We start from the raw sequence: 57255 nt of genomic DNA on the forward strand, positions 1-57255 counted from the left end.
GCATGAGCAGCATGAGGGTTAGTAGATTGTTTGAGTACGTCATACGAAACTACTTTATGAACAACTACGAGCCAACAAAGGCATAAATAAGCCAATATTTGGCGAATACGCCTCAACGCCTAACACTAGTTATTTTAAAAGTCAATTAATTTCAATTATTTTTGAGAGGCATATCCTTCATCGGTTTGCCGTATCAGATCAACGATATCAGCAAGAATATCGAAACTGCCAATGAGGCCATGGTCCGTTATCTGACGCCAAACAATCAGAGCGAGGACAACCGCCGCAAACTCGAAGAGTCAATTGCTGAGCTCAATCGCACCGTATCGGTACTGCATGTAGCTCCGCAGATTAGCAATCTGCTGACCTCGCTGAAAGCCAACACAGCCAAATATACCGAGTACTACAACAAGGATATAGTTTCCCTTATTAACAGCCACCGTCCTTACGAGGCTCTCGAGGTCTATCTCAACATGATTGCTCCTCTGACTACCGTGCTCAAAAAAGAGGTAGATCAGATTACGGCCTTCCGTTTTGGCATTATCGAAACCAGATCGGCTGAGCTTATTCAGACTGGCAGCCTGACCATTGTTATCTGCGTTACTGTGCTGCAGATCATCATGAGTCTGGTCATTGCCCTCAAGGGTGCCAACTATATCCAGCGCAATATCGAGCTGCAGTGCCAGAATGCCAGCGCCCTTGCCCGAGGTGAGTTCAACCTGCAGTTCCCTCCATCAGCTCAGGATGAGTTTGGTCATCTCAACGAAGCCATGAAGGCCATGACCACCAAGCTGCGCGACACCATCGGCCATGTTGTTACCCTGTCCAATCAGATTAATGACTCCATGACCAGCGTGGAGCAGGCCTCCTCCAACATCTGTGATGCCATGTCCCGTACCGAAAGCCAGGCCATCACTGTAGCTGCCTCGGCAGATGAGATGGTTTCTACCACTCAGAACATCGCCTCCAACTGCGATACAGCCGCCCAGTCATCCCAGCAGTCTTCAGACCTGACTCACAATGGCATGGAGATGGTTAACAAGGCCGCAACTGACATCAAGACTCAGTATGAGCAGATGAAGGCCAGCGCCTCTACCATTAACACTCTGGTAGATCAGGCTCAGCAGATTGGCTCTATCGTCGGCACCATTGATGAAATCGCTGCTCAGACCAACCTGCTGGCCCTTAATGCTGCCATTGAAGCTGCCCGAGCAGGTGAGGCCGGTCGTGGCTTTGCCGTAGTAGCTGATGAGGTTCGTGCTCTTGCAACCCGTACCACCTCCTCAACCCAGGAAATACGTGCCATGGTTAACCGCATTCAGGCTGAGACCAGCAATGCCACTGATGCCATGACGGCCAATCTCGACAGCATGGCAGAGGTTGCTGACAGCACTATCACAGTTCAGAAGACTCTGTCTGACGCGCTCAACTGCGTAAATGAGGTAAACCGCCAGATTACCCATATTGCCGAGGCCTCAGAGCAGCAGACTACCGCTACCTCCGAGATCTCCAACAACATGCAGACCATTACCCATGCCTCGAGCGATGTCTCGCATGTGGCTCAGCAGGCCCGCCAGATCTCCATTGAGACCTCCAACAGCCTCCATGATCTGGTACAGAATCTCAAGTTCTTCAAGATCTGATCTGATTAGAGTAACTTGCGCCCAGCCATGCATCAATGCATCAATGCATTCTGGACTTTCTGCTGACACCCTCTGCAACTGAGAGAAAGGGTACTTTTAGACTGTTTAGTAGTACTTTCAGTTACCAAATCGTTCCTGGTAAGACATAAGTAGCTGTATCAAGTTATGCCACTGCAGTCAGTCAGGAACTGTTTTTCAGTCAAAAATTACATGTTTCTTTGGGAGTCGTGATCTGTGCCTCAGCGCACAGCTCATGACTCCCTTTTTTTCGTGCTTCTATTCCCTTATGCTAAATACCTAAAATCTGATTTTCATATTGTACAGTTCGCTTTACATCGATCCTTAAAGACACTTGAGGCCCTGAAGCTCTGACATCAGGCCAGGCAGCCCTTTTCAGCCTGGCATCAACATGCTGACTACCACGCTTGAGCGTTTCATTACCATCAGGACATACATAAGGCAGATAACGAGTTTCCAATATATCGATACCTCAATATGTTAGCGTATCCATGCATGATGCTCCCTTAGTCTGCCCGATGTTCCCCTGTGTCGCCATGAACAAAGTCTCATATGCTCACTTTCTTCAGGTGCAAAGCTGTTTTGTATCAGGCTGCTGCTCTATTTGCTATACCGCTGCTGCACTGTTTTGTATTCAGCTGCTCTGACTTCACTATAGCGATTTGTCATAGATTTACTGTTTCGCTCATCTTATGAGCAAGATGCAAACTTCTTAAGCAGATAACAGCCTGACTGATGGGGATTATGGCTCTCATCAGGAAGAAACTGACCATTAACATCATCCAAAGTCCCTGGATGCGGGCCGTTTTGACCGACAATGATGAAATCTGACCGTTCAGATGAGGCATTAAGCTGCATCATTGAGCAGTTATCAGGTGCAAGCCTGGGTCAATCACAACATAAGAGCAGCGCAGGAGTGAGCTCATCATGATCACCATACGTTCCCTTCGTTTTCGCAACCACCCTCCCGAATGCCGGTAATTATCCTTTTACCACTGAGTGGCTCATACATGAAACAGCTGTACAGCAAAACAAACAGGCCTTCGTCCAACCGGCCCGTTGATTGCACTGAATGAGAAATCAAGCCGTTCTGAGCTGACTTACACAGCACTTACAGCTCATGAGTCCCCATGAAAGTAAGAGCTTTATGAACAGTAAATGAAGAAAATCTGTGAGATCACTGCGGCACCGCTTATTTGCTGACTGAAGCCTGCAGATCTGAGCATTGTCTGCGCTTAGCAGACCTGTTTGTCACAAACTTTGACCTTACCTTTATCCCTGAAAGCCATGATGTACCTGTAAGCCTTGCTGCATACCGGAATCCATTAATGCAGTTGCATTAATACCTTACTCTGCACGGCTCGATGAGACATCTGCGCCCCTGATATCTGCAGACAAAGCCTGTTTCCTGCACCTGCACCTGCAGCATCACAGCACGCCTGTCGGCCAGAAACTCAAGGATCACCGGAATATATGCCGGTGCCGGACAATGATATTGAAGTCAAAGGACAGATAACTACCCACCGCCTTAGTGAGGGCTGGATATGAAGTTTTTCTCTATCAAACACCGCATGTGTGTTGCGTTTTTCTCCATCCTGCTGCTGTCAATGACAGTCTCGGGACTGGCCATTAATTCCATGTACAAGTCGATTGAAATCGCTACTGAGCTCAAGAGTGTTCTGAGCATTCAGTACAAGCGTATTCATGAGACCAGTGCCGCCATTGAGGCAGTCCATGAGAACATGGTGCGCTACCTCACACCAAGGAATCAGACTGATGGCAATCTAATGGCGGTAGAGAAAGCTCTTGAGAACCTTGATAAGGCCGTGGGCGTTATGAAGGGCAAAGCCGATACCCAGAAAATTCTGAAGGTACTTAAGGCTGATGTGGCCAAATACACAAGTGTGTACCGCAACGATATTACCAGGCTCATTAAGAACAATCAGGCTTATGAGGCCCTCGAGCTGTACCTGACCGTACTGGCCCCGCTGACTTCGGACATCAAACGCAGCGCCGATGGACTGATGGCCATACGTTTTGCCGTACTGGACTCATCTTCTACAGCCCTTGTCCAGACTACTGCCCTGTGGACCATTGTGGGCATGACCTTCACTCAGGTTCTTCTCAGCCTCTTTATTGCCAAGTGGCTTGCCTACTATATCGAAAGCAACATCAAATCTCAGTGCGACAATGCCCGCTCCCTTGCTGATGGTGACTTCCGCTTTGAATTCAAACCATCAACCAGGGATGAGTTTGGCATTCTCAATACAGCCATGAAGACCATGGCGGACAAGCTGCGCAATACCATTTCTGAAACCATTGACCTGACACGCGAGGTTGAAGACTCCATGAAGGACATGGAGCAGTCAGCAATCAACATCTGTGAGGCCATGGCCCGTACCGAGCGCAAGGCCATTTCCGTTTCAGCATCGGCTGAAGAGATGGTGGCCACTACCACCAATATCGCACGCAACTGTACTGATGCCGCCCGGTCATCACAGGAGTCATCTGACCTGACAAGTCAGGGCATGAAGAGCGTCAACAACGCATCAGGCTCCATCATGACGCAGTATGATCAGATGAAGCACAATGCCTCTGCCATTCAGTCACTGGCTGAGCAGGCCATGAAGATTGGCTCCATTGTCGGCACCATTGATGACATTGCAGCTCAGACCAACCTGCTGGCCCTTAACGCCGCCATTGAGGCTGCCCGAGCCGGTGAGGCCGGCCGTGGCTTTGCTGTGGTAGCCGATGAGGTACGAGCCCTCGCTACCCGAACTACGGCCTCAACTCAGGAAATCAAGGGCATGGTCGACCGAATTCAGAGTGAGACCTCTCTTGCTACCGACGCCATGAAGACCAATCTGGACAACATGTCACAAGTAGCAGCCTCAAGCAGCGCCGTTCAGGAAACCCTCTCTCAGGCACTGAGCAACGTAAACGAGGTTAACACTCAGATAAGTCAGATTGCCACAGCAGCATCGCAGCAGACAGCCGCCTCAACTGATATCTCCAACAACATGCAGGATATTACCCATGAAGCCTCAGAGGTGAACAATGTAGCCAAGGGAGCACGAGATATCTTCATTAATACCTCACAGCGCCTTGATAACCTCATTGAAAACCTCAGGTACTTCAAGATCTGATAAGCGGCCGCCCGCTGCCCGCCGCAGCGCGCAACCCAAAAACAAATCACACGAGCCATGCCCCTGCCCACAGCGCAGCGTCATGGCTCTTTTATTTTGCGCTCCTCCGGACCCAACCTCCTTATCACCAGCCCAGTCCAGCCCCTGTGCCGCAGCAGCATGCAAACCACCTGTAGAACGGCATCCAGCCGTACCCCCTGTCCGTCATCCGCCTGCAGGATACCTGAGAGGCAGCAGTCGGAAGCTTTGCTTTTTCAGCAGCCATAGATCTCAAACATGGTCTGGACTGATGCTGTACTGACATACTGAAAATCAATATTAATCAATTCTTACGCAAACAAACACTTTAGTCATTATTGACAGTATAGAATCGCACAAGAACGGGAATGCAAACGTTTACGGAGCTGTAATTGCAGTATCTATAATGCAAGGCTTTCATGATATGACTGCATCTTTGATTTCTATGGGCTTTCATGTTGAAAATCTGAGCTTTACTTCGTTCCATTAGATAAGGAAGCCATGGCAGAAATCAATTTCCTGTCACGGTACCAGGAAGACACTAATACAAAAGGCAACAGCTATGGCAGTTTACGTCAATACCAATGTTTCAAGCCTCAACGGCCGCAGATACCTCAACAACGTACAGAATCAGCTCACTACCACATACCAGAGACTCTCTTCAGGTCTGAGAATTAATTCTGCCAAGGACGACGCTGCCGGCCTGCAGATCTCCAGCCGTTTAACCACCCAGATTAATGGCCTGAACCAGGGTAACCGCAACAGCTCTGACGGCATCGCCGTAGCTCAGACTATTGAGGGTGCCATGGACGAAATGTCCGGCATGCTCCAGAAGATCCGTACTCTTGCTGTACAGGCCAAGAACGGCACTAACACCCTGGAAGACCGTAAAGCCCTGAGTAAGGAGGCTACTGCCTTAGCTCAGGAAGTGACCCGTATTGCTCAGAAGACCACTTTCGGTGGCGCAACCGTTCTCGATGGTGCCGGCGGCTTACTGACCAAGCTTGCAGGCGCTCAGGGCAACTCTGTAGGTGAGCTTATCCTTCAGGTAGGCGCTAACAGCGGCGATACAATATCTTTCCAGGTTCAGTCCATGAAGTTCTCCCAGATAGCTAAAGGCGGCGGTATTGCTGATGCTAACCTGGCGAAGTTCTTCTCCAAGGATAATGCAATCGTTGTATTCTCCAACGCTGCAGATATCGATGAAGCTATCACTGGCATGGACAAGATGATTGCTCTGGTTGACTCACAGCGCGCCGGCCTAGGTGCAATCCAGAACCGACTTGAGAGCTCAATCCGCAACCAGGCAAACGTTTCTGCCAACCAGTCCGATGCCCGCTCACGTATTCGTGACGCAGACTTCGCCGAAGAGTCCGCCAATCTGTCTCAGCAGTCCATCATTCAGCAGGCTGCTACTTCCATGCTGATGCAGGCCAACACCCGTCCACAGCTGGGTCTGTCCCTGCTGGGCTAATCTGAGCCTCACAGCTAACACGAGCTCGGCACTAAGCCGAGCTGCCACGCAAAGCCCCTGGCCTTATGGTCGGGGGCTTTGCTTTTTCAGCAGCCATAGATCTGCAATCTGGTCTGGACTGATGCAGGCCTGACATACTGAAAATCAATGTTAATCAATCCGTACGCAAACAAACACTTTAGTCATTATTGACAGTATAGAATCGCACAAGGACGGGAATGCAAACGTTTACGGAGCTGTAATTGCAGTATCTATATCGCAAGGCTTTCATGATATGACTGCATCTTTGATTTCCATGGGCTTTCAGGTTGAAAATCTGAGCTTTACTTCGTTCCCTTAGATAAGGAAGCCATGGCAGAAATCAATTTCCTGTCACGGTACCAGGAAGACACTAATATAAAAGGCAACAGCTATGGCAGTTTACGTCAATACCAATGTTTCCAGCCTCAACGGCCGCAGATACCTCAACAACGTACAGAATCAGCTCACTACCACATACCAGAGACTCTCTTCAGGTCTGAGAATTAATTCTGCCAAGGACGACGCTGCCGGCCTGCAGATCTCCAGCCGTTTAACTACCCAGATTAATGGCCTCAACCAGGGTAACCGTAACAGCGCCGATGGTATTGCTGTTGCTCAGACTATTGAAGGCGCTATGGACGAAATGTCCGGCATGCTCCAGAAGATCCGTACTCTGGCTGTACAGGCCAAGAACGGCACCAACACCCTGGAAGACCGTAAGGCCCTTGCAAAAGAAGCTACCTCACTGGCTCAGGAAATTACCCGTATCGCCAAGGACACCACTTTCGGCGGTGCAACCGTTCTCGATGGTGCCGGCGGCTTACTGACCAAGGTTGCAGGCGGTGGTGCAGGTGCTGCTGTCGGCAACTCAATTGGTGAGCTTATCCTTCAGGTGGGAGCTAACAGCGGCGACACAATCTCTTTCCAGGTTCAATCCATGAAGTTCTCCCAAATCGCTCTGGGCGGCGGTATCCAGGACGCTACTCTGAAGAACTTCTACTCCAAGGATAATGCCGTAATTACATTCAGCGATGCAGCAAAGATTGATGATGCTATTTCTGGCATGGACAAGATGATTGCTCTGGTGGACAGTCAGCGTGCTGGCCTAGGTGCAATCCAGAACCGACTGGAGAGCTCAATCCGCAACCAGGCTAACGTTTCTGCCAACCAGTCTGATGCCCGTTCACGTATTCGTGACGCAGACTTCGCCGAAGAGTCCGCTAATCTGTCTCAGCAGTCCATCATTCAGCAGGCTGCCACTTCCATGCTGATGCAGGCCAATACCCGTCCACAGCTGGGTCTGTCCCTGCTGGGCTAATCTGAGCCTCACAGCTAACACGAGCTCGGCACTAAGCCGAGCTGCCACGCAAAGCCCCTGACCTTATGGTCGGGGGCTTTGCTTTTACAGCTGCCATAGATCTGCCACTCAGTCAGGACTGATGCAGGACTAACCCAAAAAATCAATATTAATGAATCCGTGCGCAAACATACACTTTCTTCATTATTGACAGTATGGAATCGCACAAAGACGGGCATGCAAACGTTTACGGAGCCATACTTGCAGTATCTATAACACCAAGCTTTGATGATATGACTGCATCTTTGATTTTTACTGGATATAAGGTTGAAAACAGGGACTTTACTTCGTTCTAATAGATAAGGAAGCCATGGCAGAAATTAACACCCTGTCACGGTACCAGGAAGACACTACTACAAAAGGCAACAGCTATGGCAGTTTACGTCAATACCAATGTTTCCAGCCTCAACGGCCGCAGATACCTCAACAACGTACAGAATCAGCTCACTACCACATACCAGAGACTCTCTTCAGGTCTGAGAATTAATTCTGCCAAGGACGACGCTGCCGGCCTGCAGATCTCCAGCCGTTTAACTACCCAGATTAATGGCCTCAACCAGGGTAACCGTAACAGCTCTGACGGCATCGCTCTTGCCCAGACTGTTGAAGGTGCCATGGACGAAATGTCCGGCATGCTCCAGAAGATCCGTACTCTGGCTGTACAGGCCAAGAACGGCACTAACACCCTGGAAGACCGTAAAGCCCTGGGCAAAGAGGCTTCTGCTTTAGCTCAGGAAATTACCCGCATTGCTCAGAAGACTACTTTCGGCGGCCAGCAGATCCTCGACGGCGCCTATGGTCTTCTCACTAAGGCTGGTGGTAATAACTCCATCGGCCAGCTGACCTTACAGGTAGGCGCAAATAAAGGCGATACCATTACTTTCCAGGTTCAGGCAATGAAGTTCTCTCAGATTGCGATCGGAGGTGGTGTAGCCGACGCCGAACTGACCAAGTTCTTCTCCAAGACTAATACTGTTATCGTATTCTCCAATGTTGCAAACATCGATGCAGCTATTGAAGGCATGGACAAGATGATTGCCAAGGTTGATGGCACACGCGCTGACCTAGGTGCAATCCAGAACCGACTTGAGAGCTCAATCCGCAACCAGGCAAACGTTTCTGCCAACCAGTCTGATGCCCGTTCACGTATTCGTGACGCAGACTTCGCCGAAGAGTCCGCCAATCTGTCTCAGCAGTCCATCATTCAGCAGGCTGCTACCTCCATGCTGATGCAGGCCAATACCCGCCCACAGCTGGGTCTGTCCCTGCTGGGCTAATCTGAGCCTTACAGCTAATCCGAGCTCGGCACTAAGCTGAGTTGCCACGCAAAGCCCCTGACCTTATGGTCGGGGGCTTTGTTTTTTTTCGGGACGGCGGAACATGGACTGGGACAAAATAAATACTACTGATAGCACAAAGTCCCGTACCGTGTTAGTATAATTTATCAGTTTTCCTGCGACCCGGCCCATGCGCACGGGCTTTATACAGGTACCAGCAATGATTGTCTGTACTGGACCATGAGCTGTTTCAGACCTGTTCCACAGCTGACCAGGGCGTACAGCAGCGCTGTTCTTTATGCGTGGGGGATTAAGCCATGCTGCCCTGTATCTCAGGCTGCATGAAAGCGGGGCCACGAACTAAGACACTACATCACAGTAGCCTGCCCGCTGAACACCAGTATTCCTCTGTGTTTGCTGGTATGCAGCAGCAAATATACACACAGTAAGCCAGTAACACCGGATTTGCCTTAACTTTCCGGTATAGCCCGTCTTTTCCTGACTGTCAGTCCTACAAGTCAAGCTCTTCAGTACCAGCACAGCCATATGTCTGGCCAAAGCCCGCTTATGGGCCGGTCCTGCACATTGACAGTGACAGCGGTGTGCCTGAAAGCCAGACATCAGCTATGGCAAAGGTATTTCCCCTGATCTGTCTGACCGGGGTTGGCAGCTGAGTCTGGTGCGCATGCTGCACCTGATTCTGGTGCGCGTGCTGCAGCTGACTCTGGCGCGAGTACTGTGGCTGAGTCTTGTGGGCGCACTGTGACGGTACAATACTGATCAGGAGTGTTTTGTTGGCTGTTCAGGTCTGGCCGGCATGAGCAGGGCAGCAATTTTGGACCGGGCGGGGAATGACTGAAAGTTAAGGCATATTGTCCGGGAATGGCACGCGTCTACGGCGGCAGCACTTTGGTGCTGCCAGGCTGGCGCGCCCTGTAATTACAGGCAGCGCAGCTTACAGACATGGCAGCTGACGGGCGGGCTCAGGTCGGCATGGCACGGCATGGAATGGCACGGCACGGCATGGAATGGCACAGCACGGCATGGAATGGCACGGCACGGTATGGCATGGCATTGCAGTTATGCTGTGCCCCTGATGCATGCAGGATTAACAGGGAGGCAAAACAGATGCGCAGAGCTAACAAGGCAGCTTTTACCAGCAGACGCTACCGCGAGCTGATGCAGAACAATCGTTTTGAATGCTATAAGCACCTTGATACCAATCCGAGCGAAGACGTAGCCATTTGCCCGCATCATCATGCTTTCTACGAAATTATTTTTGTGGTCGAGGGCGACTTCTTCTATGAGGTAGAGGGACGTCCTTATCACCTCTCTCACGGCGATGTCATTCTCATTGACGAGCTGCAGTTCCATCACGGCCTTATCTACCACACCAAAGGCTATGAGCGCTACGCTCTGTGGATCCACCCAAAGTACATGCAGCGTCTTGCCCGCCGTTTCCCCAAGCTCGATCCTCAGTACTGTTTCCTGCAACTCAATTCGGACAATAACAACATCATCCATCTGGACGATACCACTTTCTCCGAGCTTCAGCAGGACCTCTCCTGTCTCTTTGAAAGCTTCTGGTCCAAGACCCCATCTGATGAAGTGCTCTCCGAGAGCTACTTTGCCATTATCCTGACCAAGCTCAATCAGATTGTGCACCGCCAGCACAGCGCCCAGGAAATCCCTGTTATCAGCGCCACCTCCTCGCATGTCAGCACAGTCTCATCAAGTCTTGATAGTGATGCCTTTGCTGGCATGTACAATCAGCCGCGCTACAGCAATATGCCTCCTATTACCCACAGCGCCCAGGCGCTGCAGGAGGCTATTAACCTCAAGGCAGCCGTAGCTGACAGCTCAGTGTCAGGCGGCAGCCTGCAGGGCATGCAGGCGGGCAGCACAGGTCTTGTGATGCCTGATGGCAGCCCGCTGCGTACTACTCTTTCTACCCGTCCTGATCTTTCCAACACCAACTGCAGCACCTCAACAGTGCTGACCAGTGGCACTGAGGGCTATGGCACCGGTATGGAGCCAGGCTCTGACGTGGGCAATTACGGCTACAGTTCCATCTCATCTGTAGGTGTTCATCTGACCAATATAGGATCAGGCGTGAACAGTGATAACCGCGCAGGGACCTGCTCAGCTGCTGCAAGTGCTGCAGCGGGCAGTAATGCCGCAGATGGGTTCGTGGCCGGAAATGCAGCTTCCGGAGCAGATGCTGAGTCAGCTCGTGCCTCATGCGGGCAGCCAGGCGACGGGCAGCCAGGAGGCGATATCGCTGGCGGCGGTACCGCCGGCGCATCCGGGCCAGCAAGGCAGGCTGCAGCTCGTGGTGCTGTGGCTGCTGAGCTTGAGCATCACGAGGGCAGTGAGCCGCCACGTCCTGACTTTATGGCCATCCAGTCAATGGATGACATGCTGGCTGTGGTTAATGCTCAGCATCATCTGCACCCGGAGCAGGTAGGTTATCTCAATGGTATGCCTCTGCAGTATGCCACCGGCAATACCAGTGACGGCATTGAGCATGTCTTTGATCAGGGCCGTGAAATTCTGCCTGACAGCATTGCCGGTTCAGGCCGAAATGAAAGTGTTACACCTTTTGGCTTTAACTCGTCCCTGTGCAGCCAGAGGCCTTGTTTTGCCCAGAGCGGGTGGCTTAACGAAGTCCTGCTTTCAACCCTGTATACAGGTTCATCTCTGGTTTCCTTTGCCCCGTCTTTCAGGGAGGGAGCATCAGCTGAGGATGTTTCCTTCTTTGATCCTGATCCTGAGCTTGATGTGCCTCTGGTATCTGACGGTGCTGGTAACTCAGGGGATGCAGATGAAATTGCGGCTTTTGAATCCCTGCAGGCCGGCTCAAGAGCCGGTCCTCTGCCAGGATGCTCTCAGGGAGGGACCATTATCAGCAACTGTCCTGATGCCGCTGCTGCCCGTGCTGCCATGTCCTCTCAGGTTACCAGTGACGATGGCAGCATCACTGGAGTAGACAGTGCATCCTCGCTGGCCGCTGCCAATTCTCGTCTTAAGACCAGAGGACGCAGCCGCTCCCCTGTACCAGGAGCTTGCGCTGCTGGCGCCCATGGCGCTGGTAAACCAGGCGCTGCCGGTACTGGCCGACCAGGACACACTGATATGGCTGCCATGGCGGCCGCCATGGGGGCTGAAACCTCTCCGGGCGCCTCTGTAACTGCCGGTGATGAGGAGGCCATTAATGCAGCTGCTGCAGCTGCTGCGGCTGTAGCTGCGTCAGCAAAACCTGCGCAGGAGAGCGGCAGCTCCGGCGGACGCAGGCGTTCTGACAGTTACGCTACGGATGATTCTGTATCAGCCCCTGGTGCCGATAAGGACAGTGGGCGTGAGCGTAATGGGCATGACTTCCAGACTCTGATTATGCAGGGAGAGGGACTTACCCCTGCTCCTGTAGTTGGCGATGGCGAGACGGCAGATTTTGAGATACCTGGAGACGATGATGAAATGCATCTAAATCTCAAGCTTTCAGAGAGTCTCAAGCTGTCGGCCTTGCTTAAGTTCATCAATCTTAATATCAATGAGAACCTCAGTCTGGATGAGATTTCCCAGCGCTTTAATCTGAGCAAGTTCTACCTGACCCGTCGCTTTAAGGAGCTTACCGGTCTGTCCCTGCACCAGTTTATTGTCAAAAAGCGTCTGACCCGTGCCCGCTATCTGATTTCAGTAGGAATGGACCCCTATCGTGCTGCTGTGGAAGCCGGATTTAACAACTACTCCCACTTCTCCCGCACCTTTAAGTCCTACTTTGGCCAGAACCCGAGCACTATCCCTCAGGCCAAGAACATTCACGTAAAGAGCGCCACCGCAGCTACCGATACCCCAGTCCCGTCACGAGTGGACCAGGATATCAGAATACGCGACTGACGAGAAACGGTTCCAGAGGATCCAGCGTAGCGCTGCCGTGCTGCGCGCGGCCGGCAGAACTAATAAGCAAAGGCACTGCCCTGAGGACAGTGCCTTTGCTGTCTGCAGCCCCGCCAAAAGCAGTGGCTGTAACGACCAGGCCTGTTGAGACCGGGCCGACCTTGAACTGTAGAGAATCTGGACTGTTGCTGTACTTCTGCAGACTCTGCTGTGGCTGACATTACGTGGTCTGTGAAGGCCATGCTTACGAAGGCTGCAAGCCTGTCTCTGCTTGTCTCAGCATGCTGCGCCCTATGGCGCCCTTGCGTATGCCTGGCGTCAAGCCAGGGACAGTCAATGGTGCAGCATACAGGGCCAGTTTACTGCTGCCACTGCCGCAGGAAAAAGGCAGTCTGTCCTTTTCCTCTATGCAGGCCTTTAATGATGGGCATTTGCCTGCCTTATGAGCGTGCTGGGCTGCTTTGTCCGTCACATTGCCGCTATCAGGCTCTATGCAGTATTGCCATATGTGTTTAGAATAAGGCAGCACGCGGCACGGCACGGCCGGGCCGTTCAGGCAGCGGCTTTATTGAACACTGGTCCTGGGAGCCAAAAGCTCCCTTTCTGATTATCCATAATGACCCGGCTGATGTATCCGTCAGACTCCGGGCCGATGGAAGCCGGTGGCTTCGGTGTGATTGAACATATTGTCTTCGGGCCGAAGGAACAAGGTGGCTTCTTGTCCCGGAGCCACATTATGGTAAGCCGTATGCCGGGCGTGCACATTGTTTTGTTATTGGCGGAGAGTGAGCATGTACCCACAAAATCGCGATCAGATCATTGAAGGCCTCAACAGGCTCAATGACACCCTGTCCCGTATGATCGAAGCCCGCGACAAGTCCGATGAGGTCGACGCTGACATTCTTGAGGTCAGAGTCAAGGCCATCAAGGGCATTGTGATGCAGGTTGATAACTCCCTGGGCGAACTGCGTGACCTGCTGGACACCATGGAACACTATGAGGATGAGCGTCATGAAGAGACCCGCCGTATAGTGGACCAGATTGAAGAATCCACGGCCGAGCTGGTCAACTACCTGCGCACTCTGGGCCGCTATTAACAGCACGCCTGCTGCAAGCCAGGCCACACATGCTCAGCAGTCCTGATCCACAGGGACCTCCTGTGGCTTTGAGCGCCTCAGCTCTGGACAGTAGCCATTAAGCCAGCCATAGCCCAGGCTGCAGGGATCCTCCGGCACACACCATATAATGGTTAGCCCTCATGTCCAGTACAGACTGAGCTCGTATATCCAGTGCTCATACAGGAGCTGACCGGGCAGGAGCTGGGCAAACAGGTGGCAGCGCCTGGCAGGCAGGGAGTAAGGCAGGGGCTGCTGTTTGTTGTGAGGACTGGTGGATGGCAATGGCGCCTTTGGGGCGCTTTTTTGTTGATGGCTGCGTCTTATTTCGGTGCAGTCGCGGCGGCACAAACGTTACCAGTCATGGTGGCTGCGCTAAAAAGATCCACGACAAAATGGCTTAAACTTGCCTGTGCTGTGCGCTGAGCGCGAAAAATGGCAGTTTTGGAGTGCCCTGACCAGATGAGTTACAGATATGCTCTTTGTGGTATTTTTCAGGGCTGCAACGGTTTCTTTTGTAACGGGGCGGATTTTTCGTCAGGGGCTGCCAGGATACTGTGCTATTTTGGTGCAAGCGTTACAAGCCGCTTAATTAGCCGCCTGTAATAAGATAAGCTACAATTGCTTTCGTGCATAAATGGCTGTCGCATCAGCTGTTCAGGGCCTGAAGGACCATACTGGTCTGACAGGACTGGTGTCCAGAGGTTGCTCCAGACACAGGAACGCAATGTTTGCCGGGCACTATATATGTGAAATATGCAAACAGCACATATGAACAGCCAGGTTTGTAATGCACCCGATTTATTTGAGAGTTCTGTCAGAGTGCTTTCAGCCCTCTTTGAGATTTCTCCAGATTTCTTTCAGACCGGTTTTGGCCGCGTCTGGCAGACTCAGAGCCGCTCTGAACTCTGACCGGGGTCAGGGGCGGCACTGAGCCCTGCCATGGTACCTGGCTGCCACCTTGTGTGGCTGCAAAGGTACCGGTCAGCAGCTGCTGACCGACTCAATATCCGGAAAACATGTCAGCGTCTCTGCAGCGCCTTACCGGGCAGCAGATAACGTACAGACTTTCGGATGATCTTCCCAGCATGCTGCCTTACAGGTGGCATTGAGTTTTTCGCAGCCCCTGATGGGGCTGAGCTGTCCGGCCCGGGAGGAGCTTTCCTTACGGGCTGGGCTACAGGCTGAATACTTTTTCAGCTTTGTGCAGCTCAGGACGTGCGCGTCGACACAAACTGCAACAGACAGCCTCCAGCCTGAAAGGGTTTTTATGGAGGCTGAGCCGGTCCGCAACGGCCGGCAGGCTCGACTCACACATGCTCTGCCTTATGGCATTGGGCATGCTGCAGGCCGGGCTGCCCTGACGGGCTGTTGCCCGGACATGGCGGTGCAGTCAGCAAAGGCTGTGCAGCTGCCAGTTCCCATGTTCTGGCCGCTGCCGCCCGAGAAAAGCTCACATCAACTTGGAATGTAAGTTTACTCATGTGTTCTATTTTTGGCATCTTCGATATTAAAGAGAACCCACAGTCCCTGCGTAACCAGGCTCTGGAATGCTCCAGGCTGCAGTTACACCGTGGTCCTGACTGGGAAGGTATTTATCAGGGCGAGCACGCTATTATCGTGCACGAGCGTTTATCCATTGTCGATCCTGGCAATGGTGCTCAGCCTCTTTACAATGATGACAAGACCCAGGTCCTGGCTGCCAATGGTGAGATCTACAATCACGTGCAGCTCAAGAGCGAGCTCAAAGAGCCTTACAATTTCAAGACCGGTTCTGACTGTGAAGTGCTGCTCCCTCTGTACCAGGAGTTCAAGCGCACCGGTGAGGTATTCCTCGACCGTCTGGTAGGCGACTTTGCCTTTGCCATTTATGACGCCCAGGACAACACCTACTTCATCGCCCGTGACCACATGGGTATCGTCCCATGCTATATCGGCTCTGACAAGCATGGTCACTTCTATGTAGCCTCCGAGATGAAGGCCCTGACCCCTGTATGTGATACCGTCAAGGAATTCCCACCAGGCCACTACCTGTACTCAAAGCAGGATCTTGAGTTCCATCCTTACTACAAGCGTGACTGGATGGAGTACGACAATGTCAAGGACAACACCACCTCCATTGCCGATCTCAAGGAAGCCTTAATGGACAGCGTCAAGCGCCAGCTGATGTGCGACGTTCCTTACGGCGTTCTGCTCTCCGGCGGTCTTGATTCCTCCGTTATCTCCGCCATTGCCAAGCTCTTCTCCGAGCGCCGTGTTGAAGACGGTGGCAAGAGCGAGGCCTGGTACCCACGTCTGCACTCCTTTGCCATTGGCTTAAAGGACGCTCCGGACCTCAAGAAGGCCCGTGTTGTTGCTGATTACCTGGGCACTGTGCACCACGAAATCAACTACACCATCGAAGAGGGTATCGATGCCCTGCGTGATGTTATCTACCACATCGAGACCTATGACGTAACCACTATCCGTGCCTCTACCCCTATGTACCTGATGGCCCGTTACATCAAGGCCATGGGGATCAAGATGGTACTGTCAGGCGAAGGCTCTGACGAGATCTTCGGCGGCTACCTCTACTTCCACAAGGCACCTGATGCCAAGGAATTCCACGAGGAGCTGGTACGCAAGCTCTCCCAGCTGCACTTATATGACTGCCTGCGCGCCAACAAGTCCCTGATGTCATGGGGTGTTGAGGGCCGTGTTCCATTCCTGGACAAGAAGTTCCTGGATGTGGCCATGCGTCTGAACCCACAGGACAAGATGTGCCCTGGCAAGACCATTGAGAAGAAGGTTCTGCGTGAGGCCTTTGAGGGCATGCTCCCAGAGGAAGTACTGTGGCGTCAGAAGGAGCAGTTCTCCGATGGCGTAGGCTACTCCTGGATTGATGCCTTACGTGATCACGCTGAGAAGAACGTCTCCGATCGCAAGTTTGCTCAGGCTGCTGACCGCTTCCCTGTCAACACTCCACTTACCAAGGAAGCCTACCTGTACCGTGAGATCTTCGAGGAGCTCTTCAAGCTGCCATCTGCCGTTAAGACTGTTCCTTACGGCAAGTCCGTAGCCTGCTCCACCGAGACCGCCATTGCCTGGGACGAGAAGTTCAAGAACATGGCTGACCCATCTGGCCGTGCCGTGACCGACGTTCACGACTCAGCCTACGAAATGGGCCACAAGCTCTAATATCACCAGAGCAGAGACGTCAGGACCACAGCTCCTGACGGGCACAGGCAGGACAGGCTTACGCCTGCCCTGCTCCCCAGCCACCTCACAGATCCCACCGGGAGCTGTGAGGTGGCTGTGTCATTTTCAGGCCACTGTAAAATCGCGCCCCATCAGCCGGTTCTTACCGCCCCAGGGCCATTACGTCAGCCCGGGCTTTGCTGGTATCATATCCCGGCCACGCAGCCCACAGCCGCCGGCAGGGCCGGCAAGGCCGGCCCTGCCGGTCGGCTGGTCAGGCGCTGCTTTCTTTTCACCCCCAACAGTCAAGGACAAATCATGGCCAAACAGGGACTGGTACGCATACCTTTTTATCCTCAGCTCAACTGCCTCAGGGATCTGGGCAGTGATATTCCCCTGGTCATGTCAGCTCTGCTGTTCTGGATGAGCCGCGCCAAAGAGCCCACCTTCTGTCCTAAAAGACATAATCATCAGATAGCCCTGCATCTTGGCATGGACCATCAGTCATTTGCTGCAGCTTTTGAAAAGCTCAATGATCAGGGTATTTTCCGCCGTCATGAAAGGATCATTGAGCCCAAGGAAAAAACTGATGATTCCAGGGTCAAGGTCGAAGAACTCTACGATCTGAACTTTTCAGCCTGCCAGCAGCTGCTGGCGCAGCATGGCTTTGACATCAGTCTCAAGCTGCTTATTAACGCCGCTGATGACAGCTTTGACTGTTATGACGTCATTGAAGAAAAATTTCTGCCGACCATACAGAGCCTGCATGGCTTTTTAAGCGGCGCCGACTATGAGCGCGCTGCCCTCGATATGGCTGCACTTACTGTCTATATCAACGAATTTCACGAAGACTTTGCCTTTAAGGCCATTGCCCCGGGCTGGAAACTGCTGCTGGCTATTCCAATGGGGGCTCAGTGGCAGGACTATGCCCGCGAGCTGTACGTGCGCTTTATGCGCGCAGGCGAACGCGCCATAGACTTCAGTTTTACCGATGGCAATTTCTTTGTTCCTGACCATGCCGAAATCAAAAGCAAAATTCACATGGTCAAGCACTATGGCAATAAACACGAAGCCCGCGTCATGGCGGCTGCCATGATGATGGCGCTTGCCTGCCGCTTCCCTGAACACCTGACCTTTACCTCAGAGCTCAGCGTGAGCCAGCTGATCCCTGCCCTTGATCTGGTAAAAGAGGCCTTTACCGACCTTGATTTAAGCCCGGCCCTGCGTGAGGACTACTATACTTCCCGCCGCCTGAGCGTCCAGCAGCAGGCAAGCGAAGAGCAGGTTTTCGCCACCTGGCTTGCCTCCCAGACCGGCGCCTGATCGCCAACAGCTGCGCTGCCTCCGGCCATGTCCGGCCCGGCTATGACCCTGTCACTCCATGGCCAGCAGGGACAAGGCCTGGGCAGGATGGGCGTGCTGTACAAACAAAAAAGCCCTACACTTGGGTAAGTGCAGGGCCATTGAGCATGACCGTCACAACTGTACAGTTTTGCGGTCATGCTGAAAAAATCGGGCCACTCTCCGGACCTTACGTCAGGCAAACGTTTGCACAAAAGGCGCGTAGAGGTGTGTGATTATAATGGATAAAAAGCTGATGTATTGTTTGCTTACCATTTACCAGGGCACTCAGTGCATACTGACGAGCCCTGCAGACTACCGGTTATCCGGCACAGCAGTCTGAGGCTGGCTGAGTCTGTCTGAGGCCGCAATGCGGACATGTGCAGCCTTGTCAGTGCATGCGCAACTGGGGCAGACTCTCCTGAGCCCGTTACTGTCAATCGAGCAGCAGGCTCAGCGACTGTGGGATGTCACAGTCATACTTCCTTACGACACCACATGTGTAGTCTGATTGTCATTTCTGCAACAGCAAGGCTGACGGCAGAGGCAAATCATATGAGATCCGGCAGCTTCATACCAGACTGCAGGAAACAGAAACTCGTGTTGATTTGATTAAGTCAAGGAACATTTAACTTAAGAAGTGCCGGTGCCGCCCAGCGACACCGCCACTATATCCTTGTACTTTTTTGGAGTTGATCAAGTTGAGCAATCAACTCGATACATATTTTGGCTCATTTACCATATTATTCAAAGCCCTGTTTATGACTTTTTTACAAAATCAGACCAAAAACAGGCAAAAATTAGCACTTTCATAACATTGCCAATTCACAAAATTGGCCACAAAGCCGATATTTATCGTATTTGTTCCCGGTATCATCGTGCAAACAATTTATAAAAAAATTTTCACTTAGCACGCAGCAAAATGAAGTCACATCACACTGTCACCCTCATATTGACTTAACTAAATCAGTTTTTCCCTGTTATGTTTTCCGCCCCGTCGTATCTGGTCAACGCCCCTGCCCAAGGCCCTCCAGCCCATCATTACCAGCCCCAATCCCCATACATCGCCAGTACGCCAGTCATGCCTCAAGCAGCACCAGGGGACAGCTGACCGGTTCATGCAGCAGCCATTAAGCACGACCCTGCACCATATTAGCAAGCGTGACCACGCGACAGAGGCCTTGCAGCCGATTCAACAGCGCGACAGAGCCCTTGCAGCGGACTCAACAGTGCAACACTGCAACAGCGCAACACGCCAAACTGCAAGGCTCTGACACAGCAAATCAGCTGCATGAGCGTTGCAGATAAAGCCAGCCTCATGGTCATACTGTCACAGCTGTTCAGGGCCTCTATACTCAGTAACCACGGACTCTCTCACTGCCCTGCAAGTGCAGTTCTTGTCAGCATGACGGGCTACAGGCTTAAATTAGTCGTATAAGCTTGCTGACGACCTCTATTGCTCAAGATAAAACAGCACTCTCTACCAGCCCACCTGCCTTCCTGCTTTCCTTCCTGCCAGCCCTCCTGCCTGCAAGTCAGTAAGCCATAGTGTTTCGTCAATGTTGCTGCATGCTAAAGCGTACTGCAGGGTGTTACAGGCGGCAGCTGGCACTTGCTCTTTAGTGCAGGCTGCTGCAGGCAGTTGAGACTGAGCCAGGGTACTTTCCTGGCAGCCTTGCCTGCTGCGGTCTGCAGCGGGAGGATACTGTACACTATGGCTTTTGCTGTCTGTTTGCAGTAATTGAGGTTCTGTTATTGCTGTTCACAGCATGCTTACCGAGCCTGTCTGTATGACAACGTTTGCATAAATTTTTGCCGTATGGCAAGTTCCTCCTGGGGCTGGGGAGCATGGTGCCTGTGGTGCCGGTGGTGGAGGGGTGGCTGGTTCCTGCGTGTTTTTTCTGATGCTTTGTCCTGCTTAAAGTGAAATTTACACATGCTTGATTTCAGGACAATAATTTTGGCCACTCCGGGGGCTGTCGGCATAGCCATGGGTTATGCCTGAAAGTATGTCTTTATTGAAGAGTTTGCATATATTTTCTTAAGTTCCGGGTCTGGATGGCAAAGTGTGATGCTATCTGTAACCAGATATGCTTTTTCTTCACTGTGTGCACTGTGTCACCAAATTCATTTTATGCGGCAACAAAGCCTGATCGGATGCAATTTGCAAGCTGTTTTATAGATATGAAGGCTGATAGAATATATCTGTCTTTTTATGCGCTGTTAAGCCTGTTATGAAGCGATCTTGTACACCAGATTTCATCCTCTGGTAAAAGATTTTGTATCGACCGTCACAAGATCGGACTAAGCTGAAAAAAGACAGGTAATTTTTCGACCAGGATCATCTAAAATCATGGTTAGACATAAATAGTGAAATGGTCCCCTGTGCACGCATTTTCATTGGTCAGATGTCTGGCACTCAGCCACTCCACACGTGAGCACAGTGGGCAACAAGTGCCGTATACCTCAGAGGCAAAGCTCACATGCACTCTTTGCAGCCATTGCATCAAAACTCACAACTCTGAGAACAGACAGTGATGTTTATCTTGCGCAACTGAAACTTCCTTATCTGTCATGCCCCATGCCTGATGCCTGCCCGTGGCACTGGCCGGGTTCAGGCTGTCTTGCCGCCTTGCTGTATGGTGACAGATATTCTTTCTTTCACATGCCCTGGTGACATCAGATCACATGCCGGTAAAACTGCAAAGCTTACTGAAGTTACGACACTGATGCTGCAAATGTGACTGTACGCCTTTATCTGTTGAGAGGCGGCCAGCTCTGCCCGAACAGACATCTGAGTATCAACTTCGTCAATCACCGTTGTACCTGACCTACAAAAGGAACTTTTTGCGTGTCTTAGCCCGCGCCTGCATAACCACTCACTTTTTTGCTCTCTGCTTTTGAATTTTACCGTTACTGCGTTGCCTGGATATCACCGCTTTACGGACATGCTGCCCTGAGCACAGCTGTCCCGTAACCGGCTGTGCTCAGGGCAGCAGTTTCAAGCCTTATCCCCGGCACAGGGCCTTATCCGGAGCCTGTGCCTGAGCGCCCAGGCTCCATGCCGGCTGCGCCAAAGTGCAGTTAACCAGACTGCGCAAGTATTTTTGCAGGATAAAGATCGTGTTACCAAAGGATCAGCCAAGCCAGCAACAGACCGCCTCTGAGCAAAAGCTTCACAGCACAGCTCAGGACGGCTCTGCCGCCTCCCCTGATACTACCGTTGTCTGCCCTTCATCAGAGCAGCGCCAGTCCGCCTCATGCCCGGCAGCTGAGCATGCCACTGACGGCACAGCTGCAGGCCAAGGCAATGGCAATGGCGAGCGCAATGGCAACGGCGACACCACCTGCAGTGACAGCACAGGCAACGCAGGTGGCGCTGCTGGTGACGCAGCCGGCAAGGCTGATGAGGCAGCAGGTGGTGCTGGTGATTCTGATGATGCTGATGGCAGTGCGGGCGGAGCACGGGGCAGCTGCCACAGTGGCCATGCCTCCTTTGATCCTGTGCTCAAGCGCGATTCTTTCAGCCAGTGGTTCTGTGTAGGTGCTCAGACCTGCCAGCATGAGTGCCTCTATGGCGACGGCCAGGTAAGCCCGGTGCTCAACTGTATGCGCCGCAATCATCTGCTGGCCTCAGAAATTCTCAATGGTGCGGCTGACACCCATGCCCTCAATCTCTCTGCCAAGACTTTCCTGCCTCCTACCACCATAGCCGAGCTCAAGCAGGCTGCCATGGTGGCCTACGAATGGGCCCGTCAGATGGGCAATTACGGCAGTGGCTGTGCCGTTGACGAGGACAGCGGCACTGGCCGCAGCTATCAGCAAAGATGCTACAGCTGTTCAAGCCTGCCATCATGCTCCCGTGGTCAGAGAATCATGGCCGATCGCCCGGATGACGACGATCTCTGGTCTGCCATGCAAACCATTCCTTTTGCCCCTAAAAACACTTCATCCATCAGCTCCGATACCCGGCTGCACATATCGGATCCTGCTGTGACCGTAACCGGCATTCCTCATGAAGCTCATGTTCAGGACAGCTCCAGGGGCTCTGAATCTGGCGGAAATGTCGGCGTATCTGCAAACTCAGCATCCGGCGTTACCGGAGCTGCCAGCGCTGCCGACAGCGCTGCCATGGGCAGGCCAGGCAGTGCCCGGGCAGGTGGCGGCACTCAGGCGGCTGCCCTTACTGATGCCCAGGGGACTGTTATCCACAGCTCCCCTGCTATTGCTCAGGTCATCAGTCAGATGCCTCCTGAGGAGTTCATCAGAATTTCTACCTGCTCGCTGTCATCACGTGCTGCCGGTATTACTGACAGTATGACATCCCGTCCGACTGCCGGCAGTGATGCTGACGGCCTTGAGCACTGCCGCTGTGGCAATATCGGCATTCGCTGCGCTCCTGAATCTTACAGCAGCCGTGAGGCAGCCTGCGTAAGCGGTGCAGCTGCCTCCTCACGCACAGTAGCAGCTTCAGAAGCTGCCCGTGACGCTGCTGCAGCAGTAGCTGCTGCAGGTGGTGCCTGTGAAGAGGATTTATCCTGCAGCTCAGGCTGGGACAGCCGCGCCAGCGACCGCTGGCAGGCCGGCGGCACCACTGATGGCGCCGGTGACGGCTCTGGCGCCACAGGTGCTACAGGCGGCGCTGCAACAGGCGCAGCTGATGGCGTGGCCGGTACTCTTTCTGAGCTGGCCGGTGCTTCCGCAGCTGCGGCTGTGCACAGCGCTGCCATGGCCCGCCGCAGTGCCCATCTGCACAGGCGCGTATCCCCGCTGCGTGTCAGCGCCCGCGCCCGTGATCATGTGGTACGTCAGTCAGAATACAGCGCCTGGCCAGGTGTTCAAGAGCTGCCTGGCTGGCATGACCGTGGCCTGCATGGCAGCAGCGGCACGGCCGGCAATGGCGCTCATGGCAGTGAGCGTCACCAGAGCCCGCTGGGCGGCCGTCGTACCCGCGTGTCCAATATAGACTTTGAGCCTCATGATTTTATGGGCCTGCTCTCCAGTGAGGAAAGAGCCGGTATTGATAAGAGCAATAAGGGACTGATTCCTGATCCTGAGAGTCAGCAGCTGGCTTCAGCCCTGCACTATCTGCAGCTCAGTCAGGCCATCAAGATTACCGAGCAGCTCACCGCCCGCTCCACCTTCAGTTTCAACATACCGGCCCGCAGCCCTCAGACCATGGATGCGCTCAAAAACGGCGCTGCCAATGAAAGCCGCAGCCAGGCCGCCCCGGCCCATGGCGCAGGCGCCAACGGTGCCACCGCAGGTGCCACCAGTGGCGGCACTGATGGCAGTGCCGGCAGCGATGCTGGCGTGGGTCAGTCAGGTCACAGCCATGACATGCAGGGTCAGTTCAGACCTGGTGCTGTAAGAACCATGGGCCAGAATGACCACCCGGACTACGTCCCTGCGTACACAGGTGATGACAGCTATCAGAGCCGCCTGATGGCCGCCAAAGCTATCTGGGAGGCTGCCGCCCCGCCACAGGCCCGCAAGGACAGCACCACCGGCGCTGCCTGCTCTGCCGCTGCTGATACTGGCGCTGATGCCGGCGCAGCTTCAGGCTCATCAGGCCAGGCAGGCGCCGGTGCGGCCGGTGTACCGGCCGGAGCCGGGGGTGGCGCTCATGCGGCCGGTTTTGCTCATGAGCTCTTTGACAAAGATGCCGCCCTGAAGCATGCCAGTGAGTTTGACAGCCGTGCCGAAGAACTAAACGCCCAGCGCTACATTCTTCAGCATGAAAAGAACAGAGCTGTACTGGATCGCTATACCTGGTCAGATGACCACAGCCGTCCTCATATTGACTCTGCCAATGGCAATGGCTCTTCACTCTTTAACAGTAGTACTGATGCCCCGCAGGCGGCTCTGTCCGAGACTATTTTTGGCAGCCGTGCACACACCCGTGCCCAGATGAATGTACTGCTGCGCTCCGAGCCAGGCCTTGCCCCGGTCGTACCAGCAGCCGGTGCCCCTGCCGATGCCGCCGCTGCGGCTGCGAGTGCGGCTGCGACTGCAGCAGCTGCTGACGCCCCGGCCGGTGTTCCTGGCGGAGCCGGCGCAAGCGGCGGTACATGCGGCACTGTGCCTGACAGCCAGGGTTTTGGTTCCTTGCATTCCAGCAGCCTTGAGGGCATGGGCGAGGCCGTCTTTGACCGCCTGAGAAGCATTAACGCCACCGCCCGCGCCGGCAGTGACGCCGCAGCTGGTGACTCAGGTGCCCCAGGTGCCGGCGCGGCTGGTGTCTCTGGTGCCCCAGGTGCCGCCGGTGCCATTGCCGCGGGCACTGTAGCAGCTGCAGGGGCCGGTGTGGGTGCTGAGGTCCCCGGTGAGGCCATGGCTGGCTCGGAGCTGGAGCTCAGTGGCAGCGACAGTGAAAATCAGCTGCGTCAGAATCTGCTTAATCTTGAGCACTCCATACATGTGCTGATGAGCCTGATTGGCTGTGGTGTTTATATCCAGGCCATTGGTGCTGACTGTCAGCGTCATCTGCTGTGGGGCAACAAGGGCTTTTATGACATCACAGGCTATGATCCGGCCTTCCTTATGGGCCTTGAGGGAGCTGAATTTGCCAGCAAGATCCTCCACCCTGATGATGTTGAGCAGTACTTCAGCACTTTCTCTCAGACCGGTGACAACTGTCAGAGCGTCAGCCTTGAGTACCGTATCCGTCATGGCCGCACAGGTGAGTACATCTGGCTTGAGGTCAAGTCAGCCTTCCTTGGTATTGCCGGAGACAAGGGCCTGTACATGGGCATGATCACCGACATTACCGAGCAGAAGCTGCTCAACGACCGTATGGCCCGCTGGATACGCAAAAACGAGCTGCTGGCCGAGGCCTGTCAGGAAATGATTTTTGAATATGATCAGGACGATGATGTACTCGAGCGCTTTGGCAATTATCAGATTTATGTACCGGCCCGTGAGTCCATTCAGCCTCAGTTCCTCAACTATCTGAGTCAGCAGGACTATATGCATCCTGAAGACCGTGATCTCTTTGAGGGTATTTTCTCCGACCGCTCCCTGCGTGACGGTCATACCCGACGCACGGTCAAATTCAGAATGAAGCCTCAGGGTGTTGAAGAGTTTCAGTGGCACGAGCTTTCCGTAATCGGCTATACCGCTCAGAGTACCGGCCATACCATGCTCATTGGCAAACTGTACTCCATTCATGAGTATGAGATGAAAATTGCCGATCTCAATCATGAAAACATGCTTGATCCTATGACCAGGCTGCTCAACAAGAGCAGTATGGAGCAGCAGGTAGCACAGACCCTGCTCGAGCATCCATTTGAGCATCATGCCGTACTGATGATCGACATCGACGACTTCAAAAAGGTCAACGATACTCATGGCCATGCCTTTGGTGATGAAGTCATCATGATGATTGCCGAGTGCCTGAAAAATGCTTTCCGCAGCAGTGATCTGGTAGGACGCATGGGTGGTGACGAGTTTATGGTCATGCTCAAGAATGTCACTGTGGAGCAGGCTTCAGCTCTTGCCTGTCTGTACCATGAAATCATTCAGGAGGAGTGTCTCAAGCTCTCCATTCCATATCCGGTATCAAGCTCAGTAGGTATTGCCTTTGCCCCTGAGCATGGCAAGAACTACGCTGAGATTTACCACAGTGCCGACTGCGCCTTATACGAGGTCAAGCAGTTAAAGAAGGGCCAGATTGCCCTCTTTGACTTCACCAGTCCGCTGCCAATGATCACCAGGCCGGCTACCCGCTCTCTTGGTAATTATGAAGAGCGTGTTGCCCGTCTGACCGCCCGCATGGAAAAGCAGCACCGCGCCTGGCTGCAGGCGCGTGCCGAAAAGGCCGCCCACGAAGAGCGTGCCGCCGCTCTGGCAAGCGGCCAGGCCCTGCCCGCCACCGACAGCACGGCCACGGCCCCGTCCCAGGCTTCAGACTCCAGCTCAGAGCAGGCGGCGCCCGCCCCGGCCACACACGCCGACGGTGAACACGCCATCGAGGCCTGAGGAGCCTGACCGCCACGGCACGGCACTGCGCGGCACTAAGCCGCCTCCAGGCCAGCAGACCCGCAGGCCTGCCTGACAGCCAGAGGGCCCAGTCAGGACAGGCAGTCAACTAAAACCTGACAGAGAGCAAATACTGTTTTGCTTTCAGTCAGGTTTTTGCTTTTCAGGCCCTGAACACTCTATCACTCTGGCTACCACTGTCCTGATAACTCTGCTTACCCCAAATTATGGATACTGTATCTGCAAGAGCTGCGTGCGTATTGTCCTCATCCCCTGGTCACTCATAATAACCATGCCTCATGGCCCGCAGCATAACCCACGTCCGCCACAGGGAAAGGCCCTGCGGCTCAGGCAGCACAGACAACCGCTCCGTACCACTGACTCTTACTATAATGTTTTGTAGAGTGCTTGACAAAACCAGTACCCCCCATATGGTATGGCCTTTTACCATGAGGGCATACTGTGCACACCAGGCATAAACTGCAGGTCTGAACCGCTCTGACAGCACAACAGTCATGGTGACATCGTGTCCATGCGACCGGGGCATACTGTGCGCTAAAGGCAGTAATGCAAACATGAGCGCTGTCGAGGATGCCTTGAGGGCAGCTGTCATGGCTGCATGGAGGGCTGCTGGCCCTGCATCCTCAGGCAAAGTGACTTTAAGTATACTTGCAGCTGTCCGCGACAGTGTGCGGCCTGCCCTGCAGCTGCGCCTTTACCCGCCTGTTTTCCTTTACCGCGCGCGCCCGCACGTTTTAATATGAGCTGCAATTGCACAATGCTATCCTCCCGTGCCGGGCGCAGACTGCGTTCTGGCACTGCCATTGTGGGCACTGCCTGTATGGCAGAGGCTGCCTTACGGAGGGCGTAAGACCAGCATGTCCTGGTCTGACTGCTGGTGCATATGGCCTCTGGGGCGGCAGCAGCGTGCCGGTGAGCCATGGCCCGGTCAGGGTTGCATCTCTTAAAGATATCCCTTGCATCATGACAGCTGCATCATTTAACATGGATTAAATGTAAGGGGAGCATAACTGGATATTTTGAGATTATGACCCCCTTAATCTCACGGGATCGCCATACTCCCGGCCTGTCAAACTGTGCCGGGAGCAAGGTAACAGTATGAGATAACAGTAACGCTGCCCTGCAGTGAGTCCTTACCTTAAGCACAGGTCATTACGTCCCTCAGGGATATTGTGACCCTGCCTGTGGAGAACCTGCCCATTGCGGCTGACCTCCACTGCAGACAGGTAACCATGCAACAGCACTCAAACAGACATTTTCAGCAGCGGGCGGCTTTAATAGCCGCCCTGTAAGCTGCATACCAGGAGCAGGCTATGAACAGCCTTTGGTCGCGTTTTTCCCGCCTTTTTTCCCCTCACAAAAATCATGGGCCCTTAAATGCTCAGGAGATGTCATATGCCCCTGACTGCCCTGACATCCCTTATGGCTCTGGCACCCCTTATGGCCATGACACGCCTGATGGCTCTGGCCCTGATGCCCTCTCAGGCACAGACGGCAGCATGCCTTGCCCTGAAATGCACTGCGGACAAATGCGCCCTGAGGCGCAGGCAGCTTCAGATCAGGCTCAATGGCCTCACGCTGCCTGCCCGAGCGGGCCAGAGCCCCATGGTCCGGCCGGCTCTGTTATCACTGACAATGCTGCCGCCCGTGACCATGGTGCAGCCTGTAGCCATGCTGGCGAATTTGGCTATGGCGCAGCCCGTGGTAATGGCGCCTTCAGTGGTCATGGCGCAGCCTGTGGCCATGAAGCAGCCTGTGGCCATGAAGCCAGGTTGCAATGCTGTACAAGGGAGCCTGAGTGCTCTGATGACTGTGCCAGTAATGCCTCTAACAGCGCTGCATGGGACTATGCAGGGTTTGATGTTAATGGCCGTTCCTGTCATAACAGCCAAGGCACAGACAGTTATCAGGCTTGTGGCACTGGCAGCCGTCCTGCTCCTGACAGCCATGATGCCTCTGCCAGTCGCACTGATTCTTTTGGCGCCCCTCATGCTGGCGACCAGACTCATGTCCATGGAGCTGCTGACCTATTGGCCAGTGACAGTTCCTGTAACGCTCCTGACTGTGCAGGTAACGGCTCTGTGACAGGCACCAGCCATTACAGCTCTGCTAAAGGCTGCCCGGGCAGCAGCGTTCGATCCCGGGCCTTGCCTTTCCGTGAGGGAGCTTACAGGGTGCGGCCGACCGCTTTGGCGGGAGCGTATCCTGTTACCATGGAGGGCATTTGCGACCGTACAGACAGCCCACGCACTGCCAGTGGCTGGCCAGTTGAGCTGAGCGCCTTTGATCCTTTAATGCCTCCGGTTAAGAGCACCTTCTACAAGTGGAACCCGCAGTCCTTCCATGCCCTGTATGCACCGCCCCGCTTTGCTGTCTCACTAAAGCACAGCTCCGAGCCTGACAGCTCAGCTGGGCACACCATGGCCATCCCAACTGGCAAACGCATACCCCGCCTGTCACTGAAAAAGCTCCGTCCCAATGACGCCGCCTCCCGCATCAAAAATGCCGGCCTCATGGCCTGTGCCCGGAATAATGATCAGCTCGAGCCAGGTGATCAGCTCACTGATAAGCTCAATCAGCTCGAGCCAGGTGATCAGTTCACTGCTAAGCTCAATCAGCTCGGATCAGCTCCCTGCAGCGCTGACAGACACAGCGCGCATCCGGCCACGCCGTCGATAATCGCAATCGACCAGCTTTCAGCTGAACACACCACCAGCACACCGGAGCTACCCCCAGATAACAGGCTTAATATTACTCAGGGCAGCTCCAGTGCCGACAGCACCTCTGTAACTTCCGATCAGCTCATGCCCGGGGCAGCCCCAGGAGCCGGGAAGCTGTCCGTACCACCGCATGCTGCTGCACATGGTGCTGACAGTGTCGCGCATGCCAGGTCCTCTACAGGCTCTGCTGCCAGGTCCAGTGCTGGCCCCGCCCCTGAATGCAGGTCCATAGCAGACTCCAAGTACGCTTCCGCTACTGCCCATACGGCTGACTCACTGTCTGAGGGCAGTGATGACACTCTTTCTGAGGGCAGTGCTGACGAGCTTTATGATCCCCACGCTGACGCCCTTTGTGCCTCCTGCGCCGGCTCTATGTCCGGTAAAGGCCCTCATGGCGGCTCTGGAAGATCCTCTGATGTCCGGTGCATGGCAGGAACGGCTTCCCTGTCAGGTGAAGTAGTCAGACCGCAGGGCACCAGCACAGCTAATGGCCACCAGGAGGCTCAGGCATGTGACTGTGGAGCCCATGGCGTTCAGCCTGGCTCTGCAGCTGCAACCGGCGTCAGCACTGGCTCATGGCCAGGGGCGGGCGCTGACGCGACAGCTGCCGTGACCGGGTGCGGGGCGGCGGCGGCCATGGCCTTAAGGCCGGGCATGAACAGCACGGCCGATGACGAGGACATACTGCATTACAGTATGAGAGCCAGCAATTCTGAAAACCTGCAGGTCAGCCGCAGAGGCATACACCGCTATCGAGTTCTGAGCACACAGAGCATGATGGATATCATCAACTCTGAGGTCATGCTCATTAAAAGACTGATGCAGACTACTGAGGAGGAAAACAGGCGCTTTATCGATCCCATGGTCAGAGCCATGGTAGAAATTGGCTCGAGCATGCCCAATTCAGCCTGGTATCACTGCGCCATGTTTATGGGCATAGTGCAGCACAGCGTTAATGTGGCTCTGTACAGTGTCAGTTACTATGCCTGGCGTCTGCGCGCCTCAACTTTAATGGCCCCTGAATATGCCTCAGGCAGGCTGCGCAGTCCCTTTGTATATCCTCAAGCACGACGCCGGGCCATTATCGACTCCAAGGCACGTCTGTACGCTGCTCTGCTCACCCGTTTGCCTGAGGAGCAGGCTGTTGAGGCCCTGCCACAGCTGGCCCGCACCTGCACCTGCCCTGTGCCCCACCATGAGAACTGTGAGCACTGGCAGGACGGCACCTTCATTGCCCGGGCCCTGCAGGCAGGTCTGTCGGCCGCCGCCCGTGGTCTGTCTCTAAAACAGCCAGAGCAGGCCATTCTGTCTGTAATCTCCTCATCAGCCCTGTCAGCCCGTAACCAGGTTCGCCTGCGTCACCAGCTCGCAGCCGGCTCACAGCGCCACCCATACCGTGCCCCTACTCCAGTCTCAGGCTCTGGTGCTGCCCCTTTCCCGGGCGCCGCCTCAGGCCCAGCAGCAGGCGCTGCCCCTGCCCCTGGCAGGGGCACAGGCGCAGGAACAGGCGCAGGAACAGGCACTGGCCCAGGCAGTGCCCCAGGCGTAGCTCCATGGCCAGGCTCTGGCGCAGGCCCAGCCTGTACCAGTCACGCTCATGCAGCTCCATGGTCTCCTGCAGCTGCAGGGGCCTCTTCGGCCTTCACAGCTGGTGCAGCCCGTGCTTGCGGCCAGGGACGCTCTGCCTTTCTGGCGGGCGGCCAGGGACGCGCAGCCCTGCGGCAGGGCAATGGCGTTGGCTGCGCCTCAGCGGCCGCAGCGGCCAGCTCATGGGCAGCTCAGAGCCGTAAAATGGCACTGGACTCCGGCGGCCACTGGGCCCTGGCAGCAGCCTCTGTCTGGAGCGGAGAGGCTGCTGATACTGTTGAGGTTGCTGATGCCCGCGCTTTCTGGCACCCGCTGTATAACAGTGCCCTGCCCGAAAGCTCCTATATGCCTGAGAATATCGCCACCTGGTATGGCCTTGATCTCTTTGAGCGGGCCCGTATCTGTGAGCTTATTTTCCTTACTCCGGCCTCAGGTGAACACCTGGGCCTGTGCCGGGGACCTGCTCACACCAGAAGTGACTGGGCCTCAGGCGCTACCGGCAAGGACTTTGTCCCGGGGGCACAGCCTTGCCATGAGGGCCGCGCCCCGGGCACTTATGCCCGGGCTCAAAACCGGGGCGGCATCCCAGGTGCCGGAGGTCCGGGTGCTGGATGGCCGGGTGCCGGCATCCCTGGTGCCGGTGGTCCGGGCCTGGCGGGCCGGGGCGAGGCTGTGGGCATGAGAGCTGATGGCAGCTGTGTTACCAGTCTGTGGGACCTGTTTGTAAGACAGAGCATTGCCCAGATGGACCTTGATGTGGTGCATCATAAAGCTGACAAAAGGCCCTGGAAAGTACCTCCTTACAATAAGCGCAGCAAGCTGCGCAAAGGCCAGATCTTCATGCTCTTTGAAGCACGCATGCGCGCCCGGGGCCGCCTGTCTGAGCGTCAGATAAATATAGCCCTGCTGTCGGCCGTGCTGCTAAATGGCTTTTTGCATGACCTTGCCAAGGTGGATCTGCAGGTATTAATCACTGCTGAAAACGGCAGGCAGTATCAGGGCCTGACCTCAGGTATGACCCTGCAGGAATTTGCGCAGATAAACGGCAGCTCCTGGCTGTATATGCGCCGCTGCAAAACAGCCCGTCCAGGCTGGCGCCGCCGTCGCCGCCGTGACAAGACCAGGTGGCGTCCCATGAACCACTGTGATGTCGGACACATGCACTGCATTGATATGCTTAAGCGCCTGTGCCCTGAGGCTTTGTGGCTGGTAAATCAGGCCATGGATTTATACCGCTTTGACCGCAAGTGGTCAGGCCTCGATCGCATTACTAAATGTTACGACCATACCACTGACACCAGATATGCCCGCCGCCACTCAAAGCGCTGGGACTACCATATCAGAACCCTGATTCATGAGTATGTGCTGATGCGCACACGCGCCCTTATCATGGTCAGCTCGGAGCTGCGCAGATGCACATCTGCCATGGCGCAGCTGCAGGGCGCCCGCGCCGACCTGCTTGGTCGCCTTGCAGCCGCCTCCGCCCAGGGCGCTGCCGCTGACGCAGCCGCCGGCACCTGTTCAGGCCCGGCTGCTGGCACAGCTGCCGCCCAGGCCTGTGCGGCCTGGCGCCATGACAGCATGCCGGGCAGGCCGGCAATGCGTGGCATGCGCGATATGCGTGGCATGCAGGATATGCGCGGCATGCAGGCCATGCCGGGCACTGAGGGCGTCAGAGGCACAGGCAGCCGGGCTGAGCTCAATGGCCATGGGCGTGACAGTGGTCCATGGGAGCACTGCGCGCATATCAGGCGTGAGCTTGAAGCCGTGGAGAGGGAGCTGCAGCGCTGGGGGCAGGCCATGAGCATCTTTGAGCGCAGTGCCCAGGTGCTTACGGTTAACAAGGGCAGCTCCGATATCTTTATCCGTGGGCGTAATGTACTGCTGCGCACTGGCAGTGCTGCCATGTACAGCCTGTTAAATACCATGTATGAGTTTATCTACGGCCCGTCCTTTGTCAGCCACTGCTCTGAGTGCTCCAGTATGAAAAAGGCCCTCGTGGAAATGAATCTGCAAAGCTACCGTCTGCTGGTCTACAGCAAAATCAAACGCTATGTGGTGGCGGCACAGGATGAAATCACAGTACTGCAGGGCTACACCATCTCATCAGCCGGTCTCAACTACGGCCACAAGGCCAGCTGGTACATCATTTCATCGCGTATGGATCAGTACTCAATGAGTGATGAGGACATACTGCAGAGCATATGCTCCAAACTTGCAGCATACGGCATAAGACGTAAGGGCAATATTATCCACACGCCCCCAGGTCAGGCCCAGCGCCTGCTGCAGGCCTGGAGATTTGGCTGCGATCCCGAGGCCCTGGCCGCCAGAGACGAGGCCACAGCCTCAGCCGCAGCGGCCACCGGGGCTGACTCAGATGCACCGCCCGGCACAGCATGCCCGGCAGCCCAGGCGGCCCCGGCAGACCATGCAGCTCCGGCAGACCATGCAGATCCGGATGACTGTGTAGCAGATGCAGGCCCGGCAGTACTTGCAGATTGTGCAGCTCCGGCACAGGCAGCTGACACCGCAGCTTCTGCACAGGCAGCGGGGAGTGCCCATGCAGAGAACCCAGGCGGGGCTCACAGCCCCGTCCGTAAGGTCAGAAGCGCAGCCCCAGGCAGCTTCTCAGGCCGCGACCGCACAGCGGCCGCTGTAAGCACTGGTGCCTCCCGCTTTAAAGGTGCAGTGCCCGTCGCCGCAGCTGACAGTGACAGAGCAGTGCGATCAGGTCAGGCAATCAGGCCCCATGGCGCCGTCCAGGGTGCTGCGGGGCCGGCTCCGGCTGTCAACAGCTCCCCGGCTGCGCCTGCAGGCAGCAGCGCCGCCCCTGCAGCCGGTACTGCAAGGGCTGCAGCATCGGAAACAGCTTCTGGCGGTGAGTTAAGCTTTGATGACAGTGGCATACCATCTTTTATCGATGATATCTGTCCTGATGATGAGTTTGACTCCGAGGGCCTGTGGACAGTGGTGGAGTAAAGCAAGGCCCGGGGCAGCACGTAAGTAATGGCAAGTCATGATCAGCTCAGTCCTGGCATGCCCGGCATATGCTGCCAGACTACCCTGCCGGACAGTAAGGCAACCTGGTACAGCCCTGCAGAGCTCCAGACCTGATATTACGCTGCAGTGCCATATCTGTAAGCACCAGGCCACCAGACAGGGCCCGCCGACCAGGCTGCCCCCGCCTGGCTGCCTCGGCCAGTCATGGCTCCTCCACCAGTCATGGATCCACCTCCTGTCCAGTATGTCCTGCAGTTACGCCAGTAAAGGCATGCTCTGCTGTCTTTGAAGGTCACTTTTGCTCAATCTGACCACTGGCGCAATGCAAGGCGCCTCGTCTGGCACAATGCAGGGCGCATCATCTGGCCAGTACCGGGCAACATGGACGTCCTGCCCTGTAAGCTCATTGCAGGCAGTGCCGCCTGATGGAGCCGTAACCGGGACCTTGGCGCATGGCCAGATCATGACTGTCTGGCCAGAGATTGGCATCATGGCCAGAGACTGGCAGCATGTCGGTATGGCTGCATGACCGCATGGGCAGAGATGAGTCTGACCTGCTGACTGTCACTTATTCAGGCAGGCTCTGCTGTCAGCAGTGGTCCTGACCTCAGGCATCTGGTGCGTAACCTGTATCCATGGCCGGGGCCGGGGGCTTTTGTGTATCCATGGCCGGGGCCCGGGGTCGCTATGGGACGGGCCTTATGCACAGCTTTGAGGCAAAGGCGTCCATTGCGGAGCATTTTAGCCGGGAGCGTGCACCTGGATAGCCCTTTGACTGGTCTGCAAAGCACTTTGTGCCTATACTTGCTCTACAAGGCAGGATCACCCGATCCTGCCTTAAGTTTATTTATGGATCTGTAACCTTTGCCCTCCCACTATGGATATGGCACCTGGTTTCTTTCCTGATCCTCAAATTCCCCCTGATTTATCTCCTGGCACCTGCGCCCTCTAATCAGGCAAGCGCAGGCCATCATGCCGCTGCAGCAGGCCGGCAGCGCTCTGCCGCCCCAAAGCACCCAGGCACAGCGCTGCGCGCTGCGCACATCCCGTACCTGCACAGCCCGGCACTGTCAGGGCTATGCCAATGGCCCGTGACCGGGACCGTGTCTGTGGTACGCAGGCAGCAGGCTAAAAAGCTGCGGGTTGAAAAGCGCTGGCCTGACAGTGCCCCATAGCTGCTCATAACCCCACGGCCCCATGGCCCTGAGGCCAGGGCAAAAGCTCATGGACGGGAGCACAGTGCAGCAAGGCTGCAGACATACCAGCACCGTGGACAACAGTGGCCACGGCCGGCTCACGTCCCTGCCAGGCTGTGGCAAAGCAACAGCTTCGCGCTCTCTGAGCACTCAATGGGGCTGAGCATTGCCAGCTTCCGGTGCTGCCGGCAGCTGCCAGGTGCTGACTTTACTGAGCTGTGCTGCCATGCCGGGCCTTGCTGAGGGCAGATCTGACGTGCCGGGCCGCCGGGCATAGTGCCGGTAACAGGGCATGGGGAAAGTGGATTTTGGGATTATGGGTACAGTGCTGCACAGTGCATGTCTGACTGACAGGAGTTTTTATGTTCTCTGAGTTCCGCCGTGGCTATTACACAGCTTTGCCGCTTATGCTGGGCTTTGTGCCTCTGGGCATGATTCTGGGTGCCCAGGCAAGTCAGGTAGGCCAGTCGGCTCTTACTACCTTTCTCATGTCAGCCATTAACCTTGCAGGTGGCAGTGAGTTTGCCGCCCTTGGTCTGTGGTCCTCTGCCCCGCCGGTGCTGATGATTGCCTTTACCACCTTCCTTATCAACTCCCGTCACATTGTCATGGGTGTTACCTTTGCCCCTTATATGAAGGATCAGAAAGGCTTTCGTCTGTACTTTGGTCACTTTCTGATGGTAGATGAGTCCTGGGCTCTGGACATGCAGGACATTCAGCGCCGCTCTCTGGAGGGCAAGGGCTTTTCCTACGGCTTTCACATAGGCTGTGGTGTTGGTCTGTGGATGGCCTGGGCCTTCAGCTGTTTTGCCGGCGGTATTCTGGGCAACAGCTTTGGTGATCTCTCCCGCTATGGCTTTATGGCAGCACTGCCAGCTACCTTTATTGCCCTTGCCATTGCCATGCGTCCCAGAATTCTCCCTGATATCAGGGCCCGCATTGGCACCAGTGCCGGTGCTGCCCTGACATATGCCCCGGTAACGGCAAGCTTTTTGGGTGCCGGCCTGACCTCAGTGTATGGCAATCCTCATTACTGTGTAGGTGCAGGCATTGTCTGTGGTCTGATCACAGCTTTTATCTGCCAGCTCATCAAAGAAAAGCTTAAAATAACACCCCCTGAGGGCGACACCTCACTGAGCTCTGCCATGCCGTCCCCGCAAAGCAGCACGACTCAGGATGCCACCGCTGCGGCTGCACAGGCTCAGTCAGCACATTCAGCCCATTCAGCATCTGCCCCGGACAACAGCATTGCAACTGATACCAGTACCAGTATCCCAGAGTCAAACAGGGTGAGCGCCAGCGAGGCTGACAGCACAACTTCCAGACCTGCTCCAGGTTCAGAGGAGAGCAGTGCCGGCCCTGCCCTTAAGTAAGCTTATGATCCCAGGGATAATACTCTTGCGTACGGCCTGACCTGCTGGTCAGGCCCATAGCCGCTCCTCTGAGATCCAGGGCCATGTTTACAGTAGCCTTGCAGGACCTGCGGACTACTGTCATGGTCAGCAGATCCACGATAATGAAAACCTGCACATACGGGCTAAGCTCTGGACAGTATGCTCCTTCCCTGAGCACTGCAGCCTGACTGTGCTCAGGACAGCAATGCTTATGCAGCTTCAGGCTCTTATCTGAAGTAACAGTGATGCAATAGCCAGCAGCTTACATATGGCTGCATCCGGCATGCTTACATCAGGTGAATCCATAAGCTTGCACATGGGTGCATCCAGCAGCCTGTACCAGGCTGCCAGCCATGCCAGGGCCAGACAGCAGTTTTGAGCAAAGAATTAAGTAATGTCCTCCTTGCGGCATGCCTGACCGGGACGGGCCAAAGCGTCCGGGGCGGGCGCTGACAGGAATATCAGGTCGAAGCCTTGCTGCCATTACGGCATCATACCTGCGGGCAACTGGCCTGTCGGCCTCTGGCTGGAGTTCATATAACTGGACGGCATCTGCCCGGAAGCTTAAGGGCCTTCCTGGCAATACTGCACAGGGGACAGTCGGCTCAATAACAGCCATACTTTCGCTTTACAGAATATTAAGGCGCGCAGCATGCCGGGGATAACCTCCAGGGTACCCGGAGAGTGAAAATCAGTTGCTGCGCGGGAACAGATGAATAAAAGGACAATGTCATGAGCTCTGTTTTTGCTTTGCCAAATATCTACGAAATGATTACCATTCTGGCCATGGCTACCGCCACCTACTCAACCCGTATCATGGGCTTTTTGTGGCTGCGCAAGCGCACTCTCAGTGCCCGCGCCCGTGCCGTGCTTGACTCCAGCCCATGCTGTGTAATGGTAAGCGTGGCCGCTCCTGCATTTATGACCACTGACTGGAAGATGCTGACCACTCTTTTTGTGGCTCTGGTCATGTCCTTTAAATTCAACCTGGGCATTACTATCTGCGCCAGTGTTGCTTTACTTGCCCTTTTACAGAACTTTATGTAACCAGGCAATACCTCGCAACGGCAAAGGCCCATGCCCGTCATGACAGCTCAATCCCTGTTATGACAGGCTGTACCCGGCTATGACAGTGCCCACCTGGCCATATCATACCTGGCCTTTCACTACAGGCCATACAGGGCAACAGCGCACAAACACGCTGCGCTATTGCCTGCCATCATCCTGTGCAGCAGGGTGCAGTTTCTGATGGGCCAGCATGACTGATAACATGCCTTACGTACTGACAGTAGTGTCTTCTGAACAGGAGCTTACAGCCGGGCCTGCTGTTGACGGGCCGGCAAGCTGGAGAAATTGAGTGAGAGCATCATTGTAATGCCCTCTGGATGCCCGAAGCAGCCGCATATGCAGCTGTATGGCTGTACCGGATAACAAAGCCCCATAGGGGCAGCACCGCCAGCATGAGCTCATGACATGAGCTCCAGTCTGTGGACACAGTGAGATAGCGGTTTGAGCTCGAGGCTGTGGCCACAGTGAGATAGCAGTTTGAGCTCGAGGCTGTAGACACAGTGAGATAGCCGTATGGGCTCCAGGCTGTGAGCCTGGTGAGTTATAGGCAAAGGCTCGAGGCTGTGGACTCTGTGAGATAGCGGTATAAGCTCAAGGGCTCGAGGCTGTGGGTGCAGTAAGAGCGTGGGAGCAGTTTGGCTGTACAGTGTCATGACTGTCTTGCTGAAGCAGCTTTTATTCAGGCAGGATAACAGACTGTATGGATAACTGATATTAAGGCAGGCGGGCAGGACAGTTTCAAGGCGGGCCGCAGGCGGTGTTGAGCACAGGGCGTCAGGCGTGTATGTGGAAGCGGGTTATGGATGGGCCGGGTGCCTGTCATGTATATGGATGAGGGTTTGAGCCGTGACTGGGCTCCGAGGATGATGCATGGTGGGGCCGGGAGATTCTTTTGAGTGAAAGCTGATCAGATAATATTAGTGCCTTAAAGGAAATGCAGCGTGGTATTTATGACATGGTGCCCATTCTTATTACCATGTTGCCCTCTGTCATGATAATGAGAGGTAAGGCAGGCAGGTTGAGCGTGAGAGCCTCCCGGAGCTGCCAGGCACAGGGACAAATGGACAAAATCAATGCCCTGAGATGAGCTTTGGCGCTATACTTCATAACCCCAGTCTCAGGGTCAAGTCAGAGGCAGGACAGCAAGTGCCTGAATTTCTGGCCTCAACCTTTGCAGCGCTGTACCAGAGTAGATTACATCCATGTCCGTCTGAGTAAGGCAGTGCTGCCATGCCTGAGAAGCAGGCATGCACCTTTTGCAAAGACCGGTAATGTTAGAAAGCTCTCTGTTTGTAATTGCCCGACAGACTATTTGTTTCAGCTGCCTGGGTGCATGCCAGGATGCGACAGGATCATGCTGTGTGAATGCAAGCGTCCCTGTCCCTGGGCGTATAAGCGTCAAGGTACGTAGCCAGCTCATGTTATAAGCCCTGATATACGGCGCGAACATGCTTTGCAGTGGCGCAATGATAATGTGGCATGAGCCGGCTGAAATGTGGCATGTAGAGTATGAACCGTCCAGCCGGGCAGGAAAATATGCTCGAGGTAGAACAGAACAACAGGTCCGCAATAATACCTGCTGAGCTCCTGACGCTGTGACAGCTGAGCTTATGCGCAGGGCGGTAAAGGTGCTGAGCTTTGGCCAGTGGCCTTATGAATGCCATAACTGCCCGGCCTGATGTCAGACTGGTCAGATATGATGCCTCAATGGCATGGCCCGGATGGCCTGCCTGCCCAGAGCTCAGGAGCCGGCTGCTGCAGAGCGGCTGCTGCAGATCTTTAAATCATGAGCCATCAGCTCAGAAGCCTGCTGCTGCAGAGCATGCAGCTGATGATCCTTAAGCTGAAGAGCCTATGAGCCTTAACTTAGTTTGAGAGAAAGATGTGAGTAGAATTCAGGAAGAAATTCAGCATGCTCTGCTGGCTGTTGCCCCGCTGATGATGGGCCTTATTCCCCTGGCCCTGATTCTGGGTGCCCAGGCAAGTCATGTAGGACAGTCACCCCTTACCACCATGCTCATGACCGGCCTTAATGTTGCCGGCGGCAGTGAGTTTGCTGCTCTGGGTCTGTGGTCGGCTGCTCCTCCCATTATCATGATTGCCTTTACCACTTTTCTTATCAACTCCCGTCACATTGTGCTGAGCATGGCTCTGGCTCCTTACGTGCGTGAACAGAAAGGCTGGCGCATTGGCCTGCTCTACTTTTTCATGGTCGATGAGGTATGGGCGCTTAACATGCAGGACCTCAGCCGCCGCGCTCAGCGCGGTGAGGGCTTTTCCTTTGCCTTTTACATGACTCTTGGAATCAGCCTGTGGCTTGCCTGGGTGCTCTCAGCATTTATTGGCTGCATCATAGGCTCAAGCTTTGGCGATCTCTCCTCTTTTGGCTTTACCGCTGCCCTGCCAGCCACCTTTATTGCCCTTGCTGTAGCCATGCGTCCGCGTGCCCGTCTGCGTACCCTGAATCTGATTGCCTATGTTCCCATTGCCGCCAGCTTCACGGCCTCTGCTTTAACCCAGCTGTATGGCAACAGCAATTACTGTGTGGGAGCCGGTATCAGTGCCGGTGTCATCACTGCCCTCGTTATCCAGCTGCTGCGCGAGCGCGCTCAGGGCCAGCACCCGTCCATGACCTCAACACCAGCATCAGGCGTGACCTCAGGGTCAGCCTCAGCGTCAGCCTCAGACGTCGCCGGTGCGCAGGCCAGGGCCCAGACAGCTGCAGGCGCAAGTGCAGGTGCGGGTGCAGAGACAGCCGCAACATGCGCTAAGACCGTTGCCTCACTGTATGCAGACACTAAGGCTGAGGAGGCCCAGGATAACAGCTCGCATAAGTACGGCCCCGCTCAGGCTGTTGCCTCAGAGGCCGGAGCCGATGAAGCTGCTGAGCAGCTTGCACCTGCTGCCGGTCATGCAGCAAGCGCTTCAGATAAGACAACAGCTGCTGATGCAGGTGCTAAATAAAGCCTTTGTATGGAATATGAGTCTGAAGACGGCGCAGGCCGGGGATGCCAGAGTGCTGGCAGGCGCTCAGCTTTGTCAGAAGGCGCGGGCGCAGATGAAGATTCAGCTGCAGATGCAGCAGCTGCAGATGCTGCTGCCGACATGAGGGGTGACTGAGCATCTGATACTGGTGCTCAGTAAGTGCCTGATGTTAAGACTTATGCTGACAGGCATTACCCGGCTGCAAGCTCTGATGTTTGCGGACATACCTGTTCAGGTAGCTGGGTGAAGAGCAGACGGGGCTGAATGACTAAAACAGGGCGGGCGCTATGAAGAAGAGCCGTAAATTACGGTTTGTCTGGCCTGATGGTCGTTGGGAGGATGTTGGGCTGGCGTGACAGGGCAGACTGTTGGAGCTGGCGGGAAAGGACGGGATAACAGAAATGCTGTCACTCCTGGGCTTATGTGATTTTACACACATTTTTTATTTTTCGTGCGTAACTGAAAATTGACTTTTCCACAAGTATTTTCCTTTGACAAATTGACATCAGATTTTGTGTAAACAGACTGTCCCAGTGTCTGATAAAAGTGATAAAACCTTATCAACATGGCATTTTGCTGTGTAATAGCATGATCTGTAGCTGAACATTTAATTTGACTGGAATGCCATTGCTAACGGTCATAACGACAGTCGTGAGTACATGCCGGGCGCCAAAAATCCTCTCAGGTCTTAACTCGCTCCTGAAAACTTATAAAATCAAACAATCAACAGTTTATTGTTTGTCTGTCTGTTTGTGCCTGACGTTACGAAACACGTTTTTCGCCCTCAGGTCCTGCAGTAAACACAGGCGGAGAGGTTTTCGTTTCAGGTTCTGCTGCAGTCCAGTCTGTACAACTGTCAGCGTTAGGGAGTCTGAGCGGGGGCCCCTCTTATACTCCAGGCCCAGGGGGCGGGCGCAAACAGTTCTAAGACAGCTGATTCCTGCTCACAAATTACCAGGCAGTTGTACAGCTCATCATTAAAAACACCTTTGAATCAACAGCAAGGGCCACGCCCGGCTGCAGCTGGCTTTGTCCTGGGCAGCTATATTAGAGCAGCACGACTAAAAAGGCGTGTCTCAGTCAGAATGCCCTGACTTTATGTAAGTACATGCCCTTGCAGGGCCATGTCCCTGGCGGAGCTCTGTCCAGGTAAGGGCTCTACCCGGCCAGACTTAATGTCAGCTCGGTCAACAGCCGCCAAAAGGCTGCGCCTTACCTGTTCCTGTAACCAGGTAACGGCGTACGGTGCGCCTGCCCACAGCCCTGCACAGTAAAACTGTGAAGCTGACATGCAGCAAACCAGTTAAGCCCCTGTGCCTTACAGGGGAAGAGCTCAATGACTGTGCTCTTATGTGCATGGTCTTAGCCAAAACAACCCGTCACAGACCAGCCTGATCAGAAAATCCTTTACTTTACCTGTCAGGCACAGCTGACGGAGTTGCCTTTAAAGTGCTCACAGCAGAAGGTTACAAAAGCTCCTGTCCCGACTCTGTTCCCGCCCATTATCTACGCTCAGTCCGGGGTCAGCTCATTCCCCTGCATTCTTTCCTCCATGCCGCCCTCATAAAGCTATGACATGCCTGTCCTGGCATGCCAGGCATGCCAGGCATGCCAGGCATTCCCAGCATACACATCATGGCAGCGCATGCACGGCATTGCTCCGCATAGCAGAGCTACCAGCTCAAGGCTGCTCCTTGCGTGCCCTGGCTACTGTTGAGTGGCGACGCTGAGTGGTGACTTGCGACTGTTGAGTGAGCTTATGCAAGCCTTACACTAACAATGTCTGCCGTTTTCAAGCCGTTCTCACCTTTACTCATGCAAGCATGGTGTATGACAGGGAGCGATCCCGGGCCGCACCGGTGGCCACGCCTTGCCTGGCCGGGCCAGGGCCAGACCTCTGTTATGTGAGTGCATAAATGTGCTCTGACGGCTTGCTCTGATGTGAGCTGCAGGGCACTGGGAGTTTCTTGCTTAAGATTAATTTGGGCTGATGGATGTGCCTGATTCAGCTTTGATGTGTCCTGGCTGATCTGTCATTTAGTCCAGTTATGCCAGTTTATCTGAGCAGTCAGCTGCTGCTGGGGGTGATGCGTAAAGCGGCCTGTGGGGGCGGGTTTGACCTGTTATGGGGCTTGAGCCTCGCTATGGTGCAAAAACCATTAGGCGGACCTGACTCATGGTTCACTGCAGGACGATACTGTGGGCCTGATTTCATACTGCAGATCCTGTCATATGGCACTCAAAACGTCCTTATCCGGCCCAGGATCAGGCCCTGTTACTGCTATTTACCAGGGCCCTGCCAGTCTTGAGTTTCAGGCATGTATATCACATTGTACAACTTGCTCTGAGTTCAAAGTCTGTATCCTGGAAAGCCCTGTGGATATACTTTTCATAGATACAGACTTTTAAAGGGGCTTGACTAGTGATAATTCACGGCGCAATGCGGGTTTGAGCGCAGATAAAAACCCCTGTGAGATCGCAATTCGGCATGCTTTAACAACAAAAGTTGCGAGGCAGATCCCGCTTTTGGGATCACGTTTGAGGTTTTTGATTCCAGTTGTGCATAATGTTTTTGACGCTGGCCTGAGCCTTATGCAGCGTGCCTGTGGTCCGAGGGCGGTCTTTGTACTCAAGGCTGCGCCTGAGCAGCCAAAACGATTTGTCTGGAGGACGGTCATGTCCTTGCAGCCTGCTCTGTAAGCTGCACCAGTTCATAGTGAAGTATCCCCGGGTCCTGCCATGGTACTGTCGCACTGACAGCATGCCCACTGGCAGCTGGAGTGCCTGTTCCCGGTTTAAGGCGCATGGCATGAGCCATGTTAAGGCGCCCCTGATTTTCAGTTTTGCTCCTGAAGTCAGGTCATGCAGTACTTTCTTTCCTGATTTTTAATGCGCTGCTACAACAGAGCTGTCAGCACAGTGAGCCCCGTCAGGGGCCTGGAACAGCTGGTACTGTTAAGCATTCCCTGTATTTCTTAAGCATCCCTGCAGCCTGCCCCAAAGGCAGACTACGCCATATCCTGATTAATGCCCCTGCTGTCTGTCTAAACCATTACACCAGCAGTGCAGCTGCAATTTGAGTTGGCCTTCCGTGCAAGGACAGTCAGCAAGAGCTGATGAGACTTAATAGCTACGGGGCTCTGCCCTCAATCATCACAAGGAGAAGATGAAAGGGGCAGATAAATACCTGAACTGACTTTGCAGGTTCAGGTCTGAAGTGGTTTCACCGGTCCCTTTGTCTGAAGGTAAATGCCTGCCTGACCAGAACAGCCATTTTATTTTCCGCTGGTCATAGGCTTTTGCTCACTGAACTCAAGGACCTGTTTTTTGTCTTTCCCAGGAGTGTGTCACGTGAATAAAAGTGAATTAGTAGCCCGAGTAGCCGCCAAGTCCGGTCTGTCCAACACTGCCTCACACAGTGCTGTTAACGCCTTTATGGAGTCTGTCAAGGATGCCTTAGCCAGTGGCGACAATGTAACCCTCATCGGTTTTGGTACTTTTGAGGTACGCGATCGCGCTGCCCGTACCGCCCGTAATCCACGTACCCGCGAAGAGATTACTATTCCGGCTTCCAAGCTCCCAGCATTCCGTGCCGGAAAGACCTTCAAGGCCCAGGTTAACGAATAAGACAGTTACGGCAACGTACCTCAGGTACGCCGCTTAACTGCCGGCGTCTGTCCGGGCACCATACGGTGTCCGGTCAGACGCCTTATTTTTGCCTGCCGCCGCGACCGCCACTGACGCCTCCAATCAATCGCTTCCTCGGTTCATCAATCTGCAGGGCACACCATAAGTTAATCAATCTTCAGGGCGATCCCTCAGCTTGCCAATCTGCTGGGCACTCCATCAGTTCATCAGTCTGCAGGGCGCTCCCTCAGCTTGCCAGTCTGCAGGGCACACCATCAGCTCATCAGTCTGCAGGGCGATCCCTCAGTCCATCAATCAATCGCTCATCCAGCCAGAAATCGATCAAGTCGGCCATCCCCCTGCAAAACTCTGCTTTAATAAAGCCCATCCCTCCTTTTAAAATCTGCCCGGCATCTGCTCTTGTCATTGTCCGCCAACTCATGTATCCCGACCCTATATGCAAAGTCCAGGGCGTCAGGCCTGATAAGCAGGCGAGCCCCGCTGTCAGCTGTCTTAAATAACCAATGGTCCTGCGGCCAAGACGCCAGACTGATGCTTTCTAAAACCAGCTGCTCAAATATATGCACAGGACGCGTTCACTGCCTGAGGCCGGTTTAAATCTGCCTGACTCAGTACTGATGTGACCTGATAAGCTGGCGCTCTGTGTTTGTGTAAGTCTCGTGCGTTTGCAGATCAGGAGCCAGCATCTCTGAGCCACACATGACGGTCATGAGTATAAGGCAGCTAAGCAGGCGCTCATTAAGCACTGCTATAGTGTCCTATGCTGACCTGACAGCAAAACTCCTGCAGACATGGCTGCCAGGACTTACAGGTCATGACAGCCATGGCCTGGGTGTTATGAGAGCGTAGCCCGCAGCTGAGCCCGCACCTGTCGCCACAAATCGTGACCGGCATCTGAACACTCATGCCCGGGCCTGACTGTACTGAGCCTGTCACAGGTGATGCTTTCTCTGCATTGCTGCAACTGGCATGAAGTCCGGGTTTATGGACCATGGCCAGCTTTTATATGGTACGGGGCTATGCTAATATTTAGCCCTGCTGCAAAACCGGGCCAGTGCCCGTTATCAGGCAGCTTTTTTTTATTGTGTTAGTGGCAGTTCATCATCATCACAGTTGCCAGCAGATCAGCAAAGACCATGTTCTGCTTTACTCTGAGCGTGACTTTAAGTTCTGGTCAGGCACGGTGATGAATTGCGGGGAAAAGTTGATGTTATCGGACAAATTACGCGACGGTGCCAATTCCAAGGCCTTTAAGACCTTGCTTGCCCTGATCATTGTTTCTTTCGTGCTCACCGGTGTGGGCGGCTATTTAATCCCAAGGCTCAATACTGATCCTGTCACCGTAGGTGATTACAAGATTTCCGCCAATGAGTGGACCAATCAGTACAACCGTCAGGCCAACCAGCTGCACCGTATTCCTAACGGCTCAGATCTGCTGGAAAATCCTGAGTACGTTGCCAGCCTCAAGAAGCAGGTTCTGGAGCGCATGATCGACAATGTTGCCTTCAATGCTGCTGTATGGGATATGGATGTACGTATTGGCGACGAGCAGGTACGTGATGTAATCCGCAGAAGCCCTGCATTCCAGAAAGATGGCCGCTTCAATAACGAGCTCTATCTGGCCAGCGTTCGCAACATGGGCATGAGCCCTGACTATTACGGCGAGCAGCTGCGTGTTTCTCTGATGACCGAGGCTGTTGCCCGTCCTGTTATCACTGCCTCAACAATTCCTCTGCCATTTGAGCTTGATAATGTAGCCCGCATCATTTCCCAGTCCCGTACTGTGGATCTCTACACTGTTGATGCTGCTGACATTGAAAAGGGCATTACCGCCAGCGACGAGGAAGCAAAGGCTTTCTATGACGCCAACCACAACAGATTCATGGCCCCGGCCACTGTACGCTTTAACTACCTGCTCCTGTCAGTAAATGATCTGCGCAAGGAAGTTGAAGTTACCGATGAGAAGCTTGAAGAGTACTTCAACATGTACTCTGAGGACTTCACCCTGCCGGAGCAGCGCCGCGCAGCTCACATTGTTATCCGCAAGGGCAGCAAGGATTACGACAAGCGTCTTGCCGCTGTTGAAAAGGGCATCAAGGACGGCAAGTCCTTTGCTGAGCTGGCAAAGAAGTATTCTGATGACAAGGCCACTGCCTCCAAGGGGGGCGACATGGGCCTGTTCTCACGTGGTGAGATGGCTGCCAATCTGGATGCTGCCGTATTTGCCATGACCACTGCAGGTCAGGTAAGCGACCGCATTGATGATGAAACCGGCGCTCACTTTGTAAGCCTCACTGAAATTGTGGAGCCACATGCTCCAGAGCTTGCTGCAGTCAAGGACAAGGTCAGAGACGCCTACATCACCGCTCAGGCCCGCGACCTGTACAACCAGCGTGTTACCACCATGTCTGACCTCTCTTTTGAGAACCCGGACTCTCTTGACGTAACCGCCGAGGCTCTCAAGCTTGAGATTAAGAACTCCGGTCTGCTCGATCAGGGCGATACCAAGGCTGCATGGCCTCTGGACAATGCTGCAGTACAGGGTCTTGCCTTTAATGAGGAAGTTTACAACTCAGGCGTTAACAGCCAGGTTATCTCCATCGATGATGACAACTCCATCGTAATCAACGTTACCGAGCACCACGACGCTGCTCTGCGTAACTTCGATGAGGTTAAGGCCGATGCCGTCGCCATGGTCAAAAAGGACAAGCTCAATGTTGCCATCAATAAGGCTCTTGAGAAGGTCGCCATGGCCGTCACAAAGGATGAGAATGCTGCCCTGCCTGAAAACGTAACTGCCAGAAAGGGCGTTGTGCTCTCTCCATCTGTTGATGCCGTAGGTCCTGAGTTCAACCAGGCTGTATATGCTCTGCCAGTGGACACTCAGAAAGCCTGGGTGATTGCCTCCAACAACGGCACCGAGACTCTGGGTGTACTGCGCAAGGTAAGCGAGCCTTCTGCTGAAGACCTCAAGACCTATGCCGAGGTTATGAACGTTCCTTACGCCCAGTACCTGAACATGACTGTCCAGAACAGCCTTAACCGTCAGGCCCGCACCCTCAATGACATTGTCTACAATGACGAGGCCATCAACCTGGTAACCAGAACAGCTGAGCAGGAATAGTTCCGCTCTCACTAACACTTTCATCCGCCCCGGCCGCAGGCCGCGTGGCGGCCCGGGCCGGACAGCTTTGCTGCCGGCCCTTTTTCTTTTCCGCACCACAACCGCCATCATCTGCTCCAACCGCAAAGCTGGGCACTACCCCGCCTCTCAGGACCAGAGCATCCCAGCAAAACCTGCCATGCCATCAGTCGCGGCCGAAGCTCCAGAATATTAGAATGCATCCATACTGAATAAACCTTGTACTCACATACTGCATCGTGCACGCGCACTGATGGTGCTGGAGACTATGGCAAGGTTTTACGTAGTATGTCAGTTACAGGCAATGGTGCCACCCTGGTGACGATACAGGGACTCTCTGTGAGCTGTGCACATCATCAGCAGACAGACTGAGCACGGGATGTCGGACTGTTTTACTTGCAGGGTCAGCTGCAACTCTCATGAAGCTGACCTGCGGTGGGACAGGTTTGCAGACTTGCAGAATTGCAGACAGGACACAGTATGGCCAACTGCGCTGTCTGGATTACCGGGAGACCGACTTTGCCGTCTGGATTACCTGGCGACCGACAGTGCTGTATGGGTTTCATGGAGGCCGACTGTGCCGTCTTGATTACCGGGAGGCCGACTGTGCTGTTTGAATGCAGGTCATGGTGGTCCTGCAAATGTGCCTGCAGGAAGTGAGCTGATAGTGGTTACCTTAGAAGAGTGGCAGGACTTACGGGCCGGGGGTGGGCGATTATCACATTGACGGGCCATATACAACTGCAGCGGACTGCCATGTCAGTCGTGCCTGCTCAAGGAGCCTGGCAGGTTTTTGCCTGGTTTTGCTCACATTTATCAAGGTATTTTCATGCCTGTATTGAACATTATCAGCTTGTATGGAAGTGTTGCGATGACGGGCGCAGTTACCGGGTTTTTAGGCTTTTGACCGCATAAATTCAGCACTTTTCAAAAATTATGGCTCATAATCTGTCATTAAAATCCCTGCCTTCCAACCAAAAGTACTACCGGGTTTTCATACCCGGGATAAAGTCCCTTGCACAGGCGATCGAAGATGAAAAGCTGCTAAGAGAATATTAAACCAAATGTGCAATTCGTGCATTTAGCCTTAAATATGCACAGTGCCTGATAAACTGGCTGATTTTGGCCCTATATGCGTTTGCATTGCACCATTTTTGACCGTGCCGTGCACCTTAAAAATGAGGCACAGATCGCAAGATTTTTTGATTCTTGTCCAACAAGTGGACAAATCTCATGACGATCAGGGCATATTAAGCAATAAAACGCAAGTAACTTACTTTTGTTGAACCGTCCTTGCTCCCCATAAAGTCGCACAAATTTAAAGTCACATATCTGCAAAGCCAGCTTTAATGTATGCTTATTCACCGCAATAAAACGCAACTTCCCTGACTTTGCAAAATTTTACGCATGATATTGGCGTATTGACGAAAAACCGCAGAGACTTTTAGAATCACGTACAAATACTTAGTTCTATCTGCCTTAACTTACAGGCTTAATTTGTTATCTATAGACAGCAGAACATAAAGCCCCGTCAGAGCTTAATAAGGTATCAACAGTACCGGAGCTCAGACTGACAACCACAAAATCTGCTGCAGCCTCCTCTTTTGCCCGCATAACTCACAAAGGGTACTGGTTAGTGATTCAGGAAGGCTCAAACATCTCAACACACTTGCATACCACAAGAGATAATTTTGAATAATGGGCATCAGGGTTAACTACAGGCTCAATGGCTATAGCCTGAAAGATTAATCCCGGGGAACTGGATCCCGGATCAGTTGCATGGCCACAGCAGAACTTCCATGACATAGCCAATGCTATGGCCTCAGATCATACGAGAAACGGCAATGCCCGGGGGCATGAGTGATGCCAGTTATGTATGTACTGCATGGCCATTAAGCTCATACGTTTAGGGCTTTCTAACGACAGCCACTGGTGCACTCATGTGCGGGTGCTTTCCTGCACAGCCAGTCAAACGTCGACAGTGCCCTATGTGTCTGCTGCATACTGCATACTGCATACTGCCTGTACATACTGCATACTGCCTGGCCGCTGCTGCCGGCCCTGAGAGCATACTGCCTGGCCGCTGCTGCCGGCTCTGAGAGCATCATCCCGGCGCTGCTGCGCTTGTGTTGTGTTATCAAACACTGAGGATTACTGGCTGTTAATGATTTATTCAAACTCTCTCCAGGAGCATGACTCGACCAGCTCCGGGCGATTTCTGCGCTCCTGAATGAGCGCAGCTGCCTGCAGTTTTTCTTTATGAAATTCGCAGCTGCGCTCCAAATCGCAGATCAGACATCCGGCATGGTAAAGCATAAGGAGATACGTGCCTGGTATGACAACAATCAATCTAATCAACCAGTGCCAGCAATGGCACTAAAACACAGAAGGTAACAAGATAACCTGCCATTCTCTGGCCGGTATAAGAGTATTTTTACATCCCTGCCTGCCAAGCAGGACCAAATGGCTCTGTCTTTCTGCCAGGAAGAGCCTGATTTTCCCATTTAACACCCCGTTTTGAGCATCAGTGCCTAACCCTGCGTGTACCCATAACAATATTCACAAAGGCCATGGCCATAACGGTAAACAGTGACGGAGACAGTGACCGGGACCGTGATACTGACCTAATCAGTGACCGGGACACAGTTACAGTGTCATCCCTCCTGTATCAGCTGACTGCTATGCATGAAGTTACATACAGGTCCAGGAGGTCTCACTTACCGCCACAGTTCCCCCGTTACCCCAACTCTGTATTCATACCTGCGCAGGCACCTTGCACACAGGTATGACAGTAAGCTGCAGAGAGCTCACAAACGGGCGCACCAGGCATCAGAGTACGAGATGCTCATCAGGTGCACAGTCCGTATACTTATGCCGGAATACGGACTGACAGCCGTTATGCCGTGATCTGCTCTCAGTTAAGGGAGCTGCGGTAAAGGAGGTAATAATATGTACTCAATGAAACAGGCATGTGAACAGCTGGGCATTAACTACGACACTCTCAAGTTTTACTGTCGTGCCGGTCTGGTTCCGGATATCAAGCGCAACAGCAACAACTATCGCTATTTCAACGATGAAGACATTGCCTGGATCCGAGGCCTGCTTTGTCTTAAGCACTGCGGCATGGGCATCAGGGAGATGCGCTCCTTTGTAGAGCTGTGCCAGCTGGGCCATCAGAGCATTCCAGAGCGTCTGCAGATTCTGTCAGAAAAGCAGAAAGCCCTTAAAACTCATATTGCCGACCTCAAACTGGCCCTGGACTTTATTGAGTACAAGCGCCGCAGCCTGAATGAGGCTCTGGAAAATCAGCAGGATGCCACCATGCTGCTTACCTCTGACAACAACGAGAAGTTCCGCTTCAGCGAAAACCGCATGCGCTAACGCGTCACAATCTCAGGCTGCCTGCATCAAAGAGGACCAGGCAGCACTCTTCCAGCATAATGCAGAAGTGAAGCAATGAACTAATGAAGTAATGCTCCGCCAGCTGGCAGACTAATGCTGCCGTCGTGGCACAGGCCACACGCTAACCAGTACTTTATGTAAAGTGCCCACGTAGTAAAGTGCCCACGTAGTAAAGTGCCCACGTATACCATGGGCATTGCAGGCGCTTTAGCTGGCATAATACATATCATTATGTAAAGCACAGGCCAATATTATTGTGATTACATGGGTAAGACTGGTAGTTTTACCATATATTATGTAAAGCATCATGAGCCGCCTGGTCAGAACCTCAGACGCAAGTTCAGTGTCGATTAAGATACTGTTGGTGGCGGAGGTGGAAGCACGCAGTATGGTGGCAGGTCATTGGCCCAGAGCTGACTGGTGTCAAACAGTGGGTACAGGTTATGCTTTATTTGCTGTTATACAAATTACTTATGCTATGAAGTCAGCGCATGTTGCCAGTTCACGGCTGGCGCTGCGCAGGGCATGCCGGGCCTCAAGTGAGGTCTGAAGCTGATGCCTGAAACCTGTCGCTGAAAAAAATCAGGGGCCGACACCAGCCATGGTGTCGGCCCCATTTTTTCGGGCCTGTATTTGTCATACAGCATGCAGGAAGAATTCCTTCGTGTTTGCTGCGGCCAGAATTGTTATGGCTATTGCCCGATGGCATGCATGCCCGCCTTCTGTGTTATCTGCAGCTAATCCAGGTGGTATATAACTAAAACGTATTAACCATCTTCTTAAGCAGGTTGATCGATCTTACGTTATGTCTCTTGTGACCCTCTGCGGACAGATGACGGTAACCCTGCTCCTCTATACCCTTACAGCATTTATTGTTATTCCCCTTTTTGACTGGATATTCACCAGATCCCGCTATACAAAACAGCATATGATGTCCATGGATGAAGTAAAGCGTGAGTATAAAGAACAGGAAGGCGATCCTCATATAAAATCTAAAAGAAAGCAGTTACACAGAGAAATGCAAAATCAGTCTAAACTCGACCGTACCCGTAAAGCCAAGGTACTTGTGGTCAACCCAACCCATTAAGCTGTAGCCCTTGATTACAACAAAGAGAAATGCCCACTGCCATACATGCTGGCAAAAGGTGAGGGTGATATGGCCAGGCGCATGATCGAAGTTGCCAAGCAGGAGCGCATTCCAATCATGCGCAATGCCCCTCTTGCCCGAGCTCTCTTTGCCGAGGGCAATGAAGAGGAAGTCATACCTTCAGACATGCTCATGCAGGTGGCAGAAATCCTGCGCATCGTAATAGCCATGAGATAGCCATAAAAACCATAAACAGGGGTCTGTTCCATGCCTGCTCACAAGTACAATGCACTGGCATGCAATTGGAGGCGTGACACGCTCTGCATGCCGCTTTTCATGCCTGCATTCATGCAACCGGTATAACAGCCTGTCTGTCATCAGTCAGCTGGGCACAGCTGGAGTCTGAAGATGCATGTCATTGACTGCTGATAACTACGCAGCTCAACCTGCGTGGAGCCGCAGCACAGTGGTGCGAGTGACAGCTGCAGGTTTCTTTCTGAAAATCCAGGCTGCCCATGTACTGAAATTTTCCCTGTGCATTGGCCTGTTTAAGCCATTTGTTAAATTTATGGAAAAAGATTTTTCAAAAAACATAAAAAAGCGCTTGCACATGAACGGAAATTCTATATAATGAGCACCGTTCCAGCGACTGAGCCTGATGAAAAGGTTCTTCGCAAGTGCGGTGAGATGTCCGAGTGGCTGAAGGAGCACGCCTGGAAAGCGTGTATACGGTAACTCCGTATCGGGGGTTCGAATCCCCCTCTCACCGCCATAATTAAGCAGCTTCGAGCTGCTTTTATTTTATCTGCCTCATAGATACTACATTTCAAACTTCAGCTTCGGCCTAACCCCTGCCGCAGTATCACCTCTTCCCCTCACCTGCTAAAGCAGTTAAGCACCTTCCATTCCCCTCGCCATCCCCTCCTCATCCCCTTGTAAGCTCCTCGCGGTCCCATTGCCATTCCCTCGCAAGCCTCTTGCAAGGCCTTCGTCATTCCTCGCTATACCAGCGCAAGCCACTCGTCATCCCTCGCAATCCACTTGCAATACCATCGAGTGCTCTTTGTCTTACAGCTTAATGCCCCTTGCATTCAGGCCAGCCAGCGCAACTTTTCCGATATTTCTTTCGTATACCCAAGCCGCCTCATACCACGCGCATGCTGCAGCATGCAGCGTCACTGGCATCAATGCGTCTGCCATAATGGGGCCTACACCATTCTTCACATAAATGCAGGTCATTCAATGCAGCCTGGAGTCATCTTGTATACCGTCCCTGACGTATTTGAAATCCCCTTTGAACTCTAATCTGCGGCGGCTGCGCTCTGCACAGGAGCCATAACAGGCCCGAGCAAATTGCAGCAATGATTATAAAATCCCAGTTAAGCCAAGGTATTATGATTGTATCGTTACCAGTAACATAAAATCATTCAGATAGCTCAACAGTACGGCAATGTTACGTAACATATACTTGATACAGCCGGTCAATTTGTACGCTGAAAACGTTGTCATTTGCACTGGTTTGGATCTTTTCAGACATTTTTAGTCTTAAGACTGCTCATATTGGGGATATTGTGTTGCAAAGCGCAGCGCTATGGCTTAAATTAGCGCCCGCTGCCCGCAATGACTGCCCGCATGTACTGTACTGACATCCTGATCTATCTGGAGCACAAAGCAGTAACTCATGAGTGGAGCCGGTTATGGCAGTGAATAATTTCTCTCTATTTTGTTAAGTATTCTTATGAGGCGTGCCACTGGGCACCTGATGATGCTTCAAAAGATGACGGGCTTTTACCCTGGTTCATGCATGCTGTAGTCAGTCATATCTTACGGCTGGCTAAGACCTGTACAGTGGGCATTCGCTGTATCTGACGAGCATGAAAAGGCTTACATGTGAGCTGTAACTCATCTTTGAATCAGCATTATGGCATTCATGCCATAATAACGCTATCATCTAACAGCTGCCTGAAAAGGTGCGCCGCATATTAAGCAGTATGTCAACCAGCTGCATTATCAGACAACTGCTCCCCTGTAAGCTCCACAAAGTTCTTAAGGGTTAATGAATCACTTACTGAGCTGCCAATCTGCCTGACAGGCACAAGGGCATGCCATACCGGTCCGGAGTCCGGTTAAATCAATACATAAGGCCATGGCTGCGGTTTATCTGCCATGACACATGCTGCCCGAGCCTGCTCTCTCTTTAACAGGGCCGGGATTCAAGTTTTAGCTTAATTGAAGTATCTGCTGCATACTTCCCGGAGCACAAGAGCTCCATTTTCGGTTTTTCTTTTATGAACAAGTTTTCTTCACTGTCTACTAGCGTCCTGCTGGCTCTTCTGACATCATCGGCTGCCGTTGCGGCATATGCCAGTGGTGCAGAGACTATTTCCAGCCGCACTACTGCACGCTCAACCGACAGCACTGAGAGTAACAGCCAGCGCCATGGTGCAAGCCGCGCCCGTAACCCTGAAGAGGACCTTGAGCCTCATTCTCTTCCTGTAATTAATGGCACTTATGGTCAGCTCAGCAACGAGTTCATTATGACCTCTGAAAATGGCACCTATATTGCCATGGCACCGGCATCTGTAAGTAAGGATCCATTCCTTGAAGACCTCGATGACAGTCTGAAGCTGGATGCAGACGGGGCTACACCTGCCCCGCACGGCTCACTGGACTCTTCATCCCTGCTGGCATCAGCAGATGCTGCTGTGAAGTCATCAGCAGAAGGGGCTGCTCAGGCATCTGCCCCTGCACCGGCTCCAGCCAATGCTCTGGCTGAGTCTGCAGCAAAAAAGGGGGCACTGACCTCTGACGAGAGTAACAGCAAGGAGCAAAGATCAGACAGCGACAAGTCAGCTGAGGATAAGAGCTCTGCCAGCAGCACTGTCGCTGCAGGCAACCTGCAATTAAGCCTTAAGCGCTGTGATCATGTTATCGCCCTTATTCCTGAGCAGATGACAGCTCAGCTGCCGCAGGCAGCAGCGCAGCCTGCCCCTGCTCCCGGCAGTGTAGATGATCTCAGTGGAGTTAAATCACTGCTTCCGTCAGGCTCCAACTACAATAGCTTAACTGACAGGCCTGACGGTGCTGACAGTAAATCAGCCCTTGCCGGCATGGTCGGATCATCAGACAAAGGACAAGTCAGTGGTTCCGGTGATGCTGACGGCTCTTCAGACACCATGGACTCAGATATGGCTTCACAGGGCCGTCTGAGTGTTTCCTTTGACTATCCTGAGGATATGAAGGAAAGCTATATGGTGGCCGGTGACTCAACTGTTATCAGCTACAGCTCTGATAAGACCAACTTTATGATAACCCTTAAGGTGACTCCTCTTGATGAAAGCCAACCGCTTTCCTACAAGGAGTTCCGTGATGGTCTGCTCAAGCGCTTCAGAGACAAGGAAAACATGCTCTATGGTGAGTACGAAGAGGTCAGAGCACTGCGTAACACCTCTGAGGCCATAGAGTGGCAGAACAAGAACCCAAGCGTTTTTGCTGCTCCTATTAACCCTCACGATCATTATATGGAGCTGGTGTTCTACGCATTCCTGAAAAAGGGCGAGGACGGTGTACTTCCTGATATGCAGAACTACTTCTATGAGCGCAATATCGTAAGCCACAACACCATGGCTACCCTGCGCTGTGAGCTGGTAGGGCGTCAGGTACAGGCCGCCAATGTCAAACAGCAGTTCGAAACCCTCAAGCCTGTTTTTGAGCGTATTCTGGACAGCTACCGCTTTGACTTTGAGTACTGATGTACTCAGGCGAACCGGGCCAGCCCAGTTCTAAACCACATAATACCTGTGCTTTCAGGGCCGCTATCCAGCTGGATAACGGCCCTGATGCTTTATAAAACCTGAAATATAGAACCAGAACCTGTCCTGCCAGTCTGCGCAATGAGAAACACCTCTTCAGTACCGCTCAACACCATGCTGAACCTGCCCTGCCATACCCTGCCACACAGTCACATCCCAACAAGATAGCGCTCTCGATTTCTGATATCTGAATGATTACCCTCTCTGCGGTCAATCACTTCATAAGCAAAGCTATAATGCCCATACCCCCACAAGCTGAGCGAAATTCCCTGCTGATAAGGTACACAGTTTCTCCTGACCACAGCAGCAAGAACAGTTTCTTCAATCCGCTTGCAAGACAAAGAACTCCAGCTTCTGGCCTGCCTGTCCCCAGCAGTATCAGTGCTCATGGATTCTCCAGAAGAAACAATCAATACACAGCAGCTCATATGGCCTTGCCACTGTAGCAGTCAGGACTAATGCAATACAAAATTGCATATGAAGAAACGATACAGCTTATCCGGCTACGATTAGACTCACGCCTGAATTCACAATCTCTCTTAATCGCCTCCCCAATACACTCTACAAATCCATACATAACGCATTTACTTCATTTCCATATTTCAAAATATTAAATATGAGTTGCATGAGCGGCGGAGCTGATAATAGCTTTGCCATGTAACTGATTAGCTGTCTGACTTTAAAATGCTAATTTTTTGTGTAAACAACTTTGTTTATACATTAAATTTTTTCCAGCTCTAAAAATCCTGTTATCCAGTTATGCAGCATGCCCCAATAATGTGCACATTTTGCTGTGCAACTACATGCCACCTACACAATCCCCATACAGATCGCATAAACAACTATTACAAGAAAATGATAACATGTATCTATCAGATATTGACATGCAAGATTTGTATGGTAAAGTGACCATCACAAATTTAATACAGAAATAAAATTACTGTGTAAACGATAATATAACAAGTTCCGCCGGTGCCCCGTCTCTGTGTGTGAGGGCGGGTTCCACAACACCGGCGGCATCCTATCAGCAGAGCTTGCGGCTCTGAGCTGTGCGCCACAGTTATAAGGCGCAGCTGATGAAAAACACCTCAATCTGCTCTAATAAAACGAAAGACGAAACGAAAAACGTGGCTGCAGGGGATCTGCCATGATCCCCTGTCGCTTATTAACATAAGAGTACTATCATGGCATTTATGTAAATACCAATGTGTCCTCCCTTCATGGAAGATGACAGCTTAATAATGTACAGAATCAGCTTAGTACAAGCTACCAGCGTCCTTCCTCTGGCACTCGTATCAATTCTGCAAAGGACGATGCAGCGGGTCTTCAGATCAGCTCCCGTCTGACCTCGCAGATAAACGGCCTTGATTAATACGCGTTAATCAACAAAAAAGCCCTGAGCTTCGATGAGCGCAGGGCCTTTTATTTTCAGCTCAGACTGGCTGAAAAGCTATATAAAAGTATTGTAAATCGTCAGATTAGCCTAACAGGGACAGACCGAGCTGTGGGCGAGTGTTAGCCTGCATGAGCATGGAGGTAGCTGCCTGCTGGATGATTGACTGCTGAGACAGATTTGCTGACTCTTCGGCGAAGTCTGCGTCACGAATCATAGCCCGGCATTTAAGCTATCTTCCATAGCTAAAGCCGCATAGACAGGCCATTCATTTTTTTTACCTCGTATTTAATTCTATCAAACTGAACAGCCGTATATGTAGAAAAGCTACATAAT

General features: G+C 53.3%; 22 protein-coding genes, 1 tRNA gene and 3 pseudogenes. 23 read left to right on the forward strand and 3 right to left on the reverse strand.

The genetic code is table 11. From position 1 onward, the window contains the following. Positions 1–185: 185 nt before the first annotated feature. The 9 genes from MXE41_RS08990 (at position 186) to MXE41_RS09030 (ending at position 18466) form a co-directional block, all read left to right on the forward strand. Positions 186–1643 carry a methyl-accepting chemotaxis protein gene (locus tag MXE41_RS08990; protein ID WP_247100258.1) on the forward strand — a complete coding sequence of 486 codons (1458 nt, stop codon included), beginning with the start codon at positions 186–188 and terminating at the stop codon, positions 1641–1643. Positions 1644–3205: 1562 nt separating this feature from the next. After that, positions 3206–4807, forward strand: a complete 1602-nt coding sequence (locus MXE41_RS08995) for a methyl-accepting chemotaxis protein (protein ID WP_247100259.1) — start codon at positions 3206–3208, stop codon at positions 4805–4807. Positions 4808–5387: 580 nt separating this feature from the next. Next, a complete protein-coding gene (locus MXE41_RS09000) occupies positions 5388–6299 on the forward strand; it encodes a flagellin (RefSeq protein ID WP_247100260.1) in 912 nt (303 codons plus the stop codon). A 412-nt stretch (positions 6300–6711) separates the two neighbouring features. Continuing rightward, entirely contained in the window at positions 6712–7638 is a 927-nt protein-coding gene (locus MXE41_RS09005) for a flagellin (protein ID WP_247100261.1), read from the forward strand. Between the two features lie 410 nt (positions 7639–8048). After that, positions 8049–8954, forward strand: coding sequence for a flagellin (locus tag MXE41_RS09010; protein WP_247100262.1), 906 nt, complete (start codon positions 8049–8051; stop codon positions 8952–8954). 1128 nt (positions 8955–10082) lie between these two features. Then, positions 10083–12851, forward strand: a complete 2769-nt coding sequence (locus MXE41_RS09015) for an AraC family transcriptional regulator (protein WP_247100263.1) — start codon at positions 10083–10085, stop codon at positions 12849–12851. Between the two features lie 791 nt (positions 12852–13642). After that, positions 13643–13948 carry a hypothetical protein gene (locus tag MXE41_RS09020; protein ID WP_246978365.1) on the forward strand — a complete coding sequence of 102 codons (306 nt, stop codon included), beginning with the start codon at positions 13643–13645 and terminating at the stop codon, positions 13946–13948. 1500 nt (positions 13949–15448) lie between these two features. After that, positions 15449–17143: an asparagine synthase B gene (gene asnB / locus MXE41_RS09025; protein ID WP_246978367.1), complete on the forward strand. Its 1695-nt coding sequence runs from the start codon at positions 15449–15451 to the stop codon at positions 17141–17143. Between the two features lie 318 nt (positions 17144–17461). Continuing rightward, positions 17462–18466 carry a hypothetical protein gene (locus MXE41_RS09030; RefSeq protein ID WP_247100264.1) on the forward strand — a complete coding sequence of 335 codons (1005 nt, stop codon included), beginning with the start codon at positions 17462–17464 and terminating at the stop codon, positions 18464–18466. A 2632-nt stretch (positions 18467–21098) separates the two neighbouring features. Here the strand turns inward: MXE41_RS09030 and MXE41_RS09035 are convergent. Beyond that, a complete protein-coding gene (locus MXE41_RS09035; RefSeq protein WP_247100265.1) occupies positions 21099–21302 on the reverse strand; it encodes a hypothetical protein in 204 nt (67 codons plus the stop codon). A 305-nt stretch (positions 21303–21607) separates the two neighbouring features. On the opposite strand from MXE41_RS09035, the gene MXE41_RS13265 reads away from it, so the two are divergent. The 13 genes and pseudogenes from MXE41_RS13265 to MXE41_RS09100 all read left to right on the forward strand — a co-directional run bounded on the left by MXE41_RS13265 (position 21608) and on the right by MXE41_RS09100 (position 55466). Continuing rightward, a complete protein-coding gene (locus MXE41_RS13265) occupies positions 21608–26464 on the forward strand; it encodes a diguanylate cyclase (protein WP_247100266.1) in 4857 nt (1618 codons plus the stop codon). Positions 26465–27925: 1461 nt separating this feature from the next. Beyond that, positions 27926–28570 (forward strand): hypothetical protein, encoded by a 645-nt coding sequence (locus MXE41_RS09045; protein ID WP_247100267.1) that lies wholly within the window; start codon positions 27926–27928, stop codon positions 28568–28570. Between the two features lie 128 nt (positions 28571–28698). After that, positions 28699–33771, forward strand: coding sequence for a hypothetical protein (locus MXE41_RS09050; RefSeq protein WP_247100268.1), 5073 nt, complete (start codon positions 28699–28701; stop codon positions 33769–33771). A gap of 1579 nt (positions 33772–35350) precedes the next feature. Next, positions 35351–36361, forward strand: coding sequence for an AzlC family ABC transporter permease (locus tag MXE41_RS09055; RefSeq protein WP_247100269.1), 1011 nt, complete (start codon positions 35351–35353; stop codon positions 36359–36361). A 753-nt stretch (positions 36362–37114) separates the two neighbouring features. Continuing rightward, positions 37115–37429, forward strand: a complete 315-nt coding sequence (locus tag MXE41_RS09060) for an AzlD domain-containing protein (RefSeq protein ID WP_246978376.1) — start codon at positions 37115–37117, stop codon at positions 37427–37429. A gap of 1905 nt (positions 37430–39334) precedes the next feature. After that, the gene (locus MXE41_RS09065) at positions 39335–40414 is read left to right on the forward strand and encodes an AzlC family ABC transporter permease (RefSeq protein WP_247100270.1); all 1080 of its coding nucleotides are present in this window, start codon (positions 39335–39337) and stop codon (positions 40412–40414) included. A 3372-nt stretch (positions 40415–43786) separates the two neighbouring features. Beyond that, complete coding sequence (locus MXE41_RS09070; RefSeq protein ID WP_246978379.1) at positions 43787–44062, forward strand: HU family DNA-binding protein; 276 nt, start codon at positions 43787–43789, stop codon at positions 44060–44062. A gap of 1228 nt (positions 44063–45290) precedes the next feature. After that, on the forward strand, positions 45291–47207 hold the full coding sequence (locus MXE41_RS09075) for a SurA N-terminal domain-containing protein (protein ID WP_247100271.1): 1917 nt from the start codon (positions 45291–45293) through the stop codon (positions 47205–47207). Positions 47208–50174: 2967 nt separating this feature from the next. Then, positions 50175–50606, forward strand: a complete 432-nt coding sequence (locus tag MXE41_RS09080; protein WP_246978382.1) for a MerR family transcriptional regulator — start codon at positions 50175–50177, stop codon at positions 50604–50606. A 787-nt stretch (positions 50607–51393) separates the two neighbouring features. Further along, positions 51394–51951: pseudogene (locus tag MXE41_RS09085) on the forward strand (EscU/YscU/HrcU family type III secretion system export apparatus switch protein). 175 nt (positions 51952–52126) lie between these two features. Beyond that, entirely contained in the window at positions 52127–52345 is a 219-nt protein-coding gene (locus MXE41_RS09090; protein WP_247100272.1) for a hypothetical protein, read from the forward strand. A 50-nt stretch (positions 52346–52395) separates the two neighbouring features. Then, positions 52396–52486: transfer RNA gene (locus MXE41_RS09095), tRNA-Ser, on the forward strand. A 1516-nt stretch (positions 52487–54002) separates the two neighbouring features. Next, the gene (locus tag MXE41_RS09100; protein WP_247100273.1) at positions 54003–55466 is read left to right on the forward strand and encodes a hypothetical protein; all 1464 of its coding nucleotides are present in this window, start codon (positions 54003–54005) and stop codon (positions 55464–55466) included. A 209-nt stretch (positions 55467–55675) separates the two neighbouring features. Here the strand turns inward: MXE41_RS09100 and MXE41_RS09105 are convergent, their stop codons facing one another. Continuing rightward, positions 55676–55939, reverse strand: a complete 264-nt coding sequence (locus MXE41_RS09105; RefSeq protein WP_247100274.1) for a hypothetical protein — start codon at positions 55937–55939, stop codon at positions 55676–55678. A gap of 776 nt (positions 55940–56715) precedes the next feature. Here MXE41_RS09105 and MXE41_RS09110 point away from each other — a divergent pair. Further along, positions 56716–56895: pseudogene (locus MXE41_RS09110) on the forward strand (flagellin); the annotation flags it as partial. Positions 56896–57004: 109 nt separating this feature from the next. Here MXE41_RS09110 and MXE41_RS09115 read toward each other — a convergent pair. After that, positions 57005–57142 (reverse strand): annotated as a pseudogene (locus MXE41_RS09115) (flagellin); the annotation flags it as partial. Positions 57143–57255 lie beyond the last annotated feature (113 nt).

This window comes from Anaerobiospirillum sp. NML120449, from assembly GCF_023051105.1.
Taxonomy (GTDB): Bacteria; Pseudomonadota; Gammaproteobacteria; order Enterobacterales; family Succinivibrionaceae; genus Anaerobiospirillum.

What these genes read in the sequence shown, in the direction of transcription:
- MXE41_RS08995 (WP_247100259.1), top strand. Translation starts at nt 3,206, where the DNA reads ATGAAGTTTTTCTCTATCAAACACCGCATGTGTGTTGCGTTTTTCTCC.
- MXE41_RS09000 (WP_247100260.1), top strand. Translation starts at nt 5,388, where the DNA reads ATGGCAGTTTACGTCAATACCAATGTTTCAAGCCTCAACGGCCGCAGA.
- MXE41_RS09005 (WP_247100261.1), top strand. Translation starts at nt 6,712, where the DNA reads ATGGCAGTTTACGTCAATACCAATGTTTCCAGCCTCAACGGCCGCAGA.
- MXE41_RS09010 (WP_247100262.1), top strand. Translation starts at nt 8,049, where the DNA reads ATGGCAGTTTACGTCAATACCAATGTTTCCAGCCTCAACGGCCGCAGA.
- MXE41_RS09015 (WP_247100263.1), top strand. Translation starts at nt 10,083, where the DNA reads ATGCGCAGAGCTAACAAGGCAGCTTTTACCAGCAGACGCTACCGCGAG.
- MXE41_RS09020 (WP_246978365.1), top strand. Translation starts at nt 13,643, where the DNA reads ATGTACCCACAAAATCGCGATCAGATCATTGAAGGCCTCAACAGGCTC.
- asnB (WP_246978367.1), top strand. Translation starts at nt 15,449, where the DNA reads ATGTGTTCTATTTTTGGCATCTTCGATATTAAAGAGAACCCACAGTCC.
- MXE41_RS09030 (WP_247100264.1), top strand. Translation starts at nt 17,462, where the DNA reads ATGGCCAAACAGGGACTGGTACGCATACCTTTTTATCCTCAGCTCAAC.
- MXE41_RS09045 (WP_247100267.1), top strand. Translation starts at nt 27,926, where the DNA reads ATGGCCATGACACGCCTGATGGCTCTGGCCCTGATGCCCTCTCAGGCA.
- MXE41_RS09050 (WP_247100268.1), top strand. Translation starts at nt 28,699, where the DNA reads ATGGAGGGCATTTGCGACCGTACAGACAGCCCACGCACTGCCAGTGGC.
- MXE41_RS09055 (WP_247100269.1), top strand. Translation starts at nt 35,351, where the DNA reads ATGTTCTCTGAGTTCCGCCGTGGCTATTACACAGCTTTGCCGCTTATG.
- MXE41_RS09060 (WP_246978376.1), top strand. Translation starts at nt 37,115, where the DNA reads ATGAGCTCTGTTTTTGCTTTGCCAAATATCTACGAAATGATTACCATT.
- MXE41_RS09075 (WP_247100271.1), top strand. Translation starts at nt 45,291, where the DNA reads ATGTTATCGGACAAATTACGCGACGGTGCCAATTCCAAGGCCTTTAAG.
- MXE41_RS09080 (WP_246978382.1), top strand. Translation starts at nt 50,175, where the DNA reads ATGTACTCAATGAAACAGGCATGTGAACAGCTGGGCATTAACTACGAC.
- MXE41_RS09090 (WP_247100272.1), top strand. Translation starts at nt 52,127, where the DNA reads ATGTCATTGACTGCTGATAACTACGCAGCTCAACCTGCGTGGAGCCGC.
- MXE41_RS09100 (WP_247100273.1), top strand. Translation starts at nt 54,003, where the DNA reads ATGAACAAGTTTTCTTCACTGTCTACTAGCGTCCTGCTGGCTCTTCTG.